Raw genomic sequence first — 44415 nt, forward strand, 5'->3', positions numbered from 1 at the left:
CACGGCGGTCCTCAGCGCGATGCACATGTCCATCTCGCCATTGGCGGCGAAATAGCCCACACCGCCGCCATAGATGCCGCGCTTTTCGGGCTCCAGCTCGTCGATGATCTCCATCGCCCGCACCTTGGGCGCGCCGGACACCGTGCCGGCCGGCAGGCCCGCGAGTAGTGCCGAGAGCGCGTCCTCGCCCTCGCGGATCTCGCCCACCACGTTCGAGACGATGTGCATGACGTGCGAATAGCGTTCGATGATGAACTTCTCGGTCGGGCGCACGGTCCCAATCCGCGCCACCCGGCCGACATCGTTGCGTCCGAGGTCGAGCAGCATCAGGTGCTCGGCGAGTTCCTTCTTGTCGGCCAGGAGATCGGATTCGAGCGCGCGATCCTCCTCGGGCGTGGCGCCGCGCGGGCGGGTGCCGGCGATCGGGCGCACGGTGACTTCACCGCCGCGGAGCCGCACGAGGATCTCCGGCGAGGCGCCGACGATGTGAAAGCCGCCGAAATTGAAAAAGGTCAGGAAAGGAGAGGGGTTGGTGCGACGCAAGGAGCGGTAGAGCGCGAAGGGCGGCAGCCGGAAATCGGCGGTCCAGCGCTGCGAGGGCACGACCTGGAAGATGTCCCCGGCGCGGATGTAGTCCTTGGCCTTCTCGACCGCGGCCCGGTAGCCCTCGGGGGTGAAGTTGGAGGTGAGCGGGCCGAGATGCGCCGTGGTGCCGAGCGAGCGCGTCTCGCCGGAAGGCGCGCGTTCGAGGTCGCGCACGGCGTCCATCACCCGTTCGGCCGCCTGCGCATAGGCCGCACGCGCCGAAAGACCCGAGCCGACCCAGGCCGGCGAGCAAACCGTCACCTCGCCTTTCACCCCGTCAAGTACGGCGACGATGGTCGGGCGCATCAGCGTGGCGTCGGGCACCCCGATCGGATCGGGTTTGACGTTCGGCAGGTGCTCCACGAGCCGGATCATGTCGTAGCCGAGATAGCCGAAGAGCCCCGCCGCGATCGCCGGCAGGCCCTCGGGCATCTCGATCCGGCTTTCCGCGATCAGCGCCCGGAGCGTCTCGAGCGGGTGGCCGTCGAGCGGCTCGAAGGCTTCGGCGTCGAACCGCGCCTGCCGGTTGATCCGGCTCCGCTCGCCGCGGCACTCCCAGATCACGTCCGGTTTCAGCCCGACGACCGAATAGCGCCCGCGCACCTCGCCGCCGGTGACGCTTTCGAGCATGAAGCTCATCGCCTGCGCGTCGGCAAGCTTCAGCATCAGCGAGACCGGCGTGTCGAGATCGGCCGCGAGGCGGGCGAAGACGAGCTGGTTCTCGCCGCGGGTCCAGCCGGCCTCGAAGGCCTCGAAAGTCGGGATCAGAGCCACGGACGCTTCCTTCAGTTCAGCTGGGCATGGACGGCATTGACTGCCGCCTGGTCGATGCGGATGCCGGCTTCGGCCTGCAGGGCTTCGGTGAAGAGCTCGAACATGTCTTGCGCCAGCGACTGGCCGAACTGCACCTCGAGCGCGTCACGCGCCCGGGTCAGCTCGGGGCCGTCGGCGGCGGCGGCCGTGATCCCGGTCAGAGCCACGACATGCACGGTTTCGGGCGTCTCGACGACGGCCGCCTCGCCCTCGGCGAGCGTGAACGCCTGCTCGGCGACATCGGCCGGCGCGCCGGAGAGGAAGCCGCCGCGGGCGAAATCCTCGTAGCGCGTCGTCACGAGCCCGGTCGCTTCCAGTGCCTTGCCGGCCTCAAGCTCGGCCTTGACCTCATCGGCGCGCGCCACGAGGCGCTTGTGGGTCTCGTCGCGGGTCCAGGCCTCGGCCGCGGCGTCCCTGACCTCGTCGAGCGGCCGCAGCGCCGGAGCGTCGATCCCGTCGAGCCGGAGCGCGAACACACCGCCATCGTCGAGCGCGGTAAGGGTGGGGAAGTCCGCGTCGGTCGCAGCTTGGGCGGCATCTCTAAAGGCGCTGTAGGCGGCGATCCCGTCTTCGGTCGTGGCATCGAACGCGACCTCTCCAAGCTCCATCTCGGTTTCGTCGGCGACCTCCTCGAGCGTCGCACCGCTCGCCAGCAGGTCTTCGATCGCGTCGGTCCGGTCCGCGATCATCCGCCGCGCCCGGTCGGCGGATGCCTCAGTGGCGAGGTCCGGGCGGGCCTCTTCGAAGGTCACTTCCTGCGCCTCGAGGATGCCGTTCATCGCGTAGAGCGCCGGTCCGAGGTCCGACGGCAGCGGCCCGACCACGCCCGGTTCCTCCAGCGCGAAGACCGGCGCGCCGGCCGCGCCGAGTGCCGCCTCGGACATCTCGCCGAGATCGGTATCCGGGAGGGTCAGCCCGCGCTCCCGCGCGAGATCCTCGAACGTCACCTCGCCCGCCTCGAACCGCGCCTTGGCGGCTTCGGCCGCCTCTTCGTTCGGATAGACCAGGCGTTCGACCAGCCGCCGCTCGGGCGTGACGAATTCGTCGATCCGTTCCTGATAGCTGGCGCGCAAGGCGTCCTCGTCGAGTTCGACCTTGCCTTCCAGCATCTCGGGCGACAGCCAGACGTAGCTGATGCGCCGCGTCTCGGGCCGGGTGAAGGCCTCGGGATGGGCGTCGTAATAGGCCTTGATCTCGGCTTCGGTCGGCGCCGGGACCGGTTCGGCGAGGTCCGACGCTGCAAGTTCGGCAAGCGTGAAGTTGCGGGTTTCGGTCAGCCAGGCGGCGGTGCGGTTTACTGCCGCCTCGGGTGCGGCGGTGCCGCCAAGAATCGCGCCCTGAAGCAGCGTCCGCGCGGTCTCGTCGCGTAGCTTGGACTCGAACTCGGCCTCGCCAAGTCCCTCCTGCTTCAACACCAGCGTATAGGCGTCGCGGTCGAACGTGCCATCAATCCCTTGGAATGCCTCGATCCCGAGGATGTGCTTGCGGACCTCGCCGTCGCCCACCGACAGGCCTATCCGGTCGGCCTCGTTGTCAAGCGCGGCCGAGGCAATCACCCGCGCCATCACCGACCGGTCGATGCCGAGCGACTGCGCCTGGGCGAAATTCACCGGCTGGCCGAGCTGGGCTGAGACCGCCGCGATCTCGCGGTTCAGCATGCGCGCGTAGTCACGCAAGTCGACCTCGCGCTCGCCGACGGTGCCGATGGTTCGGACCGAGCCGCCGAAATTTCGTGCGCCGAAGCCACCAAGGCCGAGGATCAGCATCGCCATGAGGATCCAGATGATGGTGTTTCCGCGCTTCTTGCTGCGCAGCGGGTTCGACATGGCGGCGGTTCTCCCGAAAGACCAGTTCCCACGGTGTTTAGGCCAGCGGGCAGGGCGGGGCAAGGCTCGTCGCGGACAGGGTCCGCCTTGACAGGATATCGGGGAACAAATACCCGATTAAAATAATCAAGAATCATCGGACCCCCCATGGAAACCCTTCGCGTCCTTCTGATCCTCGGCCACCTGATGGGCTTCGCCACAGCCCTCTACCTCGTGATGAGCGAGGATATGCGCTTCCTGCGCGCGCAGCGTCTCGACCTCGATGCGCTGGCCAAGAACGCGCGAAGCGTCGCATGGGCGCTCGCCGCGCTCTTCGTCACCGGGGCCGCGGTGATCTGGCTCGACACCGGCTACTCGCCCGCAGAGATCGGGGCGCGGCCGAAACTCGTGGCCAAGATCGTTGTCGTCACCGTCCTCGCGCTGAACGGGGCGGCATTGCACTGGATCCTGTTTCCGATGCTGAAGGGGCCGCGCGGCGGCAACTGGTCCTGCGCCCTACTGGCGAGCCTTCTCGGCGCGGTGTCCTCGGTGTCCTGGCTCTACGCGAGCTTCCTCGGCGTTGCGAAACCGCTCGCCGGCGCGCTCGGCCTTTCGGGGTTCCTCGGGCTCTACGCGCTTGCGCTCGGCCTCGGGATGGCGGGCGCGCTCCTCGTGGTCGCGCCGCGCCTCAGGCGTCTGATGGGGTCGGCGCCGGCCGCCGCCGACCTCTCCCCGGCCCTCTGAGGACTCAGGCCCGGAACGCGGCCAGCCGGTCGATCAGCGCGCCGATGCCTGCGATCCCGATATTGGCGAAGGCGATGCGCAGCTGGCGCGCGCCGGCCGGGTCGTCCTCGGGCATGAACATCGTGCCGGGCAGGAGGAGCACGCCCGCCTCGCGCACGAGCCGCTGCGCAAGCTCGGGCGCGGCGACGGGGCAGGGGTGTTCGACATAGGCGAAGAACGCCCCGCAGCCGTGGAGCCGCCAGCCCTCGAGCCGCGCGATCCCCGCGGTCATCGTGGCGCGGCGGGCGAGGATCTCGGCGCGCTCTCCCGCGACCCACTGGCCGAGGTTGCGCATCCCCCAGAGCGCGCCGATCTGGCCAAGCTGGCTCGGGCAGATCGCCACCGTGTCGAGGAACTTCTCGACCTCGGCGAGCCGCGCCCGGTCGGCGACGATCGCACCGACCCGGTGGCCGGTCAGCCGGTAGGCCTTGGAGAAGGAATAGAGATGGACGAGTGTGCCCCGCCAGTCGGGATCGGCGAAGAGGTCGTGCGGCGCGCCCGAGCGCGAGTCGAAGTCGCGGTAGGTCTCGTCGAGGATCAGCGCGATGCCCCGCGCCTGTGCGAGCTCATAGAAGGCGCGCAGGGTTTCGGCCGGGTACTCGACCCCGCCGGGATTGTTCGGAGTGACAAGGACAATGGCGCGGGTCCGGTCGGTGATCAGACGCGCCGCCGCCTCGGCCTCGGGGATCAGCCCGGGCCCGGTCGCAAGCGGGACCGCGCCGATCCCCTGCATGTCGAGCCACATCTTGTGATTGAAATACCATGGGGTTGGAAGGATAACTTCATCTCCGGTCCGGGCGATCGTCGCCATAACCGCGCAGAAGGCCTGGTTGCAGCCCTGGGTGATCGCGACTTCCGCCGCCGCGATCTCGCCGCCATAGGCCGCCGACCACTGCGCCGCAACCTCGGCCCGGAGCGCCGGCAGGCCGAGCACAGGCCCGTAGAGATGCGCCGCCGGATCGTTGAGCGCGGCCTCGGCGAGCGCCTGCCGGAGCCCCTCCGGCGGCGGCTCCATCGGCGCGGCCTGGCTGACATTGATCAAGGGCCGGTCGGGCGGGAAGGTGACGCCGTCGAGCCAGCGCCGCGCCTCCATCACCGGGGGCGGGAAGGTCCGGGCCATGTCGGGATTGAGAGGCAGGGGCATCGGTCCTCCGGCTTAAGAGCGCCCCGAAGTTAAATACGCCCGGCGTCCCGGCGGCAAGCACCGCCGCGCCCATTGCGGAGCCAATGGCACGCCTGCGGCCATGAATTGGCAGGTGGCGTCCAGGCCCTCCGTGGAGCCTTTCTTCGGCAGAGGGTCTTCAAGGCGCTCGGGGCACAGCACATCTTCAACGCCTCCCGGAAATTAGAGTTCGGTGAAGGTAGACCAGGCGCGCCACCCGGTCAGGCCACGGGCCTTGATGAGTTCCACGAGCCTTTGCGAGACAAAGAGGTCGCCTGGGCCTCTCTTGTCTTGCCAGAGGCCCATCCCTCCGATCCGGTCGGCGTGGACGGCAAAGGGCGACCTGTGGGTCAGAAAAATGGTCCTCTCGGTCACTGGCTCGTTCTTCAGGTTGCCGCCGGCCCGCTGCAGTTGCGGGCTTTCCTCCAGATTGATCGTGTCCAAGAGCCGGGTGACGCGAAGGATGTAAAACGGCCGCCTGTCATGCAGCCCGCCATCCTTGCGGCGGATCTCGACCGGGACGAACTGATGCACATCCTTGTCGAGGCTCTCGACCGCGTCCCTGAAGGCCTGGCTTACGATCGGGCCGGTATAGCCGATCCCGCCCTCATAATCGTGGAAGGTCACATTGCTGCTGGCAATCAGAAGGGGAGGGATCATATCCTCCGGCACCTGCGCGCGGATGTCGGCGGTCATGTCGATGGCTGGCTTAGGTTGCCCCGCCAGATGCGCATCGCGAATCGCAAAATTCTGGCGGTCGTCGGGTCGCTCCTTATCTTTTCAAGATAGTCGCCAATCCGTTTGGTCAGCCGGTTCGCGGCGCCCGCCGGCGTATCCAGCGACCGGTCCGGCTTGTTGATATCGACGCCAATGATGATCCCCATTTGTCCGCTCCTTTGGTTCTGCTTGCGCCGGTCAGAAGATGGTCGGCCGACCCTGCGGTTGCCCCCGCCGATCCGGGGAAGGGCAGCCGCGCTGCTTTCTACGCGGGCCTTGCGCCCGCAGACGACGCAGCCTGCCCCTCACGCATCTTCTCCAGCATCTCCTTCTCCACAAGCCCGCCGATCTGCGGATGCATGCGCAGTTCGCCCTCTTTCACCACCTGACGGAAGTTGGCGATCACCCGGCCCGTAGTGGCGCGATCCGGCGAGTTCCCCCACGCCTCGGGCTCGAGGCGCACGGTTAAGGTGCCCGGCATGGTCTGGTCGCGGATTGGAGGTTCGGGCAGGATCTGCGGCGTGGCGGTTTGCCACCGTCATCGGCAGGGCGCCCGCTTGAAACTCTGTGGCTGCACCCGCCATTCTTCATTGCCGAAATACCCCCGCCGGAGGCATCCGCAGGTCCGGCCGGGCGCAGGCGTCAGTCCGAACCGCGGTAGGGCTGGACGTATTGCAAAGCCATGTCCCAGGGGAAGAAAATCCAGGTGTCCTGGCTCACCTCGGTGATGTAGGTGTCGACCATCGCCCGGCCCGCGGGCTTGGCGTAGACGGTCGCGAAATGCGCCTTGGGATAGAGCTTGCGCACCAGTTCCAGCGTCTTGCCGGTATCGACGAGGTCGTCGACGACGAGCACGCCTTCGCCATCGGTGCCCATGATCTCGGCCTGCGGCGCCTTGATCACGCGCGGCTGGCTCTGGTCCTGGTGGTTGTAGGATTTTACCGAGATTGTGTCGACGACGCGGATGTCGAGCTCGCGGCTGACGATCATCGCCGGCGCCATGCCGCCCCGCGTGATCGCCACCACCGAGCGCCACGCGCCGCCGTCCGGACCCTTGCCGTCGAGCCGCCAGGCCAGCGCCCGCGCGTCGCGGTGGATCTGGTCCCAGGAGACGTGGAAGCCCTTCTCATGCGGCAGCCGATCGCTCATTGTGCCGCCTCCTTGCCTCCGCGCCCCGTCACCACGTCGATGTCGGGCGCGTCCACCGCCTTCATGCCGACGACGTGATAGCCGCAATCGACGTGGTGGGTCTCGCCGGTGACGCCCGAGCCGAGATCGGACAAGAGGTAGAGCGCCGACTTGCCGACATCCTCCTGGCTGACGTTGCGACGCATCGGCGAGTTGAGCTCGTTCCACTTCAGGATGTAGCGGAAATCGCCGATGCCGGAGGCGGCGAGCGTCTTGATCGGGCCGGCCGAGATCGCGTTGCAGCGGATGCCGTCCTTGCCGAGATCCTCGGCGATGTAGCGCACCGAGGCCTCGAGCGCGGCCTTGGCGACGCCCATGACGTTGTAATGCGGCATCACCCGTTCCGCGCCGTAATAGGTCAGCGTCAGGAGCGAGCCACCGTCCGGCATCATCGCCGCAGCGCGCTTGCAGACGGCGGTGAAGGAATAGACCGAGATGTCCATCGTCATGCGGAAGTTCTCGGCGCCGGTGTCGACGTAGCGGCCGCGCAGCTCGCTCTTGTCGGAGAAGCCGATCGCATGGACGACGAAGTCGAGCTTGCCCCAGACCTTTTCCAGCCGCGCGAAGAGCGCGTCAAGCGAGGCGGCGTCGGAGACGTCGCACTCGACCAGTTCGGTGACGCCGAGCCCGGCGGCGAGCGGCTCCACCCGCTTCTTCAGCGCATCACCCTGGTAGGAGAAGGCGAGCTCGGCCCCATGCTCGGCACAGGCCTTGGCAATGCCCCAGGCGATCGACTTGTCGTTCGCAAGCCCCATGATGAGGCCGCGCTTTCCCGCCATCAGTTTGGTCGCCATTTTATCCCCGGCTACTTTTGTATCGAGTTCGGAAGCATTAGGCTAACTTCCAACCTGCTTCAAGTGCGGGCCGGAATGACCAACAACGGAGCCGCCGACAGACCGGTGAACCGGCGGGCGAGCGAAGAGGGAGAGGCAGTCAATGACCGACCGCAGCGGCATCTTCGCCGGCGATGACCCGTTCGCCATCGCGCGCGCCTGGCTTTCCGACGCCGAGGCGACGGAACCGAACGATCCCAACGCGATCGCCCTGGCCACGGTCGACGGCGGGGGGTTGCCGAATGCCCGCATGGTGCTCCTGAAAGAGATTGAGGCGGACGGCTTTCTCTTCTACACGAACTATGGTTCGGCCAAGGCGCGCGAAATTGATGTTGCCGGGAAGGCGGCTTTCGTGATGCACTGGAAATCACTTCGCAGGCAGATCCGTGTACGGGGTCTGACCAGTCGCGAGGAGGGGCGAATGGCGGACGAGTATTTCGCCTCACGGTCGTTGCAGAGCCGGCTTGGCGCCTGGGCGTCGCGGCAGTCGCAACCGCTTGCCTCACGGGGCAGGTTGATGGCCGAAGTGGCACGAGTGACGGCGGTGCATGGTGTCGCACCCGAGCGGCCGCCCTTCTGGGGCGGAATCAGGCTCAAGCCGTTGGAGATAGAGTTCTGGGCCGATGGGGCCTTTCGGCTGCACGACCGCTTCCAGTGGCGCCGTGCGGCAGTTGAGGAGGAGTGGACCGTAACACGGTTGAGCCCCTGATCGTCGTTTGGTGCTTTGCCAGTGAGTTGACCTTATGTGCGTGAACTTGAAACCGACCTTCTGAACGCCATTGGCGAGATGCGGGCCGGAATGGGAAATAACAGACTATGACGCAAGAAGAACAGAGCCAGCACGAGGTCATCGGCCGCGTGAAATGGTTCGACCCAGCCAAGGGATTTGGATTCATCATCGCCGACGGCAGCGGCGGTGACATCCTGCTTCACGCCAATGTTCTGAGGAACTTCGGCCAGAGTTCGGTGGCCGACAATGCGCGAATCACGGTGATCGTCCAGCAGACCGCGCGCGGCGCGCAGGCCGTCGAGGTGCGCGAGATCCTGCCGCCGGAAAACGAGCATATGGTGCCGATCGAGGATCTTGGCGACAGCGATGCCGACGAGATTGCAGCGCTTCCGCTCGAACCGGCGCGCGTCAAGTGGTTCGACAAGGCCAAGGGTTTCGGTTTTGCCAATGTCTATGGCCGCCCCGAGGACGTCTTCATCCATATCGAGATCCTCCGCCGTTCGGGATTCGCCGACCTCCAGCCCGGCGAGGCGGTCTGCCTCAGGGTGATCGAAGGCAAGCGCGGACGCATGGCTGCGCAGGTTGCTTCGTGGGAAGCCGCGCAGCGCGAGAAGAAATGACGCCCAGGGCCGTCGCCGCCACGTTCCTTGCCACCGCATGCCTCGCAGGGCCGGCAACGGCAGGCTGCGGCGATGATGTCGCGGCGTTCCGTTGGCCGGACGGTTCCACCGAATTCAAGATCGAGATCGCCGACGATGCAGAGGAACGCGCCCGGGGCCTGATGTTCCGAGAGTCGCTCGCGCCCGATGCCGGTATGCTTTTCATCTACGAGCGGCCGCAGGGGGTCGCGTTCTGGATGAAGAACACCCTGATTCCGCTCGACATGATCTTCATCGGCGCCGACGGCCGGGTGAACGGCATCCATTCCATGGCGGTGCCGGGTGACGAGACGCCGATTCCCGGTCCGTCCCGCACGCTCATGGTGCTAGAGATCGCTGGAGGGCGCGCGGCCGAACTCGGCCTCGTGCCGGGCGCCGAGTTGCGCCATCCCCGGCTCGACCAGGCGGCAGCGCTTTGGCCTTGCGGGCAACCTTAGCTCTTTCCCTTGGCGAGCCAAGCCGCTAGAGACGAGGCGTCGGGGCGTAGCGCAGCCTGGTAGCGCGACGGTTTTGGGTACCGTAGGTCGGAAGTTCGAATCTTCTCGCCCCGACCATCCTGAATGAAAAAGCCCGGACCAGCTCCAGACGGTCGACCGTCGTCAATTTGTCACGGAATGCAGACGAGACTGCCGCGAGTCGACTTGGCTTGCCCGCTGTGGATGGTTTCGCGCGCGTGACGTAACGGGCGGCGCCAACGCCCTTGCAAACAAGCGATTTCCCGCCGGCCGATCGGCGTTTTGCCGCTGTGGGTGAATCGGGTGCCGGAGCGGGCAGGGCGGGCGGCTTGGCCGGTCAACCAAAATCTGTCCGAAAAAACCTCAAAATTCTGTTGACCCGCACCCGCTCCATACGCCAGTTTGTATGAGCCGACGGGGTTGCCACAAGATTTAGTGGTCGACGCGACGGGGACAGAACATCAGCGATCACGGCCGCAAGATCATACGGCCCATCTGCAGTGGAGCGATCCGCGGCTGAGGATGTCTTGTACCTGCGCTCATCCTTGGGCAGCGGTTACGGCCAAGCTCCTCAGAGAGTGTGCCGTGCAAGTGATAACGTGACGGAAGACGGGGCAGACATGAAGATTGAACGCAAATTCACGAAGGCAGGGGCCGACGCCTATTCCGAAATCGGGTTCACCACCACGGTTTCGGAGATCCGAAACCCCGATGGCAAGGTCGTCTTCCGCAACGACAGCGTCGAGGTGCCCGAGGGTTGGAGCCAGGTCGCGTCTGACGTGCTCGCGCAGAAGTATTTCCGGAAGGCGGGCGTTCCGGCCCGGCTGAAGAAGGTCAAGGAAAAGGGCGTTCCGGAGTTCCTGTGGCGGTCGGTTCCCGACACCGACGCGCTGGCCAAGCTGCCCAAAGACGACCGCTTCGCCGGCGAGACCTCCGGCAAGCAGGTCTTCGACCGGCTCGCCGGCGCCTGGGCCTACTGGGGCTGGAAGGGCGGCTATTTCTCGACCGAGGCCGATGCGCGCGCCTATTACGACGAGATGCGCTTCATGCTGGCCGAGCAGATGGCCGCGCCGAACTCGCCCCAGTGGTTCAATACCGGTCTCCATTGGGCCTACGGCATCGACGGGCCGAGCCAGGGCCATTTCTATGTCGATTTCCAGTCGGGCGAACTGGTCAAGTCGAACTCGGCCTATGAGCATCCGCAGCCCCATGCCTGCTTCATCCAGTCGGTCTCGGACGACCTCGTGAACGACGGCGGCATCATGGACCTCTGGGTCCGCGAGGCGCGGCTCTTCAAATACGGCTCGGGCACCGGCACCAACTTCTCGTCGCTCCGCGGCGAGGGCGAGAAGCTCTCGGGCGGTGGCAAGTCCTCGGGCCTGATGGGTTTCCTCAAGATCGGCGACCGCGCGGCGGGCTCGATCAAGTCGGGCGGCACCACGCGGCGCGCGGCCAAGATGGTGATCTGCGACATGGATCACCCCGATATCGAGCAGTTCATCAACTGGAAGGTCATCGAGGAGCAGAAGGTCGCCGCGCTGGTCGCCGGCTCCAAGATGCATGAGCGCCAGCTCAACGAGATCTTTGCGGCGATCCGCCAGTGGGACGGCTCGACCGAGGATGCCGTCGATCCGGCCAAGAACGAGGCGCTGAAGGCGGCGATCAAGTCGGCCAAGAAGGTCGCGATTCCGGAAACCTACGTCAAGCGCGTGCTCGACTACGCCAAGCAGGGCTATGCCTCGATCGAGTTCCCGACCTACGATACCGACTGGGATTCGGAAGCCTATGCCTCGGTCTCCGGCCAGAACTCCAACAACTCGGTGCGGGTGACCGACGCCTTCCTCAAGGCCGTGAAGGACGATGCCAACTGGGAGCTGATCCGCCGCACCGACGGCAAGGTCGCCAAGACCGTGAAGGCGCGCGACCTCTGGGAACAGATCGGGCATGCCGCCTGGGCCTGCGCCGATCCCGGGATCCAGTTCCATGACACCGTCAACGCGTGGCATACCTGCCCGGCCGACGGGCAGATCCGGGGCTCCAACCCGTGCTCGGAGTACATGTTCCTCGACGACACGGCCTGCAACCTCGCGTCGATGAACCTCCTGACCTTCTACAAGGAGGGCCGCTTCGACGCCGAGGCCTATGTCCACGCCACCCGGCTCTGGACCGTGACGCTGGAAATCTCGGTGCTGATGGCGCAGTTCCCCTCGAAGGAGATCGCCCAGCGCAGCTACGACTTCCGCACGCTCGGCCTCGGCTACGCCAATATCGGCGGGCTCCTGATGAACATGGGGCTCGGCTATGACAGCGACGAGGGCAGGGCGCTCTGCGGCGCGCTGACCGCGCTGATGACCGGCATCTCCTACGCCACCTCGGCCGAGATGGCGGGCGAGCTTGGCGCCTTCCCGTCCTACGCCAAGAACGCCGCGCACATGCTGCGGGTGATCCGCAACCACCGCAACGCGGCCCACGGACGCGCCGGCGGCTACGAGGATCTCGCGGTCAAGCCTGTGCCGCTCGATCACGCGAACTGCCCCGACGAAACCCTTGTGGAGCTTGCGAAATCCGCCTGGGACGAGGCGCTGGCTCTGGGCAAAAAGAACGGCTTCCGCAACGCTCAGGCGACGGTGATCGCGCCGACCGGCACGATCGGCCTCGTGATGGACTGCGACACGACCGGGATTGAGCCGGACTTCGCGCTGGTGAAGTTCAAGAAGCTCGCGGGGGGCGGCTACTTCAAGATCATCAACCGCTCGGTGCCGGCGGCGCTGGAGACGCTCGGCTACGGCTCGGCCGAGATCGAGGAGATCATCGCCTATGCCGTCGGCCACGCGTCCCTGGGCAACTGCGCCGGCATCAACCACACCTCGCTGATCGGCCACGGCTTCGGTCAGGCGGAGCTCGACAAGATCGAGGCCGCGCTACCCTCGGCCTTCGACATCCGCTTCGTCTTCAACCAGTGGACGCTCGGTGAGAAGTTCTGCCAGGAAACCCTTGGAATTCCGGCGGAAAAGCTGAACGATCCGACCTTCGACCTGCTGCGCCACCTCGGCTATACCCGCAAGCAGATCGAGGCCGCGAACGACCATGTCTGCGGGACCATGACGCTCGAAGGCGCGCCGCATCTGAAGGCGGAGCACTACAACGTCTTCGACTGCGCGAATGCCTGCGGCAAGAAGGGCAAGCGCTTCCTCAGCGTCGACAGCCACATCCGCATGATGGCCGCTGCGCAGTCGTTCATCTCCGGCGCGATCTCCAAGACGATCAACATGCCGAACAACGCCACGATCGAGGACACGCTCTCGGCCTACGACCTCTCGTGGTCCTTGGGCATCAAGGCCAACGCGCTCTATCGCGACGGCTCGAAGCTCAGCCAGCCGCTGGCGTCGGCGCTCGTCGAGGACGACGAGGAGGCCGAGGAGATCCTTGCCACCGGGTCGGCTCAGGAAAAGGCCGCGGTTCTGGCCGAGAAAATCGTCGAGAAGATCCTGGTCAAGGAGATCGTCCGCTCGCATCGCGAGAAGCTGCCGGAGCGCCGCAAGGGCTACACCCAGAAGGCCATCGTCGGCGGCCACAAGGTCTATCTGCGCACCGGCGAGTACAAGGACGGCTCGCTCGGCGAGATCTTCATCGACATGCACAAGGAAGGTGCGGGCTTCCGGGCGATGATGAACAACTTCGCCATCGCCGTTAGCGTCGGCCTGCAATACGGTGTTCCGCTTGAGGAATTCGTCGACGCCTTCACCTTCACCAAGTTCGAGCCGGCCGGCATGGTCCAGGGCAATGACTCGATCAAGAACGCGACCTCGATCCTCGACTACATCTTCCGCGAACTGGCGGTGAGCTATCTCGACCGCACCGACCTCGCCCATGTGAAGCCGCAGGGCGCCAGCTTCGACGATCTCGGCGGTGGCAAGGACGAGGGCCAGTCGAACGTCGCGGAAGTGAGCGAGAAGACCGCGTCGAAATCGCTCGAGGTGCTGAAGCAGATCTCGTCGACCGGGTATCTCCGGAAGCGCCTACCGCAGGAACTGATCGTGCTGCAGGGCGGCATGGGGGCGACGGCGCTCGCCGGCGATCCGGTCGCGGCGCTCAACACGCTGGTGCCGGGCGGGCAGGCGGTGCTGGCCACCTCCACCACGGCGATCGCCACGGGCACGGTGTCGATGGACGCCCGCACCAAAGCCAAGATGCAGGGCTACGAGGGTGATCCCTGCGGCGAATGCGGGAACTACACGCTGGTGCGCAACGGCACCTGCATGAAGTGCAACACCTGCGGCGGAACCTCCGGGTGCAGCTGACGCGGGGCAGCGATTACCGGTCACTCCGGTGACCCTATCCGGGGCGGGTGCGCTCGCCCCTCACCGACGTTCAGGACACAGGCAAAAAACCGAGCGGTATCAATCACGAGCCTGGACGGCGAAACTGGGGGCCAGCTGGCCCCCTTTTCCTTTGCACGGTCCGAATGGCGGGGTAGTTCGTCGGCTAGCCGGGTTCCCCGAACGCCGCCGCGAGGCTCTCCCACTGGCGCTTGCTGATGGCGCTCTTGCTGGCGGTCATCCAGTAGCTTTCCCGCGGCGCGAGCGTCCGCTCGCTCAACCGCACGATCCGCCCGGCCGCGAGCGCCTCGGCAGCGAGCGGCAGCGAGGCCAGCAGCACGCCGAGGCCGCAGCCGGCAGCCGCCAGCGCCGCCGCGTGGCTGTCGAACCGGAGCGTCGGCACCGGTGTCGCCGGATCGCCGGTCTGGCGCGCCCATTCCTGCCAGCCGGAGCGCGGGCCTGAGAGGGCGATCTTCGGCAGGTCATGCCACGATTCCCCGGTCGCGAGCGCGGGCGCGGCGACCGGGCTCAGGCTCTCTGCGAAGAGCCGGACCCGGTAGCGGTCGGGCCAGTTGCCGTCGCCGTAGCGGACCTGGACCGTCGCGTCCTGCTCGTCGAAGTCGGATTGCAGGATCATGGTCGAGAACGAGATATCGAGCCGTACGCCGGGATCGAGCGCCGCGAGGTGGGGGGCGAGCCAGAGCTGGATCACCGAGGCGCTGGCGAGGATCACGATCTTGCGATGGCGCACGCCGAAGAGATCGTCGGAGCTCTGCCGGAGCATGGTCAGGGCGTTGGTGACATAGGGCAGCCAGGCCTCGCCCTCGACGGTCAGCGCCACGCCGCGCGGCTTGCGGGTGAAGAGCCTCGTGCCGATCCGCTCCTCGAGATGGCCGATACGCTGGCTGATCGCGGCCTGGGTGAGGCCGGTTTCCTGCGCGGCGGCGGTGAAGCTGCCGGTGCGGCCGGCGACCTCGAAGGCGCGGATCCATTCCAGCGGCAGGTTGTCGAGTGCGGCAGAAGGCATAACGAAAACGTTCCCTTGGTGCGGAAACAGCTTAATTGTGTTTATGCATGAAACCGGGGACAGTGCCAGCGGAAACACTCCCCGCGAACACGAGAGAGCTTCGCCATGTATGACGCCACCCTTGCCGCCGACGCGCGCTCCGTCGCGCTGTCCACCGGGGGTTCCGCGCCCGTCCGCTTCCATGCGATCTGGCTCCGGGACAATGCCTGGGATCCCGAGACCCGCTCGCCGGGCAATGGCCAGCGGCTGATCGCGCTCCGCGACATTCCCGCCGAGACGGCGATCGCATCGGCCGAGATCGCGGGCGACAAGCTGCGCGTGACCTTCACGCCCGAGGGCAAGACGGTCGACTACGACATCGCCTGGCTTCTTGCTCATGCCTATGACCGCGCCCATGCGCAGGGCAGGGGCCGGACCGCGCCGGGGATCGAGACCTGGGACAACGGCCTCATGTGCGCCGTTCCGGTAGCAGACTTCGCCGTCGTGAAATCCGACCCCGCAGCCCTGCGCGGTTGGCTCGCGAAAGTCGCGCGCTATGGCTTCGGCAAGCTCACGAACGGCCCGGTTCGTGACGGCGCGCTCTTCGACGTGGTGGGTCTCTTCGGCTATGTGCGCGAGACCAATTACGGCCGCCATTTCGAGGTCCGGACCGAAGTCAACCCGACCAATCTCGCCTATACCGGGCTCGGGCTGCAGGCCCATACCGACAACCCCTACCGCGATCCGGTGCCCTCGGTGCAGGTGCTCTACTGCCTCGAGAGCTCGGCCGCGGGCGGCGAGAACATGGTCGTCGACGGTTTCCGCGCGGCCGAGAGGCTGAAGGCGGAGAACCCCGACTGGTTCGACGTCCTCTCGCGCCATTGCGCCCGGTTCGAATATGCCGGTTCGGAGGGCGTGGTGCTGCGCTCGCGCCGGCCGATGATCGAGCTTTCGCCGGATGGCGAGCTGGTTGCGGTGCGGTTCAACAACCGCTCCACGGCGGCGATCACCGACGTGCCTTTCGACGAGATGGAGACCTATTACGCCGCCTATCGCCGCTTCGGCGAGATCATCGACGACCCGGCGATGGAGGTGACCTTCCGGCTCAATCCCGGTGAGAGCTTCGTGGTCGACAACACCCGCGTCCTCCATTCCCGCAAGGGCTATTCGGGCACGGGAACCCGCTGGCTCCAGGGCTGCTACGCCGACAAGGACGGGCTCCTGTCGAAGCTCGCGGCACTCAGCGGCACGTTCGCGGAGGCCGCCGAATGACCCGGCCGGATTTCTCCACGCTCACCCCTGCGAACATCGTCGCCTTCCTCGAGGACATCTTCGAGCGCCGGGGCGGCGAGGAATATCTCGGCGAGCCGGTGACAATGGCCGAACACATGCTGCAGGGCGCGACGATCGCCGAGGAGAACGGCCAGGACGAGATCATCGTCGTCGCAGCACTTCTTCACGACATCGGCCATTTCACCAGCGAATTCGGCACCTTTACGATGGAGGACACCGAGGACCGCTACCACGAGGAGGCCGGCGCGAAGGTGCTGGAGCAGTTCTTCCCGACCGTCGTGACCGATTGCGTCCGCTACCACGTCGCCGCCAAGCGCTATCTCTGCGCAACGAAGCCGGAGTATTTCAAGCGCCTGTCGGAGGCCTCGATCCACTCGCTAAACCTTCAGGGCGGCCCGATGAGCCCCGAAGAGGTCGCCGAGTTCGAGAAGAACCCGAACCTGAAGCAGATCATCCAGGTCCGCTATCTCGACGAGGCGGGCAAGCGGGCGGACATGGAGACGCCGCCCTTCCGCCACTTCGCGCCGATGGTGCAGCGCATCGTGGATGCCCATAGCGGGACCACGGCATGAGCAAGCCGGAATACATCTTCGAAGCGTCGAGCAAGCCCTCGCTGCCGTGGCACGAGGTGCCGCTCATAAGGGCAGCCGACGCCTCGCTGAGGGGCTACGGCTGCCTCGTCGACGATCCCGACAGGTTCGAGATCGAGATCACGCGCTGGCCGCAGCAGGGCTGGCGGCCGATCGACGAGGGCACGGGCGACGAGGGCGGCCATGTTGAGGGCACGTTCCGATGCAACTGGCAAGGTGACGTGCTCTACGGCGAGAACGAGGCCGTGAACGGGCACTACGTTCTCGGCTGGTCGGCTGATCCGCAACAGGCGCGGACCGATCGGCGGACGGCCGCGCGGGACCAGGTGCTGCTGTGGCACATGAACTACCATCCCGATGGCGGGCAGCTCTTCTATCCCCTGGACCGAAAGCCGTTCATCGTGCCCGCCGCCTTGCCCGGCGACAACCTCTCGCCCGAGAAGGTCGTCGCCTTCTGGAGCGATGGCTCCAATGGCATCTACATCCATGCGGGCATCTGGCACGAAGGCGTCTTTCCGGTGGAGGATGAGCAACGCTTCCTCGACCGGCAGGGTCGCGTCCATGCCCGCGTGAGTGCGGATATCGGCCGGGAGTTCGGCGTCTATCTTTGCTGCCCGCTTCGGGCCGACAGGGTCCGCGATCTCTAACACCATGCCGCGGAACTGTCTGGTCCTCCTGGACGGTCTGCGTTTCGAGACCGCCGACGATCTTGGCCAAGAGGCAGCAGACGATCCGCGCCAGCGTCCGGGCGCCGCAGAGGCGGCACCGGCTTCCCTCCGGCCGAGCACCGCGATAGGTTGCGCCCGCGCCGATGCGGCGCGACGGCCCGCGCCTGTGGTCGTGGCATTTTCCAGGGGACACCGTTAGAGCAGCGGTCCCACAGCGAAGCGGATGGACGGCGATGACCCCTGCGGCCCGGATCGGCGCGGCGATAGAGATCCTCGACCGCATCATTGGTGGTACGGCGGCGGAACAGGCGCTGACGAGCTGGGCGCGGGCGCACCGCTTTGCCGGTTCCGGGGACCGCGCCGCCATCCGCGATCACGTTTTCGACGCGCTGCGTTGCCGGCGGTCTTTCGTGGCCCTGTCCGGGGGTGCCGCAAGCGGCCGGGCGCTGATGATCGGTGCGCTCAGGGTCGAGGGGCGACCGGTCGGTGAAGTGTTCTCCGGCGAGGGCTACGCGCCAGCTCCGCTCAGTGCGGAGGAAGCGGCCAACCTCGCCTCGGCACCATCCTATGAAGCACTGGCGGAGCTCTTGGCACTCGACTGTCCGGACTGGCTCGCGCCCGCGCTCCGCGACGCTCTCGGCGAGGATTTCGCGCAAGTGATGCAGGCGATGCGCCACCGCGCGCCGGTGATCCTCCGCGCCAACGCCGCCCGCGGCAGCCGCGCCGACATTCGCGAGGCTCTGGCACGCGAAGGGATCGAGAGCATCCCGCATCCGCTTGCGAACCATGCGCTGAAAGTAACTGGAAACGCACAGAAAATCCGCAATTCCCGTGCCTATTCCGACGGTCTGGTGGAATTGCAGGACGCTGCCCCCCAAGCGGCCGTCGAGGCGCTTCCGCTCAAGCCGGGGATGCGCGTTCTCGACTTCTGTGCCGGCGGCGGCGGCAAGTCGCTCGCGATGGCCGCGCAAAATCCCGGGCGCTACGTCGCCCATGACGCCGCCCCCGCCCGGATGCGGGATCTGCCGCTGCGCGCCCGCCGCGCCGGTGCAAGGATCGAGATCCGTGACAGCGCGCAGCTCGCGACCGGCGCGTTCGACCTCGTGCTGATCGACGTGCCTTGCAGCGGCAGTGGAACCTGGCGCCGGGCGCCCGAGGCGAAGTGGACTCTTGGGCCGGGACGGCTTGCGGAGCTTGTCGGCCTTCAGGCCCGGATATTCGACACCGCAGCCCGCCATGTAGCGCCCGGTGGATCGCTTGCCTACATGACCTGCTCGTTGCTGGGTGCAGAGAACCGGGCGCAGGTCGCCGCATTCCTCGCCCGCACGCCCGGATGGCGGCTGGTCGAGAAACGTCTCTATTCGCCACTCGACGACAGCGACGGGTTTTTCAGCGCCTTGCTGATGCGCGATTGAGGAGAGCAAAGAACACTTAATGGTTGTGTTTTTTGTCGATTAATTGCGACTTAAGCAATTCGGACCCCAATTGCGGGGACCGAATCTGAAAGGAGCCACGCTTGTGTCGCACCCGGCGCTCTCTCCGCATCCGCTGACCCGCGCGGCGCTGCTGCTGGCGCCGCGCAACGCCTATCTCGTCGCCGCGGCGGCTTTGTCCTCGGTCGCGGCCTGGCTCGCTGCCGACCACATCGCGGGCATCGCCGTCCTTTCCGCCGCGGGCGCCTTCGCCGCGCTCTCAGCGTTGATCGGTGGCCTCGCGTTGCGTCACGGTCACGCTCGGTCCGACCTGCACCAGCAGATCGCCGACTTCATCGCCAACGACGCCTCGCCGAGCTTCACGACCGATGGCGACGGAGAGATCGGCACGCAGAACCGCGCCGCGCTGGAAAGGTTCGGAAGCCGCGGCGGCCTGACCTTGACCCGCACCCTCAGCGAAGTTTTCGCAAATCCCGCCGCGCTTCTGCACCGGATGCAGAACCGGGCCGAAGCTCTCGGTTCGGCGCGGGAGGATCTGGTGACCCGGCGCGGGCATGTGCGGCTCGCGGTGCATCGGATCGGTGAGGGGGCGTTCCTGTGGCGGCTCGAGGACATGGCCGAGCGATCGGTTGGCGGACGGGGCGCAGAGACGATCAGTCTGCCGATGATGACGGTATCGAAGACCGGAACGGTTCTCTTCATGAACGAGGCGTTGCGGCGGTTGCTGGGTGACAGGGTCAAGACCATCGACCGCATCTTCAACGATCTGCCCGTTCGCCCTGGTCAGGAGCATGTGATCACCAGCGCCGAAGGTCCTATCCGCGCGGTCGCTGCGCAGATCGAGAGCGCCGGCGGTCGGCGTGAAATCTACCTGCTTCCAGCGTCTGACGGCACCACGCCGTTTACCAGCGACCCGACAGCCTTCGAGACCGTTCCGGTCGCGCTCCTGCGCTTGAGCGCAGCGGGAGAATTGCGCGAGGCCAACCGGGAAGCCCGCGATCTCCTGGGCGAAATCGCGCCGGGAACCGGATTTGCCGCTCTGCTTGAAGGACTGGGACGCCCCGTCGACGACTGGCTCGCCGACGCTCTGGCGGGGCGCGCCGACCGGCGTCCGGAGGTCTTGCGCGTCAGAAATGCCGAAGCGGATGTCTATCTGCAGGTAACGCTCATGCGGACGGTCGAGGAGGGGCATCCGGCGCTGGTGGCGGTGCTGTCGGATGCCACCCAGTTGAAGACGCTTGAGGCGCAATTCGTCCAGAGCCAGAAGATGCAGGCGATCGGTCAGCTCGCCGGCGGCGTGGCGCATGATTTCAACAACCTCCTGACGGCGATATCGGGTCATTGCGACCTTCTGCTTCTTCGCCACGATCGGAGCGACCCGGACTATGCTGACCTTGTCCAGATCAATCAGAACGCGAACCGTGCGGCGAGCCTTGTCGGTCAGCTCCTCGCGTTTTCGCGCAAGCAGACGCTGAAGCCGCAAGTTATAGACCTGCGCGACGCGCTGTCGGACCTGGCGCATCTGCTCAACCGCCTCGTCGGCGAGCGGATCTGCCTGACCCTTATCCATGACCCGTCGTTGAGTACGATCCGAGCAGACAAGCGTCAGCTTGAGCAAGTGATCATGAACCTTGTCGTGAACGCCCGAGACGCGATGCCGGATGGGGGCGAGATTCGGATCGAAACCGAGATGCAGACGATCTTCGATGAGTTCCAGCGAGATCGCGCCACAATTCCTCCTGGCGACTACGTCGCAGTGCGGGTGACCGACGCCGGCGTCGGGATCGCACCAGACAAACTGCAGAAGATATTCGAGCCTTTTTACACGACAAAACGTCAGGGCGAGGGAACCGGCCTGGGTCTCTCGACAGCCTACGGAATCGTCAAGCAGACCGGCGGCTACATATTCTGTGACAGCATTCTTGGGCAGGGCTCGACCTTCACACTGTATTTCCCTGTTCACGAGGCCGACGAAGTGGAATCTGTGGTGAAGGAGTCGTCTCCGCCTCCGCGCGGTCGTTCGCGGTCGGGGGAAGGGGTTGTTCTGTTGGTGGAGGACGAAGCGCCCGTGCGTGCCTTTGCAAGCCGAGCGCTTCGAATGCGTGGCTATTCGGTGCTTGAAGCAGAGAGCGGTGAAGAGGCTTTGAAAACTCTCGAGGATGATGCGCTCGCGATCGACGTTTTTGTTACGGACGTGATCATGCCGGGTATGGACGGTCCCAGCTGGGTGCAGGAGGCCTTGAAGACGCGACCGAATACGCGTGTCGTGTTCGTTTCCGGCTACTCGGAGGAGAGCCTGACCGAAACAAGGGAACAAATTCCGAACTCTGTTTTCCTGCCTAAGCCGTTTTCATTAAGTGAGTTGACGGCGATTGTTCAGGATCAGGTTCAGTGATCCGCAGGTGCTGGTACGCACCAGATCTAACGTAATCGAACGAATGCGGTGACGGTGCGTAAGCGCTTCGGTAACAGGGCTTCCCGGTCAAGTGATTTTGAGCACGCGGTCTCGATCGTGGAGGGGCGGTTTGAGTGGACTTTGGAAGTCGGAACTCGATCGGACAGACGATGAAGCGAAGCTGAGGTGGAAGCCGAATCTGGACCGGTTGGGGTGGTGAGGCCATTGCTCAGGCCTCCCGTATAACCTCAAAAAAAGGAAAATTCCGACGCAGCCGGATAGGTAAAACGCTCTCGGGGGGTATCATAACCGCAAGGCGGATGATCTCGGTGCTGGTCTTGAACCACTTGAACGGGCTGGGTTTGGTCATGTGAGGACGCTACCGAGCCCCCTGTCCCGCCTCAAGCGGGGTTTGCCTGATAGTGCCGTCGTGCTTGACAGACTCAACCCATCCGGTAACTATACGACAGTTCAACAGTGGTGTCTCCAATGGCCCGGTCTGATCGCTTCGGTTTGCTGCTCGACGCTGTACGGATCGGTCCGAAAACCGCGAAGAACCGGTTCTTCCAGGTGCCACATGCCTCCGGCATGACCAACGCGAACCCCCATGTCCGCGCGGCCTTTCGCGGCATGAAGGCCGAGGGTGGCTGGGCCGTCGTCTCGACCGGTGCCTGTTCGGTCCATCCCTCGTCCGACGACAGCCCGTTCCCCTTCGCCTCACTCTGGGACGAGGCCGACATCCGGGCACACCGGGTGATGACGGATGCGGTCCACGCCTACGACGCGCTCGCGGCGGTGGAGCTTTGGCACGGTGGCGCGGCCGCGGTGAACCGGACATCGCGGCACGCTCCGCTGTCGCCATCGGGCGTACCCTGGATGGCCACGCATGTGGGATTCATGTCATCCGCCCGCCCCCGGGTCATGGACGCGGGCGATATCCGTAACCTGATCCGCTGGCATGCCGAGGCGGCAAAACGGGCTGAACGAGCCGGGTTCGACATCCTCTACGTCTATGCCGGGATGGGCTATCTGCCCTACCAATTCCTGCTTTCGGACTACAATCACCGCTCCGACGCCTACGGCGGCTCGGTCAGTAACCGCGTCCGCCTGACCGAGGAGTTGATCGACGCGGTGCGCGAGGCGACCGGCGGGCGTTGCGCGGTCGCCTTGCGGATTTCGCTCCAGGAACTCCGGTCGCGTCCGTCCGAAGTCGCGCCATCCGAAGCGCACGAGGTGATTGCGCATCTCAAAGACGCCCCCGACCTCTTTGACGTCAAGATGGACTATTCCGCCACGGATTGCTCGCCTTCGCGCTTCTCGCCCGAGGGCAGTCACGAACCCACAGTCGACTTCGTCAAGACCCTCACCGACAAGCCTGTCGTCGGCGTTGGGCGTTTCACCTCGCCCGATACCATGGTCTCGATGATCCGGCGCGGAGTCCTCGACTTCATCGGCGCCGCACGACCGTCGATCGCCGATCCGTTCCTGCCTCGTAAGATCGAGGAAGGGCGCGAGGACGACATCCGTGAATGTATCGGTTGCAACATCTGCATCTCGTCCTGGCATGACGGGGTATGGGTCCGCTGCACCCAGAACCCGACGGCGGGAGAGGAATGGCGGCGCGGCTGGCATCCGGAGATCGTCCGTCGGGACGCCGAGGGGTCGGTCTTGATCGTCGGCGGTGGCCCCGCCGGGCTCGAGGCTGCACTTACGCTCGGCCGCCGTGGCTTTCGCGTGACGGTCGCCGAGGCGCAGCGCGAGTTTGGCGGCAGGCTGCTGTGGGAAAGCCGGCTGCCGGGTTTGCGGCAATGGTTCAGGGTCGTCGATTACCGGCTTGGCCAGCTTCGAAAGCTGCCGGGCGTGGCGCTTCACCCCGAAAGCCGGATTAAGGCCGCGGACGTGCTCGACTTCGGCGCCGATCATGTGGTCATCGCCACCGGCGCCCGCTGGGCCACGAACCTTTGCGGTGCGAACGAGATTCCGGCGAGGTGCCTTTCTGCCCCCCGTGTCTACACCCCGGACGACATCGCGGCCGGCGCGGAGATCGAAGGTCCGGTTGCGGTTTTCGACTTCGACAACTACTACATGGGGTCGGCCGTCGCCGAGCATCTGGCAGCGCGGGGCCTCGGTACGACCTATGTCACAAGCGCCGGAAGCGCCCAGTCCTGGGGCGTCATGACGAACGAACAGCCGCTTGTGCACCAGGCATTTCTAAAGGCCGGGATCGCGTACCGGACCCTTGAGATCGTCGAGGCTTTCGACGGAGAGATCCTGTCGCTCGCGCAGATCTTCACGGGCGAACGGCGGCAGATCGCCGCGCGCTCACTCGTCATCGTCGGCCAGCGCGCGGGGGGCTCGGCTCTTTACGACGCGCTGGCTGGGGCCGGGGGGCCAAAGTCGCTGATCCTCACGGGCGACGCCAATGCGCCAGGCGCCATCGCGCATGCGGTCTATCAGGCCCACCGCGCGGCGCGTGAGCTTGCCGCGGCGACGCCGCGGATCCGCCGCGATGCGCCATTCGCGATGCGCGAGCTTGACGACTGTGGGGAGGCCGCGCAGTGACCAACCGCACCCGCCGCAGAAGCCGGAATGGTGCGGCGAACATGCCGCAGTCGGGATTTGGCCAGCGGCCGCGTCCCTATGCGCCCATCGAGGTATTGAGCGCCGATCAGGTCGCGGCGATCCATCAGGCCGGGCTCGACATTCTTGCCCGCTTCGGCATGCGCGTGCTCGACGGCACCGCACGGGCAATCTACGCCAGGGCCGGAGCCGATGTCTCGGGCGAGCTCGTGCGGCTCGATCCGGAACTAGTCACCGAACACCTGTCCACGGTGCCGAAACACTTCACGCTCCATGCCCGCAATCCCGCGCATGACGTAACCGTTGGCGGCGAGGTCTGCGTCTACACCTCGGTCGGCGGGCCGGCCTATGTGATGGACAACGACCGGGGGCGCCGCGACGGGACTTTCGCCGAGATGTGCGACTACATGCGGCTCGTCCAGGTCCTGAACGTGATCCATCAGGAGGGCGGCGGGCCGTTCGAGCCGATGGACCTGCCCGCGCATACCCGGCACCTGGACATCTACCGCGCGCAGATCGGGCTTCTTGACAAGACCTGGCAGAGCCAGACGCTCGGCCGCGCGCGCACCATGGACGGGATCGAGATGGCGGCGATCGCCCTCGGCACGACAACGGAGAGGCTTGCGGAACGTCCAGCCCTCGTCGGGGTCATCAACACCAATTCGCCCCTGCAGCTCGACGTGCCCATGGCCGAGGGGCTGATCGCGATGGCCGAACACGGGCAAGCGTTGGCGATCACGCCCTTTACCCTGGCCGGAGCGATGGCGCCCGTGACGCTCGCGGGCGCGCTGTCCCAGCAGCATGCCGAGGCGCTGGCGGGGATCGTCCTGACCCAGCTCGTCCGCCCCGGCACGCCGGTCCTTTACGGAGGCTTCACGTCGAACGTCGACATGCGCTCCGGCAGCCCCGCCTTCGGCACGCCGGAATACGTCAAGGCCGCACAGGCCTCGGGACAGCTCGCCCGCCATATCGGCGTGCCGTTCCGCTCATCGAACGTGACGGCGGCGAACGAGGTCGACGCGCAGGCGGCTTATGAGAGTCAGATGGCGCTCTGGGGCGCGCTCATGGGCGGAGCGCATCTTCTGGAGCACGGCGCAGGCTGGCTGCATGGCGGACTAACGGCCAGTTTCGAGAAGCTCATCCTCGACGCCGAACTCCTGATGATGATGGACGCCTACTTCTCGCCCATCGACACCTCGCCCGATGCACTCGCTCTGGACGCGATCCGCGAGGCAGGGCCAGGCGGGCATTTCTTTGGCACGGCGCACACGATGGAGCGCTACGAGACCGCGTTTCATGCCCCCCTGCTGTCCAACTGGGACAACTACCCGACCTGGCTTGAACGCGGCGGTTGCGACGCACGAACCCGCGCGAACGCGGTCTGGAAGTCGCTTCTGGCCGAATACGAGGAACCCGCGCTCGACCCAGCCGTGGCCGACGCGCTCGACGACTATGTCGCCCGCCGCAAGGAAGCCGGCGGCGCACCAATGAACTGAGGGAGCCATGACGACGATCCGAGACACATTCCCCCATGAGGTCGAGATCGTCGAGAACATCTTCGTGCCGATGCCCGATGGTACGCGCCTCGCCGCGAAGCTCTGGCGGCCGAAGGGCAATGGCGCGGTGCCCGCGATCCTTGAATACCTGCCTTACCGCAAGCGCGAGGGAACGCGCGTCCGCGACCAGAAGATGCATGCCTGGCTTGCCGGTCACGGTTATGCCTGCCTGAGGCTGGACATCCGAGGCACCGGGGACAGCGAGGGGCTGATCGAGGACGAGTACACCGAACGCGAAATTTTGGACGGCTGCGACGCCATCGGCTGGATTGCCGGGCAGGATTGGTGCGACGGCCAGGTCGCGATGTACGGCATCTCCTGGGGCGGCTTCAACGGCCTCCAGATCGCGGCGCGGCGCCCGCCCGCCCTGAAGACAATCATCACCGTGGGCTCGACCGACGACCGTTACGCGACGGACGTCCACTATGTCGGCGGCTGCCTCAGCAAGGACAATTTCGACTGGTCCGCGACGATGCTGGCCCATAACGACCTGCCGCCGGACCCAGAGATCGTGGGCCCCGCCTGGCGCGACATGTGGCAAGCACGGATGAGGGCCAACTCGCCGTGGATCCTGCACTGGCTGTCGCATCAGCGCCGCGACGCCTACTGGCAGCACGGCTCGGTCTGCGAGGATTTCTCGGCGATCACCATCCCGGTTCTTGCCGTCTCGGGCTGGGCCGACAACTACTCCGAAAGCGTGCCCCGGCTGCTCGCCGGTCTGTCCGGACCCCGGCGCGGGCTGATCGGCCCCTGGGCGCATTCCTTCCCGCATGATGTCACGGTCGAGCCCGCCATCGGCTGGCTGCAGGAAGTCCGGCGCTGGTGCGATCACTGGATGAAGGGCGCGCCGGGCGGGATGGTGGACGACCCCATGTACCGGGTCTGGATGCAGGAGAGCGTGCCGCCCTCGACCTGCTATCTCGAACGCCCCGGCCGCTGGGTCGCCGAGGCGGAATGGCCCTCGCTGCGTATCAGGCACCAGACGCTGCACCTCAACCCGGACGGTCGGCTCACGGCCACCGCCGAGGGGGTGAGCGACCTGCCGATCTGTTCGCCGCTCTGGGTCGGGCTCGCTGCCGGAGAGGTCGGACGATACGGCGAGGACGCCGAGTGGCCGACCGACCAGCGCGAGGACGATGGCGGCTCGCTCGTCTTCGCGACCGAGCCGCTGCCCGAGCGCATAGAGATCCTCGGCGCGCCACAGCTTCACCTGCGGTTTTCCTGCGACAAGCCGATGGCTCTCGTCGCGGTGCGGTTGAACGACGTCTGGCCTGACGGTCGGTCCACCCGTGTGACGCTCGGTTGCCTCAACCTGACCCATCGCGACAGCCACGAACATGCAAAGGCTTTGGAGCCCGGTCGGGTCTACGACGCGGTCATCGACCTTGACGACATCGCCCATGCCTTCCCGGCCGGCCACCGGATCGCGGTTTCGCTCTCGACAACCTACTGGCCTATCTGCTGGCCGTCGCCCGAACTGGCCACGCTGACCGTTCGGACCGGCGAGAGCCGGCTCGCCCTCCCGGTCCGCCCACCCGACACCGCCGACGCGGCCCTCCGCCCCTTCGACCCGCCCGAGATGGCCGCCCCGACGCCCTCGGTCGAACATCCGGCCGCGCCGAAACTGCGCCGCTCCGTCAGCCGCGGCCTCCTGAGCGGCGAGTTGGTCGTGGATTTCCCGCGGTGGACCTACGCCCACGAGATGCCTGATATCGGTCAGACCGTCACCTCCGACGCCTTCGCCCGCTACCGCATCATCGACGGCGACCCGCTTTCGGCCGCCTGTGAGGCCGGGGCCAATGTTGTCATCCAGCGCAAGGACGGCGCGTTCGGCCATCATTCGACAGGTCGGCTAACCTGCGATGCCACGCATTTCAGGGTCGAGACGTCCCTGCGGATCACCGAAGACGGAACGACGCTCTTCGAGCGCAAATGGGACGAGAGGATCCCGCGCGACCATGTGTGAGAGGGGGCAGCGGGCGGGAACATGCTGAGATATGCCGTCAAACGCATCGCCCTGGCCGTCGTCATCCTGATCACGGTGATGGTGGCGATGTACGCGATGGTGTTCCTCGTGCCGGGCGACCCTGCCTCGCTTGCGCTCGGTCCAAGGGCGACGCCAGAGCTGAAGGAGCTGCTGCGCGAACGGATGGGGCTCGACGAGCCGGTGCTGATGCAGGTCTGGCACTTCTTCCACAACGCAGCCACCGGCGACCTGGGCTATGACGTCTGGTCCAAGCGCCCTGTGCTCGACCAGATCCTCGAATTCTTCCCGAACACGCTCGTTCTCGGCGTCACCGCGCTCGGCTGGGCGGTGGTGCTCGGCGTCGCGCTTGGCTGCGCCGCGGTCGTCTGGCGCGGCACTGTGACCGACCGGATTCTCGGCATCCTGTCTGTCGGGCTGATCTCGGTCCCCGCCTTCGTCGTCGCGATCTACGCGATCCTGATCTTCGCCGTCTGGCTGCGCTGGCTGCCCGCCATCGGCGCGGGCACGCCGGGCGATTTCGGCAGCCAGGCCCGCGCGCTCATTCTGCCTGCCTTCGCGCTCGGCATCGGCTGGGTCGGCTATCTTGCGCGGCTGGTACGCGCCTCGCTCTTGGAGGTGATGGGCGAGAACTACATCCGAACTGCCCGCGCCTTCGGCCTGCCCGAACGTAAGGTCGTCTTCCGCTACGCGCTCCGGGTCGCGATCATCCCCACGATTGCGTTGCTCGCCGTCGGCCTCGGCTCGATCCTGTCGAGCGCGGTCTTCGTCGAGACGGTCTTCGGCCGCCCCGGCATCGGGACGCTCATCACCGGCGCGGTGCAGAAGCGGAACTATCCGGTTGTGATGGGCACCGTCCTGTTCATGACTGCCTTCTATCTATTTGTCGTCACCGCCGCCGATCTCCTGATCGCAAGGCTCGATCCGAGGGTGCGCGATGTCTTCCGGCGGTAGGTTCAGGGCTCTGCGCGCGCTTCTCGCCGACCCCATGGGAACGCTCGGTCTGGGTCTCGTGCTGCTCTTCGTCGCGATGGCGCTTTTCGCGCCGTGGGTCGCCCCGGCCGATCCGATCAAGCTTAATGTCGTCGAGAAGTTCCAGCCGCCATCGCTCGCGCATTTCGCCGGCACGGACCATCTGGGCCGGGACCTCCTGTCGCGGATCGTCTTCGGGGCGCGGACCGCCCTGTCGATCGCGCTGACCTCGGTCGGGCTCGCGGGACTTGGCGGGCTGATCCTAGGCATGATCGCCGGTATCGGGCCTCGTTGGCTCGACGCGGTGCTGGTCCTGATGTTCGACTCGATGTCCTCGCTGCCGATGATCATGTTCGCGCTGGCCGTCATCACCATCGTCGGCCCCGGCACCGGGACGCTGATCCTCGTCGTCGTCCTCGTCTCAATCCCCGCCTATGCGCGGCTGATCCGGGCGCAGACGCTGGGCCTCGCGGGCGCGGACTTCATCGTCGCGGAAAGGGCGATGGGGGCGTCTTCGGCCCGCATCCTCTTCCGCCATCTGCTGCCCAACGTGGTCGGCCCCCTGGTCATCCTCCTGTCGATGGACGTGCCCGTGGTCATCATGCTCGAGGCGGGACTGTCCTATCTCAATCTCGGCGTCCGGCCGCCGACGCCGTCCTGGGGCAACATCCTCTACGATGGCTACACCTCGATCCGATCCGCGCCCTACATGGTACTTGTCGCGGGCCTGCCGCTGGTGCTTTCCACGCTCGGCTTCACTTTCCTCGGCGAAGGCCTGCGCGACGCGCTCGACCCCAAGCTCAGACGGGGGGAGCCATGATGAGCGAACCGGTCCTCTCGGTCGAGAACCTGTCGCTCCGCTACCGGGTGCCGGGCGGCACCGTTGCGGCCCTGAGGAGTGTCAGCATCGCCGTCCGGCAAGGCGAGGTTCTGGGGATAGCCGGCGAAAGCGGCTGCGGCAAGTCGACGCTCGCGGCGGCGATGATCGACCTGACGGGGGCGAATGCCGAAATCACTTCTGGCACGGTTCGCCTGCGGGGTCAGGATATCCTCTCCCTCTCGCGCGACAGCCGGCGGAGGCTCCGCGGGCGCGAGATCGCGATGGTCTTCCAAGACCCGATGACCGCGTTCAGCCCGGTCCTGACAGTGGGCGAACAGCTCGTCGATTTCCAGTTCAACATCAACGACGTGCCCCGACGCGAGAAGTGGATCCGCGCGCAGCACATGCTGGCCAGGGTCGGCCTTACCGATCCGGACCTGGCCATGAGCCGGTTTCCGCACGAACTTTCAGGCGGTATGCGCCAGCGCGCGGCCATCGCCGCAGCCTTGCTGATGCGGCCCGCCGTCCTCATCGCGGACGAGCCGACGACGGCCCTCGACGTCACGATGGAGGCGCAGATCGTCCACCTCCTGCGCGAGTTGCAGGCCGACTACCGCTGCGCCATCGTCATCGTGACGCACCATCTGGGCGTCATCGCCGAGTTGTGCGATCGCGTGGCGGTCATGTATGCCGGCGAGGTTGTGGAGGAAGCGCCGGTCGATGTGCTCTATCACGACCCCCGCCATCCCTATACCCGCGCGCTTCTGGCCTGCGATCCCGCGCTTATAGAGGAAGCAACGGGGCGGCTTCCCGCCATCGGGGGGCGGTTGCCGGACCTTGCGCACCCGCCACCCGGTTGCGCCTTCGCCGAGCGCTGTCGCCTTTCCACCGAACGTTGCCGGATCGTGCCACCTCCCCGCGTGGCGCTCGGACCGGACCGCAGCGCGCTCTGCCACGAGGTCGCGCCATGACCGCGCTCCTGACGATCGACGATCTCGGCGTCGATCTCGCGCTTGGCGGATGGTTCGGTGCCGCACGGCGGTCGCTCAACATTCTCGCCGGTGTGACTCTGGATCTGAAGCCGGGTGAGACCCTCGGACTCGTGGGAGAAAGCGGGTCAGGCAAGACAACGCTCGCCCGCGCCGTGCTGGGTCTGCAGCAGATCACCGGCGGCAGCGTCCGGTTCGAAGGCTCCGACCTGGCCCGGCCCGCCGACTTCCGAGCCATCCGTCGTCGGACGGCATTGATGTTCCAGGACGCGACGGCGTCGCTCTCGCCCCGCATGACGGTGGGCGAGGCTGTGACGGAACCTTTCGCGATCCACAGGATTGCGATCCGAAACCACCACGAAAAGGCGGCCGAGCTTTTGGCCGAGGTCGGCCTGCCGCCTGAGATGGCCGCACGCTATCCGCACGAACTTTCCGGCGGCCAGGCGAGGCGAGTGGGCGTGGCCCGAGCTCTCGCGCTCAAGCCTGTTCTGGTGATTGCCGATGAGCCGACGGCGGGGCTCGATGTGTCGGTTCAGGCGGAAATCCTCAACCTGATGAGCGACCTCAAGGCTCGCCACGGCCTGAGCTATATGATCATCACCCACAACCTCGCGCTCGTCCGCCATGTCGCCGACCGCATTGCGGTCCTCTATCTCGGGCGGTTGGTCGAGACCGGGCCGACTCGTGCCATCTTCGCCGCCCCCCGCCACCCCTACACGCAAAGCTTGATCGCGGCGGAACCGAAGCCCGATCCCCGCAAGCGCCGTACCGATTTGGCGATACGGGGCGAGATCCCGAGCATCCTGCGTCGTCCGGTAGGGTGCGAGTTCAACACACGCTGCCCACTGGCCCAGGACATCTGCCGCGCAGAACCGCCCGCGCTGAACGATCTCGGCCAGGGCCGCGCTGTGCGCTGCCATTTCGCCAAAGACATAACAGAGGGAGGAAGACATGAACTGGAGCACTGACAGACGACAATTCCTGAAGCTTGCCGGTACCGGGCTGGCCCTTGCGGCCGCCTCACCGCATTTTGCCTGGGCCGCCGAAGGCGATACCCTGCGTATCCGCGTGACCTCGGATTTCCAGGTGCTCGACCCGTGGGGCATAATCGGCGAACTGGACGAGATCATCCCGCGCTGCACGCAGGTGTCGCTGGTGCGGATGGGCGACATGAGGGCAGGCAACCAGTGGGAGCTCTACGCCGCCGAAAAGCTCGAATGGCTCGACGGCACCCGGCTCGCCTTCACGCTGCGCGAGGGGCTGGTCTGGACCGGCGACTACGGGCCCGTCACCGCCCATGACGTCAAGTTCTCCTATGAACGGATTGCCGGGTCCGACAGCGCCTGGGCCTATCAGTTCGAGAAGCTGAAGGAGGTCGAGGTCATTGATGACCGGAGCGGCATCATCCATCTGACCGAAGCCTTCGCGCCCTTCATCGTCATTGCGATGCCCTATTACGGCGGCCACATTGTCTGCAAGGCGGCGGTCGAGGCGGTGGGCGGCAAGTACACGACCGAGATCCCCGCACAGTGCGGACCATACCTTTTCGAAAGCTGGGAACAGCAACAGAAGGTGACGCTGGTCTCGAACCCGGCCTGGGCCGGCGAAAAGCCGGGCTTCGCGACCGTCGAAATCTATATCGTCACCGACGACCAGGCCGCGCAGCTTGCCTATGAGGCCGACGCCTTCGATTACACACGGCTCTCGCCCGCCGCGGTCAAACAGCTGAAGAACGCGATGCCCGAAGGCGCGGCGCTGATCGAGGCGGAATCCACGCGCTATGTCTGGTTGACCGTCAACCAGAACGCGGAGCCCCTGAAGGATATCCGCGTGAGGCAGGCGATCCAATACGCCTATGACAGCGATGCGGTGCTTCAGGGCGCCTATGATGGGCTTGTCGGGCGTTCCGCCGGTGTCGTTCAGCCAGGCACCGCCTTCGCGCGCGAGAAGAACATCATCGACACGCGCGACGTTGAGAAGGCCAAGGCGCTTCTCGCCGAGGCGGGTGCAGAGGGGTTGACGCTGAACCTCGTGTCGCAGACCGATTCAACCTCCCAGGCGATCGCTCAGATCATTCAGGCAAGCCTTACCGAAGCCGGGATGAACATCGTCATCCAGCCGACCGAGGATGCTGCTTACTGGGCGCTCGGCGATAAGACGGCTGGGGACGACTATCTCTCGCTGGAGCTCGTGCTGCAGAGCTTCGCCGGGGGTGTGGATCCTACCGAGAACCTCGTCTGGTTCCGCCCCGACCAGATCGGCGTTTACAACTGGAGCTTCTTCGACAGCGCTGAATACGAGGAGCTGTACCAGAAGTCGCTGGTCGAGCAGGACACGGCAAAGCGCAAGGCTATGTTCAATCGGATGGAGGATCTGATGGAGGAATCCGGCGATTTCGTTTTCATATGCTTTGAGCCGCTGGTGGCAATCCACGACGCGAACCTCAGCCCGTTCATACTTTCGGACGGGCATCCCGATCCGGTAAGGTTCACGAAAGTCTGACCTCCGGGGTGGCGCCCGACTTTGGGCGCCACCTCTGTCAAGGAACCTCGATGAAGCAGAAGCCGACAGCGCCGAGATATGTCCGCATGACCAGCGAGGAGCGACGCTCGACGCTGATCGAGGCGGGGCTCGCCTGCATGGCGCGGGGCGGCATCCAGGAGTTCACGGTCGACAAGATCTGTGCCGAGGCGGGCGTGTCCCGAGGCCTGATCAGCCATCACTTCGGCTCGATGAACGCGCTNGCTGATCGAGGCGGGGCTCGCCTGCATGGCGCGGGGCGGCATCCAGGAGTTCACGGTCGACAAGATCTGTGCCGAGGCGGGCGTGTCCCGAGGCCTGATCAGCCATCACTTCGGCTCGATGAACGCGCTGCTGGCGGCGGTCTACGCGACCATGTATGACGGCTCTACCAGGCTGGCCCGAGACGTGGCACCGGGCGAGACGCGGCTTTCAGCGCTGCTCGATGCCTTTTTCGCGCCCGAGGTCTTCAACCGGGAAGCGTTCAACATCTGGCTGACGCTCTGGGGCCAGATCTCGATCAATCCGGACCTCGGAGCCGAGCACCGGGTGCAATACGCCCGTTATGTCGGAGATGTCGCCGAGGCGATCCGCGAAGTCTCCAGGGCGAAGGGGCGCGACACGGACGCCGACGCACTCGCCCGGTCGTTCGTCTGCCTTGTCGATGGGCTTGGCATCCAGCACTGCATCGAACCCGCCTCCATGACCGCAAAAGAAGCGCAGGCCGCCTGCAGGTTGTTCCTCGAGCCACATCTCGGCGAGTTTTGAATACGGCAGTGCCCGGTCACCTCCGGTCGCCGGGAGGCATGTGAACGGTATTGTCAGAGGAATAGAATTAGGCCGTTCCTTTCTGCCCTCTCGCATGGAAAGAAGGCACCAAGAAATGATCTGAAAGGCAAAGTGCATTGCGGAGCGCTGACGAGACCAACAACCGCGCCGCGGCCTTTTCTAGGGTCAGGACTCATAGCCAGAACATTACGGTTGCGGCGAGGGCGACGGCCGAGAGGAAGACCTTGGGGCATCTGTCGTAGCGGGTTGCCACCCGCCGCCAATCCTTGAGCCTGCCGAACATGATCTCGATGCGGTTGCGGCGTCTGTAGCGGCGCTTGTCGTATCTGACGGGCTTGCCTCGGGACTTCCTGCCCGGGATGCAGGGCTTGATCCCCTTGTCTTTCAGGGCTTGGCGGAACCAATCCGCATCATAGCCCCGGTCGGCGAGCAGCCAGTCGGCCTTTGGCAGATTGCTCAGGAGCGCCGCCGCGCCGGCGTAGTCACTGACCTGCCCGGCGGTCATGAAGAAGCGTATGGGTCGTCCGTTGGTATCGGTGACGGCGTGCAGCTTGGTGTTCATGCCGCCCTTGGTCCGCCCGATCAGCCGCCCGCATCCCCCATTTTCGACCGCAGGCTCGATGCCGTGCGATGGGCTTTCAGATAAGTCGCGTCGATCATGATCGTCGTCTCGTCGGTCGCTTCCGAGGCCAGCCCCTCGAAGATCCTGGCGAACACGCCCATCTCGCTCCAGCGCTTCCATCGGTTGTAGAGCGTCTTCGGCGGGCCATATGCGGACAGCGCATCGCGCCACCGCAAACCATTGCGATTGATAAAGATTATCCCGCTCAACACGCGCCGGTCATCGACCCTCGGCTTACCATGGCTCTTGGGAAAGAACGGCTGGAGCCGCGCCATCTGCTCATCGGTCAGCCAGAAAAGATTGCTCATCATGCCCCCATCAGTTCGGGAGCGTGAATCACGCCGGCAGGTCACCCGCAAGTCAATTAATGGGTCCTGACCCTAAGTGTTCAGTCCCGGCATCTGGTGGATCGGATCGACGATGAATCTGTCCGGCTCTGAAGTCCAGACTTTGCAGATATATTCGTAGGGCGTGAGGCCGCTGAGGGTCTTGAGCCTGCGAGCAAAGTTGTAAGCGGCCATGAAGTCTTCGAGGTGGCTGCGGAGCTGATTATGGCTCTCGTAATGGAAGCGTTTCACTGTCGCGTCCTTGATCGTGCGGTTCATCCGCTCGACCTGGCCATTGGTCCAAGGGTGGTTGGGTTTCGTCAGCCTGTGCTCGATCCCGTTTGCCTCGCAGATCATGTCGAAGCGCATTTGCCTGGAATATGCGGTGTTCCGGTTCCTTGGCTGGTCGGCGAACTGGATCCCATTGTCAGTGAGGATCGTGTGGATCTGATAGGGAACTACCTCGAGCAGGTGTTCCAGGAACTCCCATGCGGTGCGCCTGTCAGCCTTTTCAATGAGCTGGGCGACCGCGAACTTGCTGGTGCGGTCGATGGCCACGAAGAGGTAGAGCTTTCCCTCGGCGGTCTGTACCTCGGCAATATCGACGTGAAAGAAGCCGATGGGGTAGCGTTTGAAACGCTGCCGCTTGGGTTTGTCGCCCTCGACGTCCGGTAGCCGCGAGATGCCATGACGCTGAAGACACCGATGAAGTGCCGATCGTGTCAGATGCGGGATCGAGGGTTGAAGGGCATAGAGACAATCGTCCAGCGGCAGAAGCGTATGCCTTCGGAATGCGACGACCATCGCCTCCTCCGCTTCGCTGAGAACGGACGAGCGCGGTTCCTTCGGACCGGTCTTGCAATCCTCGACCGTCTCGCGCTTCCGCCACTTGGCGACCGTCTTCGGGTTGATACCGAGCTCCCGGCTCAGCGCCGCGGTCGAAGCTTGCGATCGCTGTATTGCAGCTCTGACGGCGTGCGTGGTCGTGGCGCTGCCGTGACGAACTTGTCCCATAGTGCTTCCTTCCATTCCGACGAATGGATCGCACCATCAAACCCTGGGATCAAACACCTAAGGATATGGGGGAAATTTAGGGGGAAGTACCAGGGTCGTGACGTTAAACGTTCAACGATATGAATAGATTAAATGGTGTATGTGGCGGAGGGAACGGGACTGGCGTCGAACCTTCTCCACATCAAGCCATTGATTTTAAATTAATATTTTTCGCGCAATGCACCCCACGAGCGCTTCCAGCACTGCAAGCGTCTCACGTGGTGATGCCGTCTGGTGAGAGCGGCATCCTCCTCACCTCCAGCAAGTAGGTGGCTACTGTTACCGCTGGACCGTGCAAACATTGACGATTCCACGCTGCGCAAATCTGATGCGCCGTGAAAAGGCGTCCGATCAGCCGAGCCCAAAGTCATCCCGGAAGCGGTCGATCTGATGCATGCGCTCATGCAGGATGGTCACGATCCCGATGTCGCCATTCGATAGATGACGCCAGTAGACGAAATGACGCTCGTATCGAAAGAAGAACCCTTCAACACCAAACTCGGCTGGGATCGGTTTCGACGCGACACCGTGTGCTGCGATCTTGTCGAAGGCGGCGAACAGGCCGGTGATGTATTTCTCGGCCTGATCATCTCCCCACCTGTCACGGGTGTAGCGGTAGATGCCATCGAGGCGGTGCGACGCCCCTTCCTGAATACGAATGGCGGGCACTGGATCAGGCCCGGTTCCGCGCGATCACCTCGGCCGCCGTCAATGACTGGTATGTCTCCTCCGGGGCTGCGAAGGCAAGGGTAAGCTCGCCCTTCAGCCGGTTGAAGGCTTCCTGCTCCGCCCTCTCCTTGTCACGCCGGATCAGGTCACGGATGTACTCGCTGACGTTCTCATAGGACCCGTCATCGCCTACGTTGGCCGACACGAAGTCACTCAGTGCCCCACCAAGACGGACGGTCATCGTGGTCGTTCGGGACATGGCACGGCACCTCTCATCTCGCCTGTATTCAATATAACCAAAAACGCACACAAAACAAGAGTGAGCTGCACCCTGCTCCCGCCGATCATCGTTCGTCCCTCAATCGTCTGCCTCCTCGACAATGTGGCGGCCCGCAAGTGCAAGAACAACATAGAGCACAGCATCCGAATGCCGCGCGAGGGCGATCAGATGGTCGCCGCTCGGCCCCCGCTCGCCCGAGAACCAGTACCTCACGGTGCGTTCGCTGGCACCCGTCCAGCGCATGGCCATTTTGATTGCCCTGTGTGTGTCGTCCAACTCTTCGTGCAGAGCCATCGCTATGGCGGTTCGATAATCTGTTGGCTCGTCGACCAGGTGCACAAATGTGCCCATTTTCGGCACAACTGTGCCCATCTTCACGCGCATTTTCACGTCCTTCTTCGTTAAACAATTGAAGAACCATGAAAACGGCGGGAGTCGATTTTGTCCGTTGCGGGTCATTGGACCGCGCTTGACGGACACTACTGATTTTGGGAGCGCAGTAATGAATTGGAGTTTGAAAAATGACCGCCGGGAAAACGGAAAGACCTTGCCCGTTTCAGGAAACGAATTTCCAGACGAGTTTGTGCCAGATGGAAAATTTGAACCCAAAAAAGGCTGAAAAGGAAAACCCGATTTGAATAACGGTCGATACAACAGCGAGGACAAAGGTGACGAGGCCGGACAGGATATCCCAGCCGTCGCCTATGTGCGGATGTCGACCGATCACCAGAAGTACTCGACTGAGAACCAACTCGACATCATTCGGGATTACGCCACCGCCCGGGGCCTGCAGATCCTGCGCGTCTTCGAGGCCTCCGGTCGGTCCGGGTTGCGGCTGGACGGTCGCGAGGCGCTGCAGAACCTGATGGCAGAGGTAAGAACCGGCCAAGCGAATTAAAGGCCATTCTGGTCTATGATGTCAGCCGCTGGGGCCGGTTTCATGATGCGGACCAAGGCGCCTTGGCAACCGTCAGCTATATGGGGAGCACGTTTGCCAAGGCGCCGGTCACGCCCAGACTGGCCGACTTTTGCTCCGCCCCGTAACCGGATTTTGCTCCGCCGTTGACAGTCACTGCTAACTGGTTAATTTTGCGATAGTAAAGTGAGCCGCGAACAGGAGGTTGCAGAGCACGACGCCAAGCACCCCTGCGGGACTTGAGTGGCAAGAACTCACCAAACCAAAGAGCGGGAGCCATCGGAATCATGAAACTTAGAAAATTCATAACACCAATCGGCGCGGTCTTTGCTGCTCTCCTAATCGTCTCAGCAGGCGCCCATGCCCAGCTGGAGACCGATAAGGTGAATGGGATCACCATCAAGCGCGGATATCCTCTCCCGCAGGATGTCGAAACACTCACTAGCAACCTTCTGCTCAGTCGTGGCGTTGAGCTTTACTTGTGGGCTCTGCCGATTAATCAGTCCTACGCTGGTCGCGATGCCCTCATCGAGGCTTCGGGTGGCGACATGCTGGATGTTACTTATTTCGGCGGATATTCCGGTCACGATGTCAAGCTTTCGACCTTCAACAATGAGACGGTGTACGCCGCGGTTCACATGGAGTTGTACGATGGTCCCGTCGTCTACGAGCAGCCCGCAATGGACGATAAAGGGTACCTGTTCGGATCGATTATTGATGTATGGCAGGTTGCTTTGACGGATCTTGGCATTCCTGAAGTTACGCCGGATCAGGGTAAGGGCGGCAAGTACCTGATTCTCCCTCCGGATTATTCGGGGGAAGTGCCCGAGGGCTATCTACCCATTCAATCCAATTCGTTCCAGGTACGCCTGGGGTTGCGTTCAGTGATGCTGGGCGAAGGGACTATCGACGATGCAATTGCCCGGGTTAAACGGGTCAGGGTTTATCCACTATCCGATCCCCAGCGGAAGCAGAATTACTTTGATTTGCTGAAGAAGTCAGTGGGAGGCGAAGTCGATAAGGGCGTTGGCGCATTCCGGCTGATGCATGACTACATCAGCAAAGAACCCATTCAGGAAAAAGACAAGTATCCGATCGGCATGCTTCGATCGCTGGGGATAGAGAAAGGACAGCCTTTCCCTACGGACCGGAAAACACTGGAGCTGTTGCAGCAAGCTGCAGATATCGGTTGGATGACCGCCAAGTACAACATGACACAGTCATGGCCGCCCAGCGTTCTTGAAGGCTGGAAAGCGCTAGGACTGGCTGAGACATGGGACCCGGACTTCACGACGGACGACTACATTCAGGTCGATGAGCGGGCCGCTTACTTCGGCCTGGCTATCTGGCCGCCTCGGAATATGGGAAGCTCCACCTACTACGCCATCACATTTTCCGATACCGAGGACCGGCCGTTGGAGCCCGGGAAGACCTACAAACTGCACCTTCCGCCCAATGTGCCCGCCACCAGCTTTTGGTCGGTGATTCTCTACGACGCTGAGACCGCATCCATGATCGAAAATCCCCACAAGAAATACGCGATCAGTTCTCTGAATAAGAATTTGCAGCAAAATGAAGACGGGTCTGTCGACGTGTTCTTTGGGCCGGAAGCACCGGAGGGCCACGAAAATAACTGGATTCCAACAACCAAGAATGATTTCTTCGTGGGTTTCAGAATCTACGGGCCAGATCTCGAACGATTGGGGAAAGCCTGGACAGCAGAACGACCGGTGAGACTTCCCAGCGAGTAGAGCTCTAGCCAATACAGACAAGCCAGGAGAACGCTACCATGAAAAAGACCGTACTTGTTACTGCTATCACTTCGCTTTTTCTGCTGTCCGGTTTGCAGGCAGACAAAGCATTGTCCGAAACCGTCGAAGGTGATGTGGCCGTCGATTCATTCACCCTGAGCGGGCTTGAAATGAAGAGTGGCGTGCCAACGCCCGAGTCGAGCAAAAAACTTTTCGACGCCATGGACTACTATGGCGCCGTCATGACCTATCTCTGGTCTCTTCCCGCGACAGGGTTGAAGGGTTGGGAAAACGCGAATGTCGATATGGGTGCCAGCCCTGACCTGGATGGCCAGATTTCGCTCTACACAGGGTATGTCGGCGCCGGTGGCGTCCTGACGCCCAACACGGCCGTCACTTATGTGATCTCATTCGTGAACCTGGAAACTCAGGGCCCCGCTGTGTGGATTATTCCTCCTGGCGCAACCGCCGGGTACGTTGGCGATTACTGGCAACGGCCCGTTCTCGACGTCGGCGTTGCTGGCAAAGAGCAGGGCAGAGGGATCAAATTGCTTGTCGTCGGTCCCGATCAGGACGTGCCGGAGAACGATGGCAGCTATACAGTCGTCCACAGCCCGACCAATGTTGTCTGGCTGGGGACGCGCAACATGGAGCCATTCGGACCCGAACATGACAAGGTAACCGAAGGGTTCGATTCCTACCCCTATCTCAAGCCAGAACTTGCGGGACGCGAAAAGTTGCGCAAGGAGACGGATGTTTTCATGCAGTATCAGCCACATGGCATGGAATTCTGGGAAAACCTGAACGACATCGTTCAGAGAGAGAAAATGCTCGACCGGGACCAGTTTTTTTACGCGATACTGAAGAACCTGGGCATCGAGAAGGGCAAGGAATTCAATCCCGACCCAGAGCTCCAGAAACTGCTGATCGAAGCCGAACACGTCGGCTATTTGATGTCGATAAACAATACCTTCCAGAAGCGGTTTGAAGGCGCACGGTACTACGATGACAAGCGGTGGTTCACCACGCTTGTCCAGCGACCAGATCAAGTCGACGAGACACACGGGCAGATGTTCGAACGAGCCTCGTATTTTCATGAGGCCATCGGCTCCACCTGGGCAATGAAAATGACCGAACCGGGACCCGGAAGCGCCTATTTGAGCCAGTATGAATCCGCAGAAGGCGGAGGCTTTGACGGTGGAAAAAACTACACGCTGCTCGTTCCGGCAGACCCACCTGTCGATCAGTTCTGGGCGTTGACCATCTACGACAATCATTCACGTTCCATGCTTCGGAACGAATTGAAACGGGCGGAGATCAACTCACTGGACGGGTTGATGCAGAATTCGGATGGTAGCACGTCCGTGTACATTGGGCCGACGGCTCCCGAAGGGTTTGAAAAGAACTGGGTGCAAACTGCGGAAGGGCAGAACTGGTTCACCTATTTCAGGTTTTACGGTCCGCGCATGCCTTTCTTTGACAAGAGTTGGCAATTGAATGACATAGAGCTGGCTGAATAGCTGCGTGTCACGTCCCGGAAGGTCGTATGGCTGTCAATCGGCATTGAACTTTGACCCCCTATCGGCATCCAATATTGACCCCTCTGGTGCTGAGCAGGCCCGGCGCTGCGTAGTCCTCATGTAACGCAGCTGCGGCGGGCCTGCGGGGTTTCGGATTGGTGCTATGCACGGTTTTTGAAGCGCCAGCTTTCGTTGCGGGTTTCGACGATCTCGCAGTGATGCGTGAGCCGGTCGAGCAGCGCGGTTGTCATCTTGGCATCACCGAACACGCTGGGCCATTCACCGAAGGCCAGGTTGGTGGTGACGATGATCGATGTTCGTTCGTAGAGCTTGCTGATGAGATGGAACAGAAGCTGTCCGCCGGTTTGCGCGAAGGGCGGATACCCGAAGAAGACCAAGACTGGCAAGAGAAGGTGCGCCTTCGCATCGTTCCACACCCAAATCTCACAGATCATCAGAAGAGCGTGGTGATGATGGACTATGGGATGACGGACGGCGTTCTGGACCTGGAGGTGCGCCGTGCCGTCGCCTATTATGCGAAGCGGCGCCTTGGGCTCGTCGAAGGCCACGAAGGACGACCAGCTCATGAACAAAATATTGTCCTCGCTCCACTACTCCAGAAATCAGACTGAGGCGCCCCGGAACGCTCGCGAAGCTTGCTCCCAGGACGTATTCGCCCTGCCCTATGCACCGCACTGCCTTTCACTTATGCAGAAAATAGTCCCGTCCAGGCCGTCTTGTCGTGGCGTCTCCACGGGCAACAAGGCTCCGATGCCCTGTCTGTCGCGCGTCATGGCTCACGATAGTGTCCCACGGCGTGGTGTAGGAGCGCCGACCCTCGGAGAGGTCAGGGCTTGATCAGACGGCCACTGCGGGCAGCCTGACGGTTGGATTGTCGGTCACGCGGGCGAGGGTTTCAAGCGACATGTATCGCCTTGCGACTGCCCATTCGTCGTTTGTCTCCAGCATCAGCGCGCCGACCAGGCGGACGATGGCTCCGTCGTTGGGGAAGATCCCGACGACGTCGGCGCGGCGCTTGATCTCGCGGTTGACGCGTTCGAGCGGATTCGTGCTCGGGCATGCGGACGAAGCCGTCCTCGGGTCGTTGTGGGGCCATGGCGTGCCTCCCTCAGCCGATCTTCGCGCCCCAGAAGGACGTCTGGTCGGCGGCGAAATAGCCGTCCGCGACCCGGAAATACCCCTGCAGCTCGACGGTATCGCCCGCGGTGAGCGGCACCATGGTCTGCAGCCAGATCGCGGTGGCGAGCGAGACGTGGGTGGCGGAGATTTCGCCGAGGGAGCCGCGGATTTCGGTCGTGCCGTTCAGCACGAGCCGCCCGCGCATGCGCGCCGTCGTGCTGGAGTTCACCTTGTAGAGCAGCGTCGCGCCGAAGAGGTAGGTGCCGTCCACGGGGGCCACGAAGTGGTTGTTCGCGGCGTCAAAGGCTCCCTGATCGTTGGTGTCGGTGTTGTTGAGGCCGATCTTGGTCCAGGTCCCGACGCCCACGTAGTTGTCGTAGTTCGTCCAGGCCTTGAACCGCGGCAGCCGGGGCTGATCGACGATGCCGGTGGCGTTGTCGACGCTGAGCCCGTCGAAGAAGGTGCTGCCGTCGGCCGAGACCGCGAGGCGGAAACGGTCGGAGCCGAAGAGCCCGACCAGCGCCTTGGTGACGAAGCCGGTCTGCAGCGTGAGCCCGAGATCGTCGCCGGCCGCCTCCTTGTTCATGGTGTAGAAGAGATCGCCGGTGCCGCCCTCGGCCACGGTCCTGGCGGTCCAGAGCGCGGCGTTCAGTTTGGCCGAGAACGGGTTCGACGTATCCGCCGTCGTCCCCAGCCCCAGCAGCGAGAGGTTCTGCAGCGCGCCCGGCGTTGTCCCGGTCCAGTCCGCGCCGTCGTAGACCAGCAGCAGCCCCTCGTCCTCGACCCATGCCCGCCAGCCGATGCGCGGCGGCAGGCGGAGCCAGGCCCCATCCGTCCAGAGCGCCACGTTCAGGTCCCAGCCCGCCCAGTCGCCAGTCGCGCCCGAGCCGACGATGTAGCGGTCGCCGTCGTCAGGGCTTCCGGGCGGTGCGGTCAGATCCCGGTCTAGGACGGAGAGCTGGACGAGCCCGTCGAGGATCCTCAGCGCCTCGTTGTGGGTGACGTGCTTCTGGGCCTGCGCCGCGAGGATGTAGGGCAGCAGAAGATGGGTCGTGGCGTCGGACATGGGATGGCCTTCAGAACAAAAGCGTGACGGTCTTGGGCGCTCCTCGCCCGATAAGGGCGGAGAGCTGGAACATGCGGATCGTGAGGCTGTCGCCGAGGGCGAGCGGTGCGCCCCAATCTGCGGTCTGCTGGGCGGCGGTGTAGATGGCGCTGGCGTTGGAAGCGGTCAGCACCCGCTTCACGGCAGTGCCGTCGAGGATCTCGACCTCGTAGACTTCCAGTTCCTCGGCCAGCGGCACCTCCAGTCCTCCCCAGCTGTCGGCGGCGAGCGCGCGCGACCGGCGCGTCCAGCGGATGGTGAGATCGCCGGGCGAGCGCGGCGTGCGCCATGGCTGCTCGACATGGGCGACCGAGAACGGCCGAAGCCCGGCGCCCGTGGGCGTGAAGGCCTGCGCCACGTAGGTCTCGTCGCTGACCGGGCGGCTGGCTGGACCGATGCGCCAGTTCCACGGGATGCCGAGATCAGCCTCGGCGATGGGCAGCGATGCGAGGCTGTCGTCGATCACTGCGACGCGGGCGCCAGCGGGGGCCGGGTTGCCCATCGCGCCTTCCGTACCGCGCTGGCCGCGCAGGAGCCGTGTCAGCCGATACCTGCCGGGGGCGAGCAGCTCCGCCGCGCCCGCCTGCACGATCTCCCAGGTGCCGGGCGCGCTCTCGATCGCGAGCGCGTTCGCCCCGCCGAACAGCGTCAGGTCGGTGACGCTTTCCAGCGTGCCGGTCAACAGGTCGACGACCAGCGCATTGCCGAGGTCGAAGCGCGAGGTGGGCCCCGCGTAGAGATCAGAGACCAGCGTGCCAATCCGGGCGCGGCTGCCGAACGTGGCCAGCAGCTCGAAGCCATCGGTCGAGGGGCTGCGGAACACCGCCATCTCGCCCGGCCAGGGAACCGCGTGGGCGGCGACGAACGGCCGATGCGCGGGCTGATCCTCGGTCAGCTGCGGCAGGTCCATCAGCACCGCGTCCGGCGCGCCGAACACGACGGCGCGCGTCAGCGATGCCGCGCGCGGATCGCCGGGCGGCAGATCGTAGGTCGCCCGGTCCTGGCGGACCGCCTCTATGCCGCGCGCCTCGGCGTCGGCGATGGAGACGAGCCGCAGATCCACCAGCCGCCCGTCATGGGCGAGCCGGATCGCATCGGCCGGATCCAGCGCGAGCCGCGAGGGCGGCAGACGGAAGGCCGCGGTCTCGCGCCCCACCCACGCTTCCATCAGCGCGCGGCGGCAGCGGCGCTCGGCCTCCTCGGGCGGCACGGCCATCGGGAAGGACTCGGACGCGATCCGGGTCGTGTCCACAGTGATGCGCCGCGCCTCGACGAGGGCCGCGTGTCAATCCCGGCGCAAAGTTGGTCGGCGTAGCGGCGGAATAGTCCCCAACGGTTGGGACTATCGCGCGTCTTGACGCGTGTGCTCCCCACAAAGCTGACGCGCGG

General features: G+C 64.5%; 39 protein-coding genes, 1 tRNA gene and 4 pseudogenes (1 of these 44 cut by a window edge). 25 read left to right on the forward strand and 19 right to left on the reverse strand.

Annotation, left to right across the window (positions count from 1 at the left end; translation table 11 throughout):
- A protein-coding gene (gene trpE, locus R5H32_RS06220) for an anthranilate synthase component I (protein ID WP_318337809.1) crosses the window boundary here: on the reverse strand, positions 1 to 1359 show its 5' portion. The gene continues 153 nt to the left of window position 1, outside the view; the window shows 1359 of its 1512 coding nt (coding positions 1-1359); its start codon is at positions 1357 to 1359; the stop codon falls past the left edge of the window.
- An 11-nt stretch (positions 1360 to 1370) separates the two neighbouring features.
- Positions 1371 to 3224 carry a peptidylprolyl isomerase gene (locus R5H32_RS06225; RefSeq protein WP_318337810.1) on the reverse strand — a complete coding sequence of 618 codons (1854 nt, stop codon included), beginning with the start codon at positions 3222 to 3224 and terminating at the stop codon, positions 1371 to 1373.
- Between the two features lie 147 nt (positions 3225 to 3371).
- Here R5H32_RS06225 and R5H32_RS06230 point away from each other — a divergent pair, with 147 nt between their 5' ends.
- Positions 3372 to 3947 carry a hypothetical protein gene (locus R5H32_RS06230; RefSeq protein WP_318337811.1) on the forward strand — a complete coding sequence of 192 codons (576 nt, stop codon included), beginning with the start codon at positions 3372 to 3374 and terminating at the stop codon, positions 3945 to 3947.
- A gap of 4 nt (positions 3948 to 3951) precedes the next feature.
- Here the strand turns inward: R5H32_RS06230 and R5H32_RS06235 are convergent, their stop codons facing one another.
- From R5H32_RS06235 to fabI, 6 genes are all read right to left on the reverse strand, one after another.
- Positions 3952 to 5130: an aminotransferase gene (locus R5H32_RS06235; RefSeq protein WP_318337812.1), complete on the reverse strand. Its 1179-nt coding sequence runs from the start codon at positions 5128 to 5130 to the stop codon at positions 3952 to 3954.
- Positions 5131 to 5331: 201 nt separating this feature from the next.
- Complete coding sequence (locus tag R5H32_RS06240; protein ID WP_318337813.1) at positions 5332 to 5844, reverse strand: imm11 family protein; 513 nt, start codon at positions 5842 to 5844, stop codon at positions 5332 to 5334.
- The gene (locus R5H32_RS06245) at positions 5841 to 6032 is read right to left on the reverse strand and encodes a hypothetical protein (RefSeq protein ID WP_318337814.1); all 192 of its coding nucleotides are present in this window, start codon (positions 6030 to 6032) and stop codon (positions 5841 to 5843) included. The genes R5H32_RS06240 and R5H32_RS06245 overlap by 4 nt, the downstream gene beginning before the upstream one ends.
- 98 nt (positions 6033 to 6130) lie before the next feature.
- The gene (locus R5H32_RS06250; RefSeq protein ID WP_318337815.1) at positions 6131 to 6346 is read right to left on the reverse strand and encodes a hypothetical protein; all 216 of its coding nucleotides are present in this window, start codon (positions 6344 to 6346) and stop codon (positions 6131 to 6133) included.
- 161 nt (positions 6347 to 6507) lie between these two features.
- Entirely contained in the window at positions 6508 to 7014 is a 507-nt protein-coding gene (gene gpt, locus R5H32_RS06255; RefSeq protein ID WP_318337816.1) for a xanthine phosphoribosyltransferase, read from the reverse strand.
- Positions 7011 to 7847, reverse strand: a complete 837-nt coding sequence (gene fabI, locus R5H32_RS06260) for an enoyl-ACP reductase FabI (RefSeq protein ID WP_318337817.1) — start codon at positions 7845 to 7847, stop codon at positions 7011 to 7013. The genes gpt and fabI overlap by 4 nt, the downstream gene beginning before the upstream one ends.
- A gap of 142 nt (positions 7848 to 7989) precedes the next feature.
- Here fabI and pdxH point away from each other — a divergent pair, with 142 nt between their 5' ends.
- The 5 genes from pdxH (at position 7990) to R5H32_RS06285 (ending at position 14031) form a co-directional block, all read left to right on the forward strand.
- Positions 7990 to 8595, forward strand: a complete 606-nt coding sequence (gene pdxH / locus R5H32_RS06265; protein WP_318337818.1) for a pyridoxamine 5'-phosphate oxidase — start codon at positions 7990 to 7992, stop codon at positions 8593 to 8595.
- Positions 8596 to 8702: 107 nt separating this feature from the next.
- Complete coding sequence (locus R5H32_RS06270) at positions 8703 to 9236, forward strand: cold shock domain-containing protein (protein ID WP_318337819.1); 534 nt, start codon at positions 8703 to 8705, stop codon at positions 9234 to 9236.
- A complete protein-coding gene (locus R5H32_RS06275) occupies positions 9233 to 9712 on the forward strand; it encodes a DUF192 domain-containing protein (RefSeq protein ID WP_318337820.1) in 480 nt (159 codons plus the stop codon). The genes R5H32_RS06270 and R5H32_RS06275 overlap by 4 nt, the downstream gene beginning before the upstream one ends.
- A 40-nt stretch (positions 9713 to 9752) precedes the next feature.
- Positions 9753 to 9829: transfer RNA gene (locus tag R5H32_RS06280), tRNA-Pro, on the forward strand.
- Positions 9830 to 10350: 521 nt separating this feature from the next.
- Positions 10351 to 14031 carry a vitamin B12-dependent ribonucleotide reductase gene (locus R5H32_RS06285; protein WP_318337821.1) on the forward strand — a complete coding sequence of 1227 codons (3681 nt, stop codon included), beginning with the start codon at positions 10351 to 10353 and terminating at the stop codon, positions 14029 to 14031.
- A gap of 184 nt (positions 14032 to 14215) precedes the next feature.
- Here the strand turns inward: R5H32_RS06285 and R5H32_RS06290 are convergent, their stop codons facing one another.
- On the reverse strand, positions 14216 to 15076 hold the full coding sequence (locus R5H32_RS06290; RefSeq protein ID WP_318337822.1) for a LysR family transcriptional regulator: 861 nt from the start codon (positions 15074 to 15076) through the stop codon (positions 14216 to 14218).
- 105 nt (positions 15077 to 15181) lie between these two features.
- On the opposite strand from R5H32_RS06290, the gene R5H32_RS06295 reads away from it, so the two are divergent.
- From R5H32_RS06295 to R5H32_RS06315, 5 genes are all read left to right on the forward strand, one after another.
- On the forward strand, positions 15182 to 16327 hold the full coding sequence (locus tag R5H32_RS06295) for a TauD/TfdA family dioxygenase (protein ID WP_318337823.1): 1146 nt from the start codon (positions 15182 to 15184) through the stop codon (positions 16325 to 16327).
- Positions 16324 to 16920, forward strand: coding sequence for an HD domain-containing protein (locus R5H32_RS06300; protein WP_318337824.1), 597 nt, complete (start codon positions 16324 to 16326; stop codon positions 16918 to 16920). The genes R5H32_RS06295 and R5H32_RS06300 overlap by 4 nt, the downstream gene beginning before the upstream one ends.
- Entirely contained in the window at positions 16917 to 17585 is a 669-nt protein-coding gene (locus R5H32_RS06305) for an ureidoglycolate lyase (RefSeq protein ID WP_318337825.1), read from the forward strand. The genes R5H32_RS06300 and R5H32_RS06305 overlap by 4 nt, the downstream gene beginning before the upstream one ends.
- Positions 17586 to 17839: 254 nt before the next feature.
- Entirely contained in the window at positions 17840 to 19021 is a 1182-nt protein-coding gene (locus R5H32_RS06310; protein ID WP_318337826.1) for an RsmB/NOP family class I SAM-dependent RNA methyltransferase, read from the forward strand.
- A 103-nt stretch (positions 19022 to 19124) separates the two neighbouring features.
- Complete coding sequence (locus R5H32_RS06315) at positions 19125 to 21434, forward strand: ATP-binding protein (RefSeq protein WP_318337827.1); 2310 nt, start codon at positions 19125 to 19127, stop codon at positions 21432 to 21434.
- A gap of 229 nt (positions 21435 to 21663) precedes the next feature.
- Here R5H32_RS06315 and R5H32_RS06320 read toward each other — a convergent pair whose 3' ends face one another.
- Positions 21664 to 21804: a hypothetical protein gene (locus tag R5H32_RS06320; RefSeq protein ID WP_318337828.1), complete on the reverse strand. Its 141-nt coding sequence runs from the start codon at positions 21802 to 21804 to the stop codon at positions 21664 to 21666.
- Between the two features lie 119 nt (positions 21805 to 21923).
- Here R5H32_RS06320 and R5H32_RS06325 point away from each other — a divergent pair, with 119 nt between their 5' ends.
- The 10 genes and pseudogenes from R5H32_RS06325 to R5H32_RS06365 all read left to right on the forward strand — a co-directional run bounded on the left by R5H32_RS06325 (position 21924) and on the right by R5H32_RS06365 (position 33623).
- Positions 21924 to 23996: an FAD-dependent oxidoreductase gene (locus R5H32_RS06325; protein ID WP_318337829.1), complete on the forward strand. Its 2073-nt coding sequence runs from the start codon at positions 21924 to 21926 to the stop codon at positions 23994 to 23996.
- Positions 23993 to 25510 (forward strand): trimethylamine methyltransferase family protein, encoded by a 1518-nt coding sequence (locus tag R5H32_RS06330; RefSeq protein WP_318337830.1) that lies wholly within the window; start codon positions 23993 to 23995, stop codon positions 25508 to 25510. The genes R5H32_RS06325 and R5H32_RS06330 overlap by 4 nt, the downstream gene beginning before the upstream one ends.
- 7 nt (positions 25511 to 25517) lie before the next feature.
- Positions 25518 to 27536, forward strand: a complete 2019-nt coding sequence (locus R5H32_RS06335) for a CocE/NonD family hydrolase (protein ID WP_318337831.1) — start codon at positions 25518 to 25520, stop codon at positions 27534 to 27536.
- Positions 27537 to 27557: 21 nt separating this feature from the next.
- Positions 27558 to 28508 (forward strand): ABC transporter permease, encoded by a 951-nt coding sequence (locus tag R5H32_RS06340; RefSeq protein ID WP_318337832.1) that lies wholly within the window; start codon positions 27558 to 27560, stop codon positions 28506 to 28508.
- A complete protein-coding gene (locus R5H32_RS06345) occupies positions 28492 to 29346 on the forward strand; it encodes an ABC transporter permease (protein WP_318337833.1) in 855 nt (284 codons plus the stop codon). Before R5H32_RS06340 ends, R5H32_RS06345 begins: the two co-directional genes overlap by 17 nt.
- Positions 29346 to 30317, forward strand: coding sequence for an ABC transporter ATP-binding protein (locus tag R5H32_RS06350; protein WP_318337834.1), 972 nt, complete (start codon positions 29346 to 29348; stop codon positions 30315 to 30317). The genes R5H32_RS06345 and R5H32_RS06350 overlap by 1 nt, the downstream gene beginning before the upstream one ends.
- On the forward strand, positions 30314 to 31303 hold the full coding sequence (locus tag R5H32_RS06355; protein WP_318337835.1) for an ABC transporter ATP-binding protein: 990 nt from the start codon (positions 30314 to 30316) through the stop codon (positions 31301 to 31303). Before R5H32_RS06350 ends, R5H32_RS06355 begins: the two co-directional genes overlap by 4 nt.
- A complete protein-coding gene (locus tag R5H32_RS06360; RefSeq protein WP_318337836.1) occupies positions 31287 to 32837 on the forward strand; it encodes an ABC transporter substrate-binding protein in 1551 nt (516 codons plus the stop codon). Before R5H32_RS06355 ends, R5H32_RS06360 begins: the two co-directional genes overlap by 17 nt.
- Before the next feature lie 137 nt (positions 32838 to 32974).
- A pseudogene (locus R5H32_RS20975) lies at positions 32975 to 33025 on the forward strand (hypothetical protein); the annotation flags it as partial.
- A gap of 58 nt (positions 33026 to 33083) precedes the next feature.
- Positions 33084 to 33623: a TetR family transcriptional regulator C-terminal domain-containing protein gene (locus R5H32_RS06365; protein WP_318337867.1), complete on the forward strand. Its 540-nt coding sequence runs from the start codon at positions 33084 to 33086 to the stop codon at positions 33621 to 33623.
- 193 nt (positions 33624 to 33816) lie between these two features.
- On the opposite strand, the gene R5H32_RS06370 is transcribed toward R5H32_RS06365, so the two are convergent.
- From R5H32_RS06370 to R5H32_RS06390, 5 genes are all read right to left on the reverse strand, one after another.
- Positions 33817 to 34574, reverse strand: a protein-coding gene (locus R5H32_RS06370; protein WP_318337837.1) for an IS5 family transposase whose coding sequence is annotated in 2 segments (ribosomal slippage) — positions 33817 to 34247 and positions 34247 to 34574 — 759 coding nt in all. Because the reading frame shifts where the segments join, the coding sequence is not laid out codon by codon here.
- A 72-nt stretch (positions 34575 to 34646) separates the two neighbouring features.
- A complete protein-coding gene (locus R5H32_RS06375) occupies positions 34647 to 35606 on the reverse strand; it encodes an IS481 family transposase (RefSeq protein ID WP_318337838.1) in 960 nt (319 codons plus the stop codon).
- Between the two features lie 390 nt (positions 35607 to 35996).
- Complete coding sequence (locus R5H32_RS06380) at positions 35997 to 36314, reverse strand: type II toxin-antitoxin system RelE/ParE family toxin (RefSeq protein WP_318337839.1); 318 nt, start codon at positions 36312 to 36314, stop codon at positions 35997 to 35999.
- 4 nt (positions 36315 to 36318) lie between these two features.
- Complete coding sequence (locus R5H32_RS06385) at positions 36319 to 36573, reverse strand: addiction module antitoxin (protein ID WP_318337840.1); 255 nt, start codon at positions 36571 to 36573, stop codon at positions 36319 to 36321.
- A gap of 99 nt (positions 36574 to 36672) precedes the next feature.
- Positions 36673 to 36978, reverse strand: a complete 306-nt coding sequence (locus tag R5H32_RS06390) for an XRE family transcriptional regulator (RefSeq protein WP_318337841.1) — start codon at positions 36976 to 36978, stop codon at positions 36673 to 36675.
- Positions 36979 to 37003: 25 nt separating this feature from the next.
- Here R5H32_RS06390 and R5H32_RS06395 point away from each other — a divergent pair, with 25 nt between their 5' ends.
- From R5H32_RS06395 to R5H32_RS06410, 4 genes are all read left to right on the forward strand, one after another.
- Positions 37004 to 37213: a hypothetical protein gene (locus R5H32_RS06395; RefSeq protein WP_318337842.1), complete on the forward strand. Its 210-nt coding sequence runs from the start codon at positions 37004 to 37006 to the stop codon at positions 37211 to 37213.
- Positions 37214 to 37228: 15 nt separating this feature from the next.
- Positions 37229 to 37492: a recombinase family protein gene (locus tag R5H32_RS06400; protein WP_318337843.1), complete on the forward strand. Its 264-nt coding sequence runs from the start codon at positions 37229 to 37231 to the stop codon at positions 37490 to 37492.
- A gap of 305 nt (positions 37493 to 37797) precedes the next feature.
- Positions 37798 to 39261, forward strand: a complete 1464-nt coding sequence (locus R5H32_RS06405; RefSeq protein ID WP_318337844.1) for a DUF1214 domain-containing protein — start codon at positions 37798 to 37800, stop codon at positions 39259 to 39261.
- A 38-nt stretch (positions 39262 to 39299) separates the two neighbouring features.
- Complete coding sequence (locus R5H32_RS06410; protein ID WP_318337845.1) at positions 39300 to 40781, forward strand: DUF1214 domain-containing protein; 1482 nt, start codon at positions 39300 to 39302, stop codon at positions 40779 to 40781.
- A 161-nt stretch (positions 40782 to 40942) separates the two neighbouring features.
- On the opposite strand, the pseudogene R5H32_RS06415 reads toward R5H32_RS06410, so the two are convergent.
- From R5H32_RS06415 to R5H32_RS06430, 4 genes and pseudogenes are all read right to left on the reverse strand, one after another.
- Positions 40943 to 41182: pseudogene (locus tag R5H32_RS06415) on the reverse strand (ATP-binding protein); the annotation flags it as partial.
- A gap of 457 nt (positions 41183 to 41639) precedes the next feature.
- Positions 41640 to 41858 (reverse strand): annotated as a pseudogene (locus R5H32_RS06420) (transposase); the annotation flags it as partial.
- Between the two features lie 52 nt (positions 41859 to 41910).
- Positions 41911 to 42987 (reverse strand): DUF2793 domain-containing protein, encoded by a 1077-nt coding sequence (locus R5H32_RS06425; RefSeq protein ID WP_318337846.1) that lies wholly within the window; start codon positions 42985 to 42987, stop codon positions 41911 to 41913.
- 10 nt (positions 42988 to 42997) lie between these two features.
- Positions 42998 to 44308, reverse strand: a pseudogene (locus R5H32_RS06430) (phage tail protein); the annotation flags it as partial.
- Positions 44309 to 44415: the final 107 nt, after the last annotated feature.

The sequence above is a fragment of the Defluviimonas sp. D31 genome, assembly GCF_033436765.1.
Classification (GTDB): Bacteria; Pseudomonadota; Alphaproteobacteria; order Rhodobacterales; family Rhodobacteraceae; genus Albidovulum.

Coding starts and splice junctions, on each gene's coding strand:
- R5H32_RS06305 (WP_318337825.1), top strand. CDS start 16,917: ATGAGCAAGCCGGAATACATCTTCGAAGCGTCGAGCAAGCCCTCGCTG.
- R5H32_RS06225 (WP_318337810.1), bottom strand. CDS start 3,224: ATGTCGAACCCGCTGCGCAGCAAGAAGCGCGGAAACACCATCATCTGG.
- R5H32_RS06340 (WP_318337832.1), top strand. CDS start 27,558: ATGCTGAGATATGCCGTCAAACGCATCGCCCTGGCCGTCGTCATCCTG.
- R5H32_RS06325 (WP_318337829.1), top strand. CDS start 21,924: ATGGCCCGGTCTGATCGCTTCGGTTTGCTGCTCGACGCTGTACGGATC.
- R5H32_RS06295 (WP_318337823.1), top strand. CDS start 15,182: ATGTATGACGCCACCCTTGCCGCCGACGCGCGCTCCGTCGCGCTGTCC.
- R5H32_RS06345 (WP_318337833.1), top strand. CDS start 28,492: ATGTCTTCCGGCGGTAGGTTCAGGGCTCTGCGCGCGCTTCTCGCCGAC.
- R5H32_RS06320 (WP_318337828.1), bottom strand. CDS start 21,804: ATGACCAAACCCAGCCCGTTCAAGTGGTTCAAGACCAGCACCGAGATC.
- R5H32_RS06235 (WP_318337812.1), bottom strand. CDS start 5,130: ATGCCCCTGCCTCTCAATCCCGACATGGCCCGGACCTTCCCGCCCCCG.
- R5H32_RS06360 (WP_318337836.1), top strand. CDS start 31,287: ATGAACTGGAGCACTGACAGACGACAATTCCTGAAGCTTGCCGGTACC.
- R5H32_RS06240 (WP_318337813.1), bottom strand. CDS start 5,844: ATGACCGCCGACATCCGCGCGCAGGTGCCGGAGGATATGATCCCTCCC.
- R5H32_RS06335 (WP_318337831.1), top strand. CDS start 25,518: ATGACGACGATCCGAGACACATTCCCCCATGAGGTCGAGATCGTCGAG.
- R5H32_RS06275 (WP_318337820.1), top strand. CDS start 9,233: ATGACGCCCAGGGCCGTCGCCGCCACGTTCCTTGCCACCGCATGCCTC.
- R5H32_RS06250 (WP_318337815.1), bottom strand. CDS start 6,346: ATGCCGGGCACCTTAACCGTGCGCCTCGAGCCCGAGGCGTGGGGGAAC.
- R5H32_RS06300 (WP_318337824.1), top strand. CDS start 16,324: ATGACCCGGCCGGATTTCTCCACGCTCACCCCTGCGAACATCGTCGCC.
- pdxH (WP_318337818.1), top strand. CDS start 7,990: ATGACCGACCGCAGCGGCATCTTCGCCGGCGATGACCCGTTCGCCATC.
- R5H32_RS06385 (WP_318337840.1), bottom strand. CDS start 36,573: ATGTCCCGAACGACCACGATGACCGTCCGTCTTGGTGGGGCACTGAGT.
- R5H32_RS06290 (WP_318337822.1), bottom strand. CDS start 15,076: ATGCCTTCTGCCGCACTCGACAACCTGCCGCTGGAATGGATCCGCGCC.
- fabI (WP_318337817.1), bottom strand. CDS start 7,847: ATGGCGACCAAACTGATGGCGGGAAAGCGCGGCCTCATCATGGGGCTT.
- R5H32_RS06245 (WP_318337814.1), bottom strand. CDS start 6,032: ATGGGGATCATCATTGGCGTCGATATCAACAAGCCGGACCGGTCGCTG.
- R5H32_RS06350 (WP_318337834.1), top strand. CDS start 29,346: ATGAGCGAACCGGTCCTCTCGGTCGAGAACCTGTCGCTCCGCTACCGG.
- R5H32_RS06355 (WP_318337835.1), top strand. CDS start 30,314: ATGACCGCGCTCCTGACGATCGACGATCTCGGCGTCGATCTCGCGCTT.
- R5H32_RS06390 (WP_318337841.1), bottom strand. CDS start 36,978: ATGCGCGTGAAGATGGGCACAGTTGTGCCGAAAATGGGCACATTTGTG.
- R5H32_RS06270 (WP_318337819.1), top strand. CDS start 8,703: ATGACGCAAGAAGAACAGAGCCAGCACGAGGTCATCGGCCGCGTGAAA.
- gpt (WP_318337816.1), bottom strand. CDS start 7,014: ATGAGCGATCGGCTGCCGCATGAGAAGGGCTTCCACGTCTCCTGGGAC.
- R5H32_RS06285 (WP_318337821.1), top strand. CDS start 10,351: ATGAAGATTGAACGCAAATTCACGAAGGCAGGGGCCGACGCCTATTCC.
- R5H32_RS06425 (WP_318337846.1), bottom strand. CDS start 42,987: ATGTCCGACGCCACGACCCATCTTCTGCTGCCCTACATCCTCGCGGCG.
- R5H32_RS06375 (WP_318337838.1), bottom strand. CDS start 35,606: ATGGGACAAGTTCGTCACGGCAGCGCCACGACCACGCACGCCGTCAGA.
- R5H32_RS06310 (WP_318337826.1), top strand. CDS start 17,840: ATGACCCCTGCGGCCCGGATCGGCGCGGCGATAGAGATCCTCGACCGC.
- R5H32_RS06410 (WP_318337845.1), top strand. CDS start 39,300: ATGAAAAAGACCGTACTTGTTACTGCTATCACTTCGCTTTTTCTGCTG.
- R5H32_RS06405 (WP_318337844.1), top strand. CDS start 37,798: ATGAAACTTAGAAAATTCATAACACCAATCGGCGCGGTCTTTGCTGCT.
- R5H32_RS06230 (WP_318337811.1), top strand. CDS start 3,372: ATGGAAACCCTTCGCGTCCTTCTGATCCTCGGCCACCTGATGGGCTTC.